Raw genomic sequence first — 57,138 nt, forward strand, 5'->3', positions numbered from 1 at the left:
GAAGAGGTGCTGAACTACACCGCGCACCCGGTGGGAATCGAGGTACAGAGCTACGACTGGTTCGCCACCATGGTCACCAGGTACTTCATGGCCGAGAAAGGCATGACCGAGCAGCAGGCCGTCGCGGCGTTCACGAAGGCCAAGGCGACATTCGTCCCCGTGAACGGACGCAGCACGCTGGCGGAGCTCCTCAGCGCCGGGGAGTACGGCCTGGGCATCGGGACCTACACCCAGACCATCGACGACGCCAAGCGTGACGGCGCGCCCGTGGAGTGGAAGCCGCCCGTGCAACCGCTGGTGCAGCGCCCCAACGGCGTCGCGGCGATGGCGGGCAGCGACCAGCCGGCCACGGCTCTGCTCTTCGTCGACTACCTGCTGAGCGAGCGCGGTCAGAAGCTGATCGCGTCGTTCTCGCGGATCCCCACCAACCGCGACGTTCCGGGGGCGCTGCCCCAGGAGTACAGGGTCCTCACGGTGAACGAGGAGGAGATGGTCGGTCAGCGCCAGAAGTGGACCGACCTCTACGGCAAGGTCACCGGCCAGCCCGCGCAGAAATAGCCGGAGCCCGCGCCGGCGCCCTGGGGGCGCCGGCGCGGGCGTTCAGCGCAGGTCGGCCGTTCAGCGTAGGTCGGCAAGGTCCTCGACGGTCAGCTCGCCCATCAGGGGCTGTAGCGCCTCGATGAACGGCAGGTGGACGCCCGCGTCCTCGGCCAAGGCCAGCGCGACCTCAAGGTCCTTCTTGGGCCACCGCAGCCGCTGCGCGCCCCATTCGGCCAGCGGACGGTTGGCGCCACTGCCGATGCTGAGGAAGGCGCGCAGCTTGCCGGGATCCACACCGAGCTTCTTGGCGAGTGTCAGGGCCTCGTAGTTGGCGCGGATGCAGCTCCACAGCAGCAGGTTGTTCGCGGTCTTGGCGACCTGGCCGGCGCCGACGTCGCCGACGTGGCAGACGTTGATGGCGAACGCGGCGAACGCCTTGAGGCAGGCGTCGACCACGTGCGACGGCCCGCCGCACATCAGCTTGAGAGCGCCCGCCTCCGCGCCGCGCTCGCCGCCGACCAGGGCGACGTCGATGACGTGGACGCCGTGCCCGGCCGCGACGTCCGCCATCTCGGTGCAGGTGTCCGGGCGCACCGACGGGCAGATCGCCACGATGGTGCCCGGGCGGGCCTTGCTCAGAATGCCGTCCGGCCCGGTGATGGCCTTCTTGACCTGGGCGTCGTCGACCACGACCAGCAGCACCAGGTCGCTGCTCGCCGCCACCTCGGCCACCCCGCCGGCGACCGTGGCGCCCGCCTGCGCGGCGGCGGCCCGCGCCTCCTCGGACGCGTCGTACGCGACGACCGGCCAGCCGGCGCGGGCGGCGAAGGTGCCCATCATCCCGCCCATCCGGCCCCAGCCGATCAGACCGATGGTCTCGACGGTGCGGATCTCTGCCTCGCCCATGCGGGAACCCCTTCTCATCGGTGCGGGTAGTTAATGGCTAGTCCATATGTCCATTCAGTGTCAAGGAACGGGCGGTGCCCCTCCGATCCGTCTCAGCATTCGGTTCAGGCGTCTGGCCGTACGGCCGCGGGGCGTCCAACCTGGGCATCTGTCGAGGGGAGGGCGAAGTGGGTCGTTTGACCGGGCGCTGCGTCATCGTCACCGGCGGCGGGCACGGGATCGGCAGGGCCTACTGCCATCGGCTGGCGGCCGAAGGGGCCGCCGTGACCATCGCCGAGCTCGACGCCGCCGCCGCGGAGGCCGTGTGCGAGGAGATCGGCGACGCGGGCGGGACCGCGCTCGCCGTGCCGACCGATGTGGCGGACGAGGACGGCGTCGGCCGGATGGTGGAACGGTCGCTGGCGGAGTTCGGCCGGATCGACGGCCTGGTGAACAATGCCGCGATCTTCGCCACGGTGCCGATGTCCCGGGTCGGCATCGGGGAGCTGAGCGTCGAGGAGTGGGACCGGATGATGGCGGTCAACCTGCGCGGGACGTTCCTCACGTGCAGGGCCGTGCTGCCGGCGATGCGCCGGCAGGGCTCGGGCCGGATCGTCAACATCTCCTCCGGGACGGCGCTGAGCGGGTCGCCGTCCCGCCTGCACTACGTCACCTCGAAGGCCGGCGTGCTCGGCTTCACGCGGAGCCTGGCCCGGGAGGTCGGCCCGTACGGCATCACGGTGAACGCCGTCGCGCCGGGCAGCACGCTCAGCGAGAAGGAGCCTGACGAGCGGGTTCTCGAGCTGCGCCGGCGCCGGGTGGGGGCCAGGGCGCTCGCCCGGGTCCAGATGCCGGGCGACGTCGTCGGCGCGGTCGTGTTCTTCCTGTCCGAGGACGGCGCCTTCGTCACCGGCCAGACGCTGGTCGTCGACGGTGGTGCGACCATGCACTGACGCATTGATCGCTAAATGGGGCGGTAATACCGTTATGCCGAGTCCGGGGGGACCGTGCGGCGCCGACCCTGGCGAGGTGGACCGCGTGCCAGGCCGTTTCGTCCATGCCGCCAGCTATTGACAGACCGAAAAATGGTTATACCATTAGTTCAAAATCGGGGACCTCGGCACATCGGGTGACAGGTCGGGAACAAGGAGCGTAGATGGCCTACGACGCCGCTCGGTACGGCTCAGACGTGATGGTCGACGCGATGAAGGCGCATGGCCTGCGCTACGTGAGCCTCAACCCCGGATCGTCCTTCCGCGGCCTGCACGATTCGATCGTCAACTACGGCGGCAACAGCCCGGAGATCATCGAGTGCCCGCACGAGAAGGTCGCGGTCGGCCTGGCGCACGGGTACGCCAAGGCCACCGGCGAGGCGATGGGGGTGATCCTGCACAACGTCGTGGGCCTCCTGCACGGCGCGATGGGGATCTACTACGCCTATCTGGACCGGACACCGGTGGTGATCTTCGGCGGCACCGGCCCGATGGCCCTGGAGCGGCGCCGGCCGAACATCGACTGGATCCACACCGCCAACGTGCAGGGCAACGCGGTCCGCGACTACACCAAGTGGGACGACCAGCCCGCCACCGTGCGGTCGGTCCCGGAGACCATCGCCCGCGGCTACCGGATCGCGATGAGCGAACCACGCGGCCCGGTCTACATCTGCCTGGACGCCGGGCTCCAGGAGGACGAGCTCACCGAGGAGATCCCACCGGTCGATCCCGCGCGTTACCAGGTGCCGAGCCGGATCGGCCCCGACCCGCTGGCACTGGACCGCCTCGCGCGGATGCTGGTCGACGCGCGGCGACCGGTCATCGTCCCCGGGTACGCCGGCCGTGACCCGGCGGCCTTCGACCAGCTCGTCGAGCTGGCCGAACTCCTCGGCGCGGGCGTCATCGACACGGGCATCAGGCTGAACTTCCCCAACCGGCACCCGCTCAACGTGACCGGCTCGGACGACGCGCTCTCGGACGCCGACCTGGTGTTCTTCCTCGACGTCAAGGACTTCGGCAAGCCGACCCAGGTACTGGACCGGCTGACCCGGACGATCACGAGCCGGATCCCCGCGGACGCGAAGATCGTCGACCTCGGGTTCAACGATCTGGAGATCTCCTCCTGGTCCCACGACTTCACCGCGCTGCACCCGACCGATCTCCAGGTCACCGCCGACTCCGCCGTGGCGCTGCCGATGCTGCTCGACCGGTGCAAGGAACTCGAACGGGCCGATCCGGGGCGCCGTCCGGCGCGGGAGGAGCGGAAGTCGGTGCTGGCCGGTCGTCACGAGGCGGTCTGGGAGGGCTGGCGCCGCCAGGCCAAGGCCGACCGGGACCTGTCCCCGGTGTCGACCTCGCGGCTGGCCGAAGAGGTCTGGGAAGTGGTCAAGGAGCACGATTGGGTGCTCACCGCCGGCACCGCCTCGGGCTGGGCGCCGCGCATCTGGGACTTCGACAGGGCCTACCGGCACCCCGGCGCGAGCCTGGGCACCGCGACCCAGATCTCCATCTCCCTGGGCGTCGCGCTGGCCCACAAGGGCAGCGGGAAGCTGGTCGTCGACCTCCAGCCGGACGGCGACCTGATGTTCGACCCGGGCGCGCTCTGGGTCGCGGCGTACCACAAGATCCCGATGCTGGTGGTCATGTTCAACAACCGCGCCTACTACAACGACTGGGAGCACCAGGAGCGGATCGCGCGGCATCGCGGAACGCCGGTGGAGAACGCCTACCTCGGCATGGAGATCGACGGACCGGCACCGGACTTCGCGAACATCGCCCGGTCCTTCGGCTGGTACGGCGAGGGCCCGATCGACGACCCCGAGCAGGTGCAGGCCGCGGTACGCCGCGCGGCGGAGATCGTCATGTCGACCGGGCAGCCGGCGCTGGTCGACGTGGTCTGCCAGCACGAATGAGCGCGAACGGCGGGGGATGTCCGACCGACGAACCAACGACCAGGGAGTTGTCGTGACCGATATGTCGACAGCCGAGCGGACTCGGCTGGTGGTTCGGCTGAACCACATGACGCGCGGCTGGAGCTGGCGGAGGTTGCTCACCCCACAGGTGCTGATCATCGCCGTCGTCATCGCGTTCGTCGCCTATCTGGCGCTGGTGCCGCTCGGGTACCTGCTGTGGGGCACGTTCTATGACGGCACGTCGGTCACCTTCAGGTTCTTCACCGAGGCGTACTCGGCGTACGGCCTCACGTCCATGGTCGTGAACTCCTTCGCCTTCGCGATCGGCTCCACGCTCCTGTCGGTGACCATCGGCACCACGCTGGCGTACCTGACGGTCCGCACCAACGTGCCGTTCAAGGGCCTGATCTTCGCCGCGTCCCTGGTGCCACTGATCATTCCGGGCATCCTGCACACGATCGCGTGGATCTTCCTGGCCAGCCCGCGGGTCGGGCTGTTCAACAAGCTGCTGGAGCCGATCTTCGGACCCGGCGTGCTCAACGTGTTCAGCATCTGGGGAATGATCTTCGTCGAGGGGCTGCACCTCTCCCCTCTGGTGTTCCTGCTGATGTACGCCGCGTTCCGCAGCATGGACCCCTCGCTCGAAGAGTCGGCGCAGATGAGCGGCGCCCGGCTGCCCACCGTGCTGCGCCGGATCAGCCTCCCGCTGGCCAAGCCCGCGCTGGCCGCGTCCGTGCTCATCATGATGGTGCGCGCGCTGGAGGCGTTCGAGGTGCCCGCGCTGCTCGGCATCCCGAACGGCACCTGGGTCTTCACCTCGCGGATCTGGCGGGTGCTGAACCAGTACCCCGCCGACTACGGCCAGGCCGGGGCGTACGCCCTGTCACTGCTCGCGCTGACCACCGTCGGCGTCTTCTGGCAGTCCCGGCTGTCGAGGAGGGGCAAGGCGTACCAGACGGTGACCGGCAAGGGGTTCCGGCCGCGTCCGATGGACCTCGGCAAATGGCGGTGGCCGGCGACCGTACTCATCTTCGCCTACTTCCTGATCGCCGTCGCCATGCCGACGCTGATCCTCCTGTACGCCTCGTTCCAGCCGTACTACGCGATGCCCTCGACGAAAAGCCTGGAGACCTTCACGCTGGAGAACTACGCCTACACGCTGACCAACAGCCAGGCGCTGGGGGCGGCCAAGAACTCCTTCCTGCTGGGCATCGGCTCGGCCACGGCGGTGATGTTCCTGATGGCGATCGTCGCCTGGACGGTGGTGCGGACCAAGATCCCCGGCCGCTGGATGGTGGACAACCTGACCTTCCTGCCGCTGATCATCCCGGGCCTGGTGATGGGCGTCGCGCTGCTGTTCGTCTACCTGCGCTTCCCGGTGCCGATCTACGGCACGATCTGGATCCTCTTCATCGCCTACTTCACCCGCTACATGCCGTACGGGATGCGGTACGCCACATCGTCGATGTACCAGATCTCCGGCGAGCTGGAGGAGTCGGCGCGCAGCAGCGGAGCGAGCTGGTGGCAGACGTTCCGGCGGGTCAACCTGCCGCTGCTGATGCCCGGACTGCTCGCCGGCTGGATCTACATCGTGATGGTGTCCGTCCGCGAGCTGTCCAGCTCCATCCTGCTGTACTCGCCGGGCAACGAGGTGCTGTCCATCCTGATCTGGGAGCAATGGGAGAACGGGCAGTTCACCGAGCTCGCCTCTCTCGGGGTGCTGATGATCCTCGCGCTGGTCGTCCTCGTGGCCGTCGCCAACAGGCTCGGAGCGAAGGTCGGCGTCCGGGAACACTGAACGGCCGCCTGCACCGATCCCGCAGACCAACCCCCAGGGAGCAGAGCGCAATGCTGCAGATCGACAACCTCCGTAAGACCTTCGACGGCACCAAGAGCGAACGCAAGTCCCGAGTCGTCGCCGTCGACGACCTGTCGCTCACGGTCGAGGAAGGGCAGATGTTCACGCTGCTCGGCCCGTCCGGTTGCGGCAAGACCACCACGCTGCGCTGCGTCGCCGGCCTGGAGCACCCCGACCGCGGCGAGATCGTCGTCGGGGACCGGCCGCTGTTCTCCAACAAGCGCGGGATCCGGCTGGCGGCCAACGAGCGCGGCCTCGGCATGGTGTTCCAGTCCTACGCGATCTGGCCGCACATGAACGTACTGAAGAACGTGTCCTTCCCGCTCGAAGTGCTGCCGCGGTCCAAGCGGCTCCCGAAGAAGGAGATCAGGGCCCGCGTGGAGCGGGTGCTCGCCGTCGTCCAGCTGGAGAAGATGGCGGACCGTCCCGCGACCAACCTGTCCGGAGGCCAGCAGCAGCGGCTCGCCCTCGCCCGCGCGCTGGTGATGGAGCCGCCCCTGCTGCTCCTGGACGAGCCCCTGTCCAACCTGGACGCCAAGCTGCGCGAGGAGATGCGCTTCGAGCTCAAACGGTTGCAGCGGGAGCTGAACATCACCGCGGTCTACGTCACCCACGACCAGGTCGAGGCGCTGGCGATGTCGAACAGGATCGCGGTGATGCGCGACGGCAGGGTCGAACAGGTCGGCCGGCCGCGGGAGATCTACGAACGCCCGTCGTCGCGGTTCGTCGCGGACTTCATCGGCACGTCCAACTTCATCGACGGCACGATCGAGAGCCACGAGACCGGCGACATCTACCTCGTGGAGACCCCGCAGGGCAAGATCCGGGGCAGCTCGTCCGCCGACCTTCCGGTGGGGGAGAAGGTCGCGGTCTCGATCCGTCCCGAATACGTCGACGTGCAGAAGGGCGCGGCCCCCACGTCCGAGGCCGTCGGCCAATGGAGCGGTGTCGTCCAAACCCGGGCGTTCCTCGGCGAGTCCGTCGACCACGTCATCCGGGTCGGCGAGCTCGAACTGCGCGCCCGGTGCCACCCGTCGCTGTCGTTCCCGCCCGAGACCGAAGTGACCGTCACCCTCCAGGAGAAGATGTGCTCGCTGATCCCGGTCGGTGAGTGAGGGGCGACGGCGCCGGCTCAACCCGTTCAGCCGGGGCAACCCTCTGGCCGCGTCGTACCTCTGCGTCTTTCTCTACAGTTCCGGCGAGGCGGCACTGCACGTCCTGGTGCCGCCCTACCTCTCCGACGGCCGCGGCCAGGGTCCCGGCGCCATCGGCACCGTACTGGCGATCTTCGGGCTGAGCTCGCTGCTGACGCGGTTGCCGGTCGGCGCCGGCTACGCGGCCGACCGGGTCCGCCCCCTGCTGCTCGTCGGCGGGCTGCTGTCGGCCGGCGCCTTCGCCGTCGTGCCGCTCACCGACGAACTGGTCCTGTTCGGGGCGCTGATGGCGATGGACGGCGTCGGCTGGGCGATGGCCACCACCACCCAGCTCACCGTCCTGGTGGCGTCCCGCCCGTCGCACCTGTCGATCGCGTCGGCCATGGGCTGGTACTCCGGCTTCACCGGTCTCGGGAACGCCGTCGGCGGGGCCACCGCGGGCGTGGTGGCCGACCGGCTGGGATACACGGCCGGCTTCCTGGTGCTGGCGGCGTTCCCGGCCTTGGCGACCGCGGTCATGCTGCGGTCACTGCCGGGACAACTCGCCGCGGCGACCCGCGCCAAGGACGGCGACGGCAAGGAGCCGCGGCACAACGCACTCTCGGCGTTGCGATCGATCCGCACGCTGCCGATGGCGGTCTTCGGCGGCGCCTTGATCATGTTCTTCATCAACGTGCACAACGCGCTGCTCAGCACCTTCCAGCCGGTGCTGGCGCTGGCCGCCGGCCTCACCCTGACACAGATCGGCCTGCTGGCCAGCGTGCGTTCGCTCACGTCGTCGGTGACGAGGATCGCGTCCGGCCCGCTCTTCGCCCGGGTCAACGGGCGTTCCCTGACCACGCCGATGTTCCTGCTGGGCGTCGCCACCCTGTACCTGGTGCCCGTCGTCCGCGAGTCGTTCTGGCTCCAGGTCGTCGTGTTCGCCGCGGCCGGACTGTCCCGCGGCCTGCTACGGGTCACCGGCGCCGCGTCGGCCTTCGAGGACACCCGCGACGACCAGCCGCACGGCCTGGTCTCGGCCTTCCTGCACATGGGCCTGGACCTGGGAAAGGTCCTGGGCCCACCCATGGGCGGCGTCCTGGCCGAATGGGTCGGAGTAGCCACAATGTTCAAGGTCGCCGCCATCGCCCTACTGGCGGCCTACCTGACCTTCGCCCTAGCGTCCACCCGCCGACGCACAAACCCACCCCGAACCACCTGACCACCAGCCAAGGCCCGTTCGCCGCATCTCACCAACAGATCGGCTAAGCAGAGGCGCTGACTGGAGCCGGCATCGCTACCCATGAGTGAGGCGAATGATCCCAGCTTGTGGCGTGGGAACGGCCGACGTTCGCGAACCGGCGGCGGCTACCACCTTCCGGCGCAACCGGGCTGTCTTCAAGCATGCCGCCGGGTTCGCGGGCGACCTGGCGGCGTGGTAGATCGGCGCGTCGTGGTGAATCCTCGGCAGGCTCGGGAGTCGTTGACGGCGGTCACCTATGTGGGCCGGTCGTGCGGGCCTGAGTTGCGGGCGATGTTCGCATGGATGTGTTGCGCGGGTCTTCGGCCGGCGGAGGCGGCAGGGCTGCACCTTCCGACAACCGGCTGGGTGAAGAAGACCCGTCCGCAAGCCATAAGCGATACACCGATTCCGGCGAGGCTCACGATGAACGGGGCCGAGCACATTGAGAAGTAAGCGTCCGGGCGGGACGGCTATGTCGGCGGCCGGTTCCGAATTCGCAGTGCCGCTGTTCGGTTCCAGTCCTGCCGTTTTGGGTGGATGCCAGAATAATCACAGCCAGGGTACCTCGCGGACCTGGGCTGGGCGGCGAAAGCCGCGACCCAGCTGCCCCCGGAACGCGACTTCCGCGAATCCCGCTCGTAGACGACGATCGCTCTGCGGCCCCGCCTCCACCGAGGGGGCGGGTGAACCGCGTTAGGCAATCGGCGAATCCGTCAAGCGTTCTGCGTGCGCCCCATCGCGGCCTGGACGGCCCTCACGATCACGATGATCGGGACGACGAACACGTAGAAGAAGATCTGGTACTCGCCGCCTTCGAAAAGGAATCCCAGGTAGATGCCGTACCCCAGCATGGCGGCGCCGAGCACGACGTACACGACCCGCGCGAGGACCTTGGAGCCTGGAAGGATCGAAGCGCCCATCATGAGCACCCCGGAAACGGCGAGTGCGATGACGTACCACGAGAACATGGGTTCGGCGCTGAAATCGAGGTTCATGTGCTTCCTTGCGTCGGGGGGTGATTGAAACGCCAGAGACTGTAGCGCAGAGCTGTGACAGAAGCCGTGCGATTTACGGTCCCGGCTGGACGCCGAATACTGTATGGTTACGATGCGACGTCGCAGGGTCGAGTGCCGTAACGGCCGAAATTTCGCTCGGATGCTGCGACCGGCTCCTGGCAGTCGGCGACAGCTAGCGAACCGCCTCGCAAACGGACCTGTGCTCGTTGGCGGAGGCCTGGTCGGCACCGAGTCAACCTGCCGGAGGAGCTACCTGGAGGCCGCCCGGCCGTGACTTGTGCCGCCAGGTCAACGACCGGGCCCCTGCGAGACCCGCACGCGACCGCATGCCCGGAGGTCTCGTAGTCCTGGTTCTACACGCCCCCATCGCCCGCGTGCAGCGGCGTCGCCGTCCCGCGGTGGGGATCATCTAGTCGAGCGGCTGTCCCGAGAGGCGATTCCTCTTCTGCGATGGCCGACTGATTGTGGTGCATGAGCAGGTGCACCGTCTGGTGCAGACAACCCATGAGCCACCTCCAAGATCGCCGCCAACGTCGGATGGGGCCCTGCGGGCTTCGGGCGGGCACGCGCCCTGAGCCGCCAGGACTTCGATGGCGACCCCGGCTCCTCGGGCGCGCCGATCCCGCTGTTATGGCCGGGCGCGGGTGAGCGCGAGTCCACCGTGACCGGAAGCGTGCGGTTCACGGTCCCGGTGTTAGGGCCCGTCCCCCGGCGAGACCACTCCGCATCGGGCTGAAACATGGTGAAACTGAGCAGGTCATCCCTGGAAACACGACCGTAACCTCAGAGCGATGAAGTGCTCTCGTAACCTCACATTTCCGTCACGAGAGCAGGAATCACATGCGCCACAGCCTCTCCGTCGCCGCCCTCGCCGGGACGCTCGTCATCTCCCTCGCGGCACCGGCCGCCGCCGACCCGCCGCAGGAACGTGCCTGGCGGCAGTTGCGCACTGACCTGCAAGCCGTTGTCGCCGACGCCGCTGACACAGGGATCACCTTGTCGGTCGCGGCCACCGACCTTTCCGGACGCTACTGCGGCGCGAGCCTGGAGGCGGGCGGCGACGAACGGGTCAAGGCCGCCAGCGTCATCAAGCTGGGGCTGCTGGTCACGCTGATGGACAAGGTCGACCGCGGTTTGCTCGATCTGGACACGTCCGTGCACATTCCGGCGGGGTCGAGCAACATCGTGGGTGGCTCGGGCACCCTGCGCGACCGCGAGTTCCCACTCGACATCACCGTTGACGAGCTGATGCGCCTGATGGTGCAGGTTTCCGACAACACCGCCACGAACGTCCTGATCGACGTGGCCGGAGGGTTCGGCGTCGTCAACTCGTTCCTGGCCGCCGCCGGTTACGAGAGCCTGTGGCTGGGCCGCAAGATGATCCACCCCGCCGCGCCGCCGCTGCAGGAGAACTACATCACCGCCAGCGAGGTCACCGAACTCATCACGGAGTTGTGGAAGGGAACGCTGGTGTCCCGATCGTCCAGCGACTACATCCTGGACCTGATGCGCGGCCAGCTCGTCAACACCAAGTACGGGGCTGTGATCCCGCGCGAGCACCTGGCGAACAAGACCGGTGAGCTCGCCGACGTCTCCCACGACTCGGGGGTCATCACCCTGCCCGGCCGGGAGATCGCGCTCACCACCACGACCGCCTACTCCGGCCTTCCCCAGACCGAGGTCAACCAGTACGTCCAGGAGACCGCGCGGATCGCCTATCGATTCGCCCAGTCCGCGCTGCCTGGCGACAAGGGCAAGCGTCCCGCCAACTCCTACTGCCGGGGATCACACTGATCGGCGTCCCAGATCGCCGCGTTGATACCGGACTGTCTGAGGCGGAGGTGTCCGCTCAGGGGCTTCCAAGATCCCCGTGGTGACGGGTGGTGTCACGCCAGAAGTATCCGTTTGCGGAGTGGTGGCAGGCCGGCTCGGCCGTACATTGCTGCCTGAGGAGCTTGATTTTGCTGATGACGCCTCCGCAGGGGCCGTTGCTGGAGGGCAGGGCGAACCCGGCGGCGTCGTGGTCGATGAGCAGGCCCTCGGCGCACGAGCGGCAGGGCCGGCCACCCTCGCATCGGCGCGGACCTGCTCGATCCAGGAGTCCAGGCGTGCGGTGTGCTCTCGATGTCGCCGAAGATCACGGTTGCGTGTGCGAGGAGATCGGCGTCGATGCGGAGAAGCTCGCGGGTGTGCCGCGGACGCGGGCGGCACTTCTCCAAGAGGCCCTGTATGCGGCGGTGAAGATGCAGCACTTGCGGGGGAAGCCGCTTCGCCGGCACCTGCGTATGCGCGGTGGCCAGGGATGAGGTCGATCGCGCAAGTCCTTCGATCGTCTCGTCCGCGGTGTCGCTGGCGGTGAGCCACCGGGTCAAGCGGGAGATGTCACCGGCGGCGTCCAGCTCTCCCTCACTGGCCGGGATGCTCTTGGTGTCCTCCGGTTCGGTCGGTGGCTCGGTGTGTGCGCGCCCGAGGGACGGCGACGGCTGACGCGCTCAGGCGCCGCCGTGGTGCCAGTCCCGAAGTCATACAGGCGGTGTCGGGCATGTTGAGGCCGTCGGCGATGCGCTCGAAGACCTCCAGGGCCACGACCTGGCGGCCCCCTGCTTCATGGTCTCGCTGATCTTGCCTGGGGTCATGCCGCAAGATCATTCCGTGTAACGGGTCCATGTGGCTGCTCGCGGTGGCGTTCGGCTGCGTGCGCGATCACCGGGTGGACCCGTGTTTGCCCAGCTCTAGGGGTTTGCTGGGTGGGGAGGGCGCGCCCAGAGGGATTCGAACCCCCGACCGTCGGTTTAGAAGACCGATGCTCTGTCCGGCTGAGCTATGGGCGCCTGCTGGGCCCTGAGTGTAGAGCGCGACCCGTGGTCTTCGCACGGGCGTATCTGGGAGATGGCCCTGGCAGTGGCCTTGAGGGTAGCCGGGCGGGGCGTGGGGCGCCGGTATGTTCTGGGGCGTGATGCCCGCCTTGGGCGGGGCGGTTTGGGCTGTTGCGTACCGGAGGCCCGTCGTGGCTCGGGTGGGGAGGGGTTGGATGCGGGGCTCGCGGGTGGGGTTGCTGCTGGGGATGGCCTTGGACGTGGTGTTCGGGGATCCGCGGAGGGGGCATCCGGTGGCCGCTTTCGGCCAGGTGGCGAAGGCTTTGGAGCGGCGGCTTTACAGGGATGACCGGGGGCGGGGTGCCCTGTATGTGGGGGTGTTGGTCGGGGGTGCGGCGGGGGCCGGGGTGCTGGTGGAGCGTTGGACGCGGGGCCGGGCTGGTTGGCGGGTTGCGAGTACCGCGCTGGCTACGTGGGCCGTTCTGGGTGGGACCTCTTTGGGGCGGGAGGGGTTGAGGATGGCGCGGGTCCTGGAGGAGGGGGACGTTGAGAGGGGGAGGGAGCTGCTTTCGCATCTCTGTGCGCGGGATCCGGCCGGGCTTGGGGTGGATGAATTGGCTCGGGCGACCGTGGAATCGGTGGCGGAGAACACGTCCGATGCGGTGGTGGCTCCGTTGTTCTGGGGGCTGGTAGGGGGCGTGCCGGGGTTGTTGGCTTATCGGGCGGCCAACACGCTGGATGCCATGGTGGGTTACAGGAGTGAACGGTACGAGAGGTTCGGGTGGGCGGCGGCCCGGCTGGATGACGTGCTCAATTGGGTGCCCGCGCGGGTGACCGGGGTGCTCGCGGTCATCGCCGCGGGACGCAGGGCGCCGGACGCGCTCAGGGTTTTGGTGAGGGACGGCGGGCGGCATCCGAGTCCTAACGCGGGGAGGTGCGAGGCCGCCTTCGCGGGTGCGCTCGGAGTGAGGCTCGGGGGTGTCAATTCCTACGGTGGGATAACGGAACGGCGGGACGAGATGGGGGACGGCCGGGCGCCCGAGGTGAGGGACGTGCGGAAAGCGGTCCGGCTTTCGGCGGGGGTGGCCGGGCTGGCTGCGTTGGTGATCGGCGTGAGGCGGTGAGCGGCGGGCTTCTGGTCGCCGGGACGACGTCCGACGCGGGCAAGAGCGTTGTGGCGGCGGGGTTGTGCCGATGGCTTGCGCGGCGCGGAGTGAAGGTGGCGCCGTTCAAGGCGCAGAACATGTCGCTCAATTCGATGGTGACCGCGGACGGCGCCGAGATCGGCCGGGCCCAGTACATGCAGGCCCAGGCGGCGGGGGTCGAGGCGCGGGCGGTCATGAATCCCGTGCTGCTCAAGCCTGGGAGCGACCGGCGCAGCCAGGTGGTCGTTCTGGGACGTCCGGTGGCCGAGGTGGACGCGCTGGAGTACGGGCGGCACAAGGAGCGGCTGGGAAGGATCGTGGGGGAGAGCCTCGCGGAGCTCCGGGCCGAGTTCGACGTGGTGATCTGCGAGGGGGCCGGGAGCCCGGCGGAGATCAATCTGCGGGCGGGGGACATCGTCAACATGGGGTTGGCGCGCGCCGCGGAATTGCCGGTGGTGGTGGTCGGGGACATCGACCGCGGCGGTGTCTTCGCCTCCCTATACGGGACGGTGGCGCTGCTGGACGAGGCGGATCAGGCGTTGGTGGCGGGATTCGTCATCAACAAGTTCCGCGGCGCGGAGGAACTGCTGCGTCCCGGGGTGCGGAGGCTCACCGAGCTGACCGGACGGCCGACGTTCGGAGTGCTTCCGTGGAAACCGGGGTTGCGTCTGGACGCCGAGGACTCGCTGGCGCTGGAAAGGCCGAGTGCCGAGGCGACCGCGCCCTATGGCCGGGAATCGTTGAGGGTCGCGGTCGTCCGGTTCCCGAGGATCTCCAATTTCACGGACCTGGACGCGCTGGCCTGTGAACCGGGCGTCGTGGTGCGGTACGCGGTGAACGCGGGCGACCTCGCCGACGCGGACCTGGTGGTGCTGCCGGGCTCCCGGGCGACGGTGGCGGATCTGCGCTGGCTGCGTGAGCGGGGGATCGCGGAGGAGGTCGTCCGGCGTGTGGCCGAGAAACGGCCGGTGCTGGGGATCTGTGGTGGTTTCCAGATGATGGCCCGGCACATCGAGGACGGATACGAGTCGGGGGAAGGGAGCGTCGAAGGGCTCGGGCTGCTGCCCGCCAGGGTGGTGTTCGAGGGCGAGAAGACGCTGGGGCGCCCGAGCGGACGGGCCTACGGGGAGCCGGTCACCGCGTACGAGATCCATCACGGGATCGTGGAGGTGGAGGGCGGGAAGCCGTTCCTGGACGGGTGCCGCGTGGGCGCGGTGTGGGGGACCGCCTGGCATGGGGCGATGGAGAACGACGGTTTCCGCCGCGCCTTCCTGGCCGACGTGGCGCGCCTGGCGGGACGGGACTTCACCCCCGCTCCGGACGTCGCGTTCTCGGCGTTGCGCGAGGAGGCGCTGGACGCGCTCGGCGACCTGGTCGAGGAGCATCTGGACACCGAGGCGATCTGGCGGCTGATCGAGCGCGGCGCGCCCCGGGGCCTGCCGGTGGTCCCGCCCGCCGGCGGATGACCCGCCGCCGGAGGTGCGCGGGCCGGTAGTGTGATCCGCTCGGAACCTCACCGGCCTCAGGAGGATCGTGCCGTGACCGAGCCGCGGACCAGTCTCATCGTCCCGCTGATGAAGGCACGGGTGCCGGCGGAGGTGCAGTTGGAGTTCCCGCTGCCGGCGGAGGAGGAGCCGATCCGCGAACCGTTCGCGGGCGACCTGTACGTCACCTACGCGCTGGAGCCGGCGGGGTCGCTGCGTCCCGAGCTTGGGGGACGGCGGTACGAGCACGTCGCCCGCAGGCATTGCGCGGAGCTGGGGATCGACCCCGGGGACCTGCGCCGCCTCGCGACGGTGAACCTTCGCAATCTGCGTCCCGACCTGCGGATGAGCTGGTACCCGGACGCCCGCGCCGTGACGGTCTCGCTCGGCCCCGCCTCCCCGGCGCCGGAGGCCGGTGCGGTGGCCGGGCTTGAGGCGGGGCTGATCCTGGACGACGGGTTCCTGGAGAAGCTGGCTCAGGACGTGGAGGGCGATCTGGTGGTGGCGGCGCCCGCCAGGGACGTGTTCGTCGCGTCCGGCACGGCCCACCCCGACGGCCTGGACAAGCTGCGCTGGGCCGTCGAGCGGGTGTGGTCCGAGGACCGGGACGAGGACGACGACCCGGCATGGGACGTCCCACCAGGTCACCTGCTGACCCGCGACCTCATGGTGTGGCGTGAGGGGACGTGGACGGCGCTCGCCTGAGTCCTCCCTCGCCCAAGGTCCAGGCCGCCTTGTACGGTGCTTGATCGTGGATGGACATAAGGGTGAGTCCGCGGCCGAGCAGGTTCCCGGCCCGGTCTGGAGGGTGAAAGGGGATCCTCTGGTGCGCGGCTCCGGCAGCGGGCCGCTCGCCGGGATCAGGGTCGCCGTCAAGGATCTCTACGCGGTCGCGGGGCAGCGGATCGGCGCGGGCAATCCCGACTGGCTCGCGGAGGCGCCCGTCCAGGAACGCAACGCCTGGGCGGTGCAGGCGCTCCTGGACGCCGGCGCGGACATCACGGGGATCGCGCAGACCGATGAGCTCGCCTTCAGCCTGAACGGCACGAACAAGCACTACGGCACCCCGCCCAATCCCGCGGCGCCGGGCCGTATCACCGGGGGTTCCAGCAACGGTCCCGCGTCGGCGGTCGCGCTGGGTGCCGCCGACCTCGGGCTGGGCACGGACACCGCGGGTTCGGTCCGTGTCCCGGCCTCGCACTGCCGGCTGTTCGGGTTGCGTCCCACGCATGGTGTGGTGTCCACGGAGGGGTTGCAGCCGCTGGCGTCCTCGTTCGACACGGTGGGCTGGTTCGCCCGTGACGCCGGGCTGCTCCGGCGGGCGGGCGACGTGCTTCTCCCGCCCGCCGAGGTCGAGCCCGTCCGCACCTTCCTGATCGCCGAGGACGTGCTGGAGCTGGCCGAACCCGCGACCCGGGCGTCCTTCGAGGAGGCCGCCCGCACGCTGGCCGAGCGCCGCGCCGGAACGGACGGCCCCCAAATACGGCGTGTGGAGTCGCTGCTCGGCGGACGCCTGGAGACGTGGTTCCCGGCGTTCCGTGCCGTCCAGGCCGCGCAGGCGTGGAAGGCGCACGGCGCGTGGATCGAGGCGCATCCCGGTTCGCTGGGCGAGGGCGTGATGGCGCGGTTCGCGCTCGGCCGCGACCTGGACCCGCGCGACCGCGAGACCTCCGAGGCCCTTCTGGACGAGGCGCGCGGCGTGCTGTACGCGGCGCTTGAGCCGGGCACGGTGCTCCTCCTGCCGGCCGCGACCGCCCCGGCGCCGCTCGTGGGCCTGGAACGCGCCGCGATGGAGAAGTACCGCTTCACGACGCTACGCCTGACCAGCCTGTCCTCGATCGCCGGGCTGCCCGCCGTGGTGATGCCCATGGCGCCGGTGGACGCGCTCCCGATCGGCCTGTGCGCGGTCGGCCCCCGCGGCACCGACCGCACGCTGCTCGACCTCGCCGCGTCCTTCGTCGATGGGGGCGCCGCCTCGCCGGAGGCATGACAACGGGGTCGGGCCTGGTCATGGCCCGGATAATGCGATGCGAGCCGCGTCCCGTCGCGCCTACAGTGCGGGGATGGTCTCGATCGAGCAGGTGCTGGGCTTCTCGGCGATCGCCCTGGTGATCATCGTGATCCCCGGCCCGAGCGTCCTCTTCGTGGTCGGCCGGGCCCTGGCGCACGGCCGCCGGACGGCGCTGACCAGCGTCGCCGGCAACGCGCTCGGCGCGCTGGTGGCGGTCGTGGCGGTGGGGCTCGGGGTCGGGTCGGTCATCGAGCGTTCCGCGCTGCTGTTCACGGTCCTCAAGCTGGCCGGTGCCGCGTACCTGTGCTACCTGGGCGTCCAGGCGTTCCGGCACCGCCGTTCCCTGGAGGGCGCGCTGGACGAGCTGGGCGCCGCGTCCCGCGCGACCGGGAGACGCGAGCTGTGGCAGGGGTTCGTGGTCGGTGTGACCAACCCCAAGACGCTGGTGTTCTTCGCGGCGGTGCTGCCGCAGTTCGCCGACCCGTCGCGCGGCCACGTGCCGCTGCAGATGATGACGTTCGGCCTGATCTTCTGCCTGATCGCGCTGCTGTGCGACAGCGTGTGGGGCCTGGCCGCCGCCACCGCGCGTCAGTGGTTCGCACGGTCCCCGCGCCGTCTGTCCGTGGTCGGCGGCACCGGCGGGCTCATGATGATCGGCCTGGCGGTGACCGTGGCGGCCACCGGACGGAAGGACTGAGCACGGCATGCCCGAGACCCCGCCCGAGATCATCCGGCACTACCGGTCGGCCGACGAGGGAGCGCGGATCACCTCCGGCTTCGGGCGGCTGGAGCTGCTGCGCACCCAGGAGATCGTGCGCCGCCATCTGGCGGGCGACGGCCGGGCCCTCGACCTTCTCGACATCGGCGGCGGCACCGGTGTGCACGCGGCCTGGCTCGCGGCCGACGGGCACCGGGTCCGGTTGTTCGACGTCGTCCCCGAGCATGTGGAGGCGGCCCGGCGGCTGGCGGAGGCGACCCCGGGCCTCACCGCGTCCCTGGGGGACGCCCGGAGCCTGCCCGTTCCCGACTCGGCGTTCGACGGCGCCCTGCTGCTCGGCCCGCTCTACCACCTCACCGGACGGGACGACCGCGTGGCCGCCCTGCGCGAGGCGGGACGCGCCGTCCGTCCCGGCGGGCCCGTCTTCGCCGCCGCGATCTCACGTTTCGCGTCGCTGTTCGACGGGCTGGCCCGCGGTTTCCTGTTCGACCCGGAGTTCCGGCGGATCGTGGAGGACGACCTGGCCACGGGCCGGCACCGCAACGAGCGCGACCGGCCCGGCTGGTTCACCACCGCCTACTTCCACCATCCCGGCGAGCTGCGCGGCGAGTGCCTGGACGCGGGCCTGGACGTGGTGGAGATCGTGGGGATCGAAGGGCTGGCGGGCTGGCTGCCCCAGCTCGCCGACCGGTGGGACGACCCAGAGTCCCGGGAGATCATCCTTCGGGCGGCCAGGGCCACCGAGACCGAGCCGAGCCTGCGCGGGCTCAGCGGCCACCTGATCGCCGTGGCCCGCGTCCCGGGATGAGCACCGCGCCCGGGTTCAGCCTTCCCGCCAGTTCAGCCGGATGAGACGGTTCCTGGCGTCCTCGGCCACCTCGGCGTCGGCCACCACGTCGTAGGTGGAGGCGACGATCTGGCTGCGGGACGTGAAGTCCCGGCGGCCCCGGGTCAGGGCGTGGGCGATGAAGCCGAACACGGCCCCGAACACCGCGCCGATGACGATCGCGCCGAGGAACAGCGGGACGGCGGCGCCGCGCTCGATGGTGAAGAGGGTGAGCAGAAGCCCGACCAGGAGGCCGAACCAGGCGCCGCTGCCCGCTCCGGCCATGGCGGCACGGGGCGTGGTGAGGCGGCCCAGGACGGTCTCGACCATCTTGAGGTCCGAACCGATGATCGCGGTCCGTTCGACCGGGAACCCCTCGTCCGACAGGAAGTCGACCGCCCGTTGCGCGGACGCGTAGTCGTCGTAGGAGCCGACGACCGGGCGTTCGGTCGCGGGCGGGATGGATGGCATGGACATGCCCGTGCCCTACCCGCAGACGGCGGGGCTACGATGGCGGGGCGATGGCGGGTGAGGAATCCGGTGCGAGTCCGGAGCTGTCCCGCAACTGTGACCGGGGAGTCCTCCCTCGACTAGGGCCACGGCGGTGACGCTGGAAGGCCGGGGGCAGGGCGCCGATCCGGGAGCCAGGAGACTCCGCGTCGTCGTTGCCCTCGTCACCCGAGCCGGGGCGTGGAGACCCCGGGGGAGGCTTGCCGATGCGTGTCCTGCTGCTGTCCACGGCCGATACCGAGCTGCTCGCCGCGCGCGCGGCGGACTCCGGATATGTGACCGCCAACCCCGTCCGGCTCGACCTCGATGAGCTGGGACCGCTCACCGAAGGCGTGGACGTCGCGATCGTGCGGCTGCTGGGGGGACGCAAGACCTGGCCCGAGGGCGTGGAACGGCTGAGGGGCACCGGGCTCCCGCTCGTCCTGCTGGGCGGGGAGGCCGATCCGGACGCGGAGCTGATGGCCCTGTCGACCGTCCCGGCGGGTGTGGCGGCGGAGACGCTCGATTACCTGCGCGAGGGCGGCGTCGAGAATCTGCGGCAGTTGTCGCGTTTCCTGAGCGACACCGTGCTGCTGACCGGTGAGGGATTCGCCCCGCCGGTGCCCATGCCCTCGTACGGAATCCACGGCGACCGCCCGCGGAAGGACGGGCCGACGGTCGGGGTCGTCTTCTACCGGGCCCATGAACTGTCGGGCAATACGGCCTTCGTGGACGTCCTGTGCGAACGCATCGAGGCGCACGGGGCCAACGCGCTGCCCGTTTTCTGCGGCTCCCTTCGCGGCGCCGACCAAGGACTGCTCGACCTTCTGGGACGGGCGGACGCGCTCGTCGTGACCGTGCTCGCGGCCGGTGGCGCGGTGGCCGCGGACGCGGCGGCGGGCGGGGACGAGGACGCCTGGGACGCCGGCGCCTTGGCCGCCCTCGACGTCCCGGTCGTCCAAGGGCTGTGCCTGACCTCCGGCCGGGCGGCGTGGCGGGACTCGGACGGCGCGCTGACCCCCATGGACGCCGCCATGCAGGTCGCGATCCCCGAATTCGACGGCCGCCTGATCTCCGTGCCGTTCTCGTTCAAGGAACACGGACCGGACGGGATCCCCGTCTACGTCGCCGACGAGGAACGCGCGGACCGGGTCGCCGGAATCGCCGTGCGGCACGCCGCGCTGAGGCGTAAGCCGAACGCGGAGAAACGGGTGGCGCTCGTCCTGTCGTCGTATCCGACCAAGCATGCGCGTGTCGGGAACGCCGTGGGGCTCGACACGCCCGTGTCGGCGGTCCGGCTGCTGAGGCGCATGGCCGAGGCCGGGTACGACCTGGGCGACGACCACGCCCTGTGGGCGGATCCCGACGACGGCGACCCGCTGATCCACCGGCTGATCGCCGCCGGGGGGCACGACGTGGAATGGCTCACCGAGGAACAGCTGCGCCAGGCGCCCGTCCGCGTCCGGCTCGACGACTACCGGGAATGGTTCGAGGCCCTGCCGGGGTCGCTGCGCGCGGGCGTCCGGGAGCAGTGGGGCGAGCCGCCGGGCGACCTCTACGTCGACGGGGACGAGATCGTGCTCGCCTCCCTCCGCTTCGGCAACGTGATCCTGATGATCCAGCCGCCCCGCGGCTTCGGGGAGAACCCGGTCGCGATCTACCATGATCCCGCCCTGCCGCCCTCGCACCACTACCTGGCCGCGTACCGCTGGCTCGACCGCGGGTTCGGCGCGGACGCGGTCGTCCACCTGGGCAAGCACGGCACGCTGGAGTGGCTGCCCGGCAAGGGGCTCGGCCTGTCGGACGGGTGCGCCCCGGACGCGGCGCTGGGCGACCTGCCGTTGATCTACCCGTTCATCGTGAACGACCCGGGCGAGGGGACGCAGGCCAAGCGGCGCGGCCACGCCACCGTCGTCGATCATCTGGTGCCGCCGATGGCCCGCGCCGAGTCGTACGGCGACCTGGCGAGACTGGAGCAGCTCCTGGACGAGTACGCGACCGTCGCCGATCTCGACCCGGACAAGCTGCCCGCCGTCCGGGCGCAGATCTGGACGCTGGTGCAGGCCGCGCAACTGCACCACGACCTGCGCCAGGACGAGATGCCCGGCGAGGCCGAGTTCGATGACTTCGTCCTGCACATCGACGGGTACCTGTGCGAGATCAAGGACGTGCAGATCCGCGACGGCCTGCACGTCCTCGGACGGCACCCGGAGGGGGAGGCGCGCGTCAACCTCGTCCTGGCGGTGCTGCGCGCGTCGCAGGTGTGGGGCGGGGTCGCGGGGGCGATGCCCGGCCTGCGCGCCGCCCTCGCCGCCGAGCACGGCCTGGACGAGCGGCGCCTTCTGGACGACCCCGGCCGCCCGCTGGAGCATCCCGTACCGGGGCTGGGCGACGGCCCGTCCCGCACCGCGTCCGACGTGATCGACCTGCTGGAACGCACCGCGCGGACGCTCGTCCAGGGCATGGAGGAGGCGGGATGGGACCTCGGCGCCGCCAAGGCCGTCTGCGACACGGTGCTGGGCCGCGAGGTGCCCGATGTGGTGCGCCTGCTGGAGTTCGGGGCGTCGGAGCTGGTGCCGCGGCTGAACGCCACGGCGGGTGAGATCACCGCCGTCCTGCACGCCCTGGACGGCGGGCACATACCGTCCGGGCCGTCGGGCTCACCCACCCGCGGCCTGGTCAACGTGCTCCCCACCGGCCGCAACTTCTACTCGGTCGATCCGAAGGCGATCCCGTCCCGCAACGCCTGGGAGGTGGGCGTCGCGCTGGCCGACTCGCTGATCGCGCGGCATCTGGCCGACACCGGCGAGTACCCGTCCAGTGTGGGCCTCACCGTGTGGGGGACGTCCGCGATGCGCACCCAGGGCGACGACATCGCCGAAGTGCTCGCGCTGATCGGGTGCCGTCCCGTCTGGGACGACGCGTCCCGCCGCGTCACCGGCTTCGAGATCGTCCCGGCGGCGGAGCTGGGACGGCCGCGCATCGACGTCACGCTCCGCGTCTCCGGCTTCTTCCGGGACGCGTTCCCACACGTCATCGCGCTCCTCGACGACGCGATCAGCGCGGTCGCCGGGCTGGACGAGCCGGCCGACGCCAACCATCTGCGGCGGCACGCCCTCCAGGACCACGCCGCGCACGGCGACTGGCGGCGCGCCACGTCCCGGATCTTCGGGTCCAAGCCCGGCGCGTACGGGGCGGGCCTGCTGCCGCTGATCGACGCCCGCAATTGGCGTGACGACCGTGACCTGGCCGAGGTGTACGCGGTGTGGGGCGGCTACGCCTACGGACGCGGCCTGGACGGGCGTGAGGCGCGCGCCGACATGGAGAACGCGTTCCGCCGTATCGCGGTCGCCGCCAAGAACCAGGACACCCGCGAGCACGACATCGTCGACTCCGACGACTACTTCCAGTACCACGGCGGCATGGTCGCCATGGTCCGTTCCCTCACCGGGACGAGCCCCGCCGCCTACATCGGCGACTCCGCGCTACCGGACCAGGTGAAGACCCGCACCCTCGCCGAGGAGACCCACCGCGTCTTCCGCGCGCGCGTGGTCAACCCCCGCTGGATCGCCGCCATGCGCAGGCACGGCTACAAGGGCGCGTTCGAGCTGGCCGCGACGGTGGACTACCTGTTCGGCTATGACGCGACCGCCGGTGTGGTGGACGACTGGATGTACCAGAGGCTCGCCGAGGAGTACGTGTTCGACGAGGAGACCCGCTCGTTCATGGAGCAGTCGAACCCGTGGGCGCTGCGCGGCATCACCGAACGCCTCCTTGAGGCGGCGGACCGGGAACTGTGGGCCGAGCCCGACCCGGACGTCCTGCGCCGCCTCCAGGCGACCTATCTGGAACTGGAGGGAGACCTGGAGGACGGCGCGTAGGCGGGGCGTCGTCCTACGGCTTGCGGCCGACCGCGCCGTAGGCGTCGACCGCCTCGGGCTCGCCGAAGGGATTCGGGTCCGGGCGCCACTGGCTGACCGGGACCAGGCCCGGCTCCAGGAAGTCCAGCCCCTTGAAGAACCGGGCGATCTGCTCGGGAGAGCGCAGGACGAGCGGCGCGTTCCCGGACTCGTTCCACACCTCCACGATCCGGTCCGACGCCTCCCCGTGAATGACGTTCGTCCCGTCGTACATCACCAGGTAGCTTCCAGGGGCCAGCGCGCCGACCAGGTGGTCCACGATCCGGTACGCCTCCTCGTCGTCGGTGATGAACTCCAAAATGCCCATCAGCATCAACGCGACCGGCCGGTCGAAATCCAGGGTGCGCGCCGCGTTCTCCAGTATGTACTCAGGATTCCGCAGGTCGGCGTCGATGTAGTCGCACGCCCCCTCCTCGGTGCTGGTGAGCATCGCCTGGGCGTGCACGAGGACCAGCGGGTCATTGTCGACGTACACGATCCTGGCGTCGGGCGCGAGGCGCTGCGCGACCTCATGGGTGTTGTCGACGGTGGGCAGGCCCGTGCCGACGTCGAGGAACTGCCGGACCCCGGCCTCCCCGGCCAGGTGGGAGACCGCCCGATTGAGGAACTGCCGCGACGCCCGCGCGAGCACGGGCACTGTCGGCAGCATCCGCGTGATCTCGTCGCCGACCTGCTGGTCTACCTCGTAGTTGTCCTTGCCGCCCAGCCAGTAATTCCAGATCCGCGCCACATGCGGCACCGTCGTGTCGATCTTCGGCTGATCTCCGGAACCGTCCACCAACGTTCTCCTCCGTCCATAGGCGATTCCCAGAGCATCGCATTTCCCGGGCGGTTCCGGTGGGCCGAATGGGGACAATTGCGCTTCGGCGGGGCACGTGGTGCGCCGCTACGAATGAATGGGCGCGTGGAAGGGCCAGCGGTGGCCTATGGCGACGTGGGAGATCACGGCGAGGCCCAGGGCGTTGAGGCCGACGTGGCCGATCCATTCCTCGGGTTGCACGCGCTTGAAGTCGATGGCGCCGGCTATGGCGGCGGTGATGGCGTAGAGGGCGGCGGCGAGGGCGATGGTGGCGGCCAAGGTCACGGCGCGTTCCCATGGGGGCGACAGGAACCGCTGTGCCCAGCCTTGGAACAGCATGCCGACGATCAGGCCGGCCGCGATCGCCATGCCCGCCCACGCCTGGATGAGCGGAGGGTCGGCGACGGAGCGGGCCGCCAGGTAGGTCGGCCAGGCGCCGGAGAGGACGACGAGGTTGGCCGTTGGGATGCGGATCCAGCGGCGGGTGATCCGGGCGAACGGCCATCCTCGCCACACCACGAAGATCCATACCTGCCAGAGCCCCACCAGGACCAGGTACGCGCCGAAGGCGGGCGTGCCGAGGGTGAGGTAGAGGATCACCGCCACGGCCCAGGAGACCGCCAGGGCGGTGGCGCCGCCCGCGATCCTGGGTAGGCGCCGGAGCGGCCATCCTTCGCAGACGAGGGTGAGCTGGAGCATCGCGACGAAGGCGGGGGCCGCGAGCGGCAGGGTGCCGGGGAAGGTCGGCGCGTGGTCCGGGCCCGGGGCCGGGTCGAAGACGGCGCGTGGGTTGGCGTGGCCGATGATCGCCTGACCGGCGATGGTGAGCAGGACCGCCGCGATGGCGATGAGGACGGTGTCGACGATCCCGGCCCAGGGTTTGCGCAGGCGGGACCCGGGCCAGTCTTCCCACCAGAACGCGACCATCGCCACGATGGGCAGGGAGAAGGTGATCAGCGGGGCGAGCACCAGCAGCGACCCCTCCGGGCCGCCGACGGCGGCGGCGAGCAGGACGGCCGAGGGGACGACCAGCAGGAGCCCGGCGACGCCCAGGCCCGGCTGCTCGGCGAACCGGTCGTGCCGGGCGCGGCGCCGTTCCCCCGGTTCGGCGGGTGCCCCGGGGCGGACCAGTGCCGGGCGGTCCGGAAGCGGGGCCCTCAGGCCGTCCGGCCGCGTGGCGCCGGGCCGGGACGGGGCGCCGGTCATGCGCCGGGCGGGTCCATGATGCTCTCCGGGGTGATGGGCAGTTGCCGCACCCGGTGACCGGTCGCGTGGTAGACGGCGTTGGCGATCGCGGCGGCCGCGCCCACCTGGCCGATCTCGCCGACCCCCTTGGCGCCCAGGGGGCCGACCAGCTCGTCGTCGACCTCGACGAAGTCGACGGTCACCTCGGGCGCGTCGGCGTTGACCGGGACGAGGTACTCGGCCAGGTTGCTCGCGGCCCAGCGGCCCTGGCGCGGGTCCATGTGGTTGCCTTCCATGAGCGCCTGGCCGAGGCCCCACAGCATGCCGCCCATGAGCTGGCTGCGGGCCAGCTTCGGGTTGAGGACGTGACCGGGCGCGAAGACGCCGGCCATCCGGCGCACCCGGGTCAGCCCCAGGTCGGGGTCGACGGCGACCTCCGCGAACTGGGCGCCGAAGGTGAGCAGGCCGTGCGGGGTCTCCGGGGACGGCGGCGTCCAGCTTCCCAGCGCCTCGACGTCGGCCAGGCGGTGCCGCTGCATCAGCTCGCTGTAGGTCTCCGAGATGCCCGGCTGCTCGGGGAGCGTCATGCCGCCGTCGGCGATCCGTACCGACGCGGGGTCGACGCCGTGCAGCGGGGACTCCTCGTCGGCGACCGCCATGCGCACCAGCTTGTCGCGCAGGTTGGTGACGGCGGCGTGGACGGCCGAGCTGATCATGAACGCGCCGGACGAGCCGACCGGGGCGGAGGTGTTGGGCAGGTCGGTGTCGCCGATCTCGGGCCGTACCGAACGCACCGACAGGCCGAGGACGTCCGCGCAGATCTGCGCCATGATCGTCATGACGCCGGTGCCGAACTCCGGGGTGCCGGTCGCCACGGTGGCGCTGCCGTCCGCGTAGAGGCGGGCGCGGGCGTGCTGGGTGGGCATGAAGAACGCCACCGGATACCCGGCCGCGGCCATGCCGGTGCCGAGCAGCCAGTGGCCGTCGCGGCGGACGCGCGGCCGCGGGTCACGGGTGCCCCAGCCGATCAGGTCCGCGCCCCGCCGGATGCAGTCCGCCAGGCCGTCGCTGGACCACGGGTTGCCCCGCTGGTCGACGCCGGTGTGGTTGAGGAGCCGCAGCTCGACCGGATCCATCCCGAGTTCGTAGGCGAGTTCGTCCATGGCCGTCTCCAGGGTGAACACGCCCAGCGTCTCGCCCGGTCCCCGGGTGAAGGTCGGGGTCATGGTGTTGCCGCGGATCAGCCTGTGGAGGCCCTGGTAGTTCTCGCACGCGTACATCTGCGACGACACGCCCGTCGCGGGCTCCGCCCAGTCGTCGAACGGCGACCCGACCGACAGCTTGTGGTGCCGCATGGCGGTCAGCCGCCCGTCCCGCGTCGCGCCCAGCGTCATCCGCTGCTCCTGCTCCTCCCGGTGGCCGTGGGAGGTGAACGTCTGCGCGCGGGTGAGCGACAGCCGCACCGGGCGGCCCACCTTGCGGGCGGCCATCGCGGCGAGCGTCACGTGCGGCCAGGTCATCGCCTTGGAGCCGAAGGCGCCGCCGACGAAGCGGGTGATGACGCGGACGTTCGCGAGCGGCAGCCCGAGCAGGTGCGCCACGGTGAGCTGCGTCGACCGGACGCTCATCGTCGAGTCGTAGAGCGTCAGCTTCCCGTCGTCCCAGCACGCCGTGGTGGCGGACGGTTCGATCGGGTTGTGGTTGTTGGCGGCGAGCCGGTGCGCCACGTCGACCCGCACGTCCGCGGCGGCGAGCCCGGCCTCGACGTCTCCGCGCTCGTCGCGGGCGGGCATCAGCCCGCCGAACAGCCGCTCGGGCTCGTAGGCGGCGTCGCGGCCCTCCTCGAGGGTGGTGACCGACTCGTCCGCCTCGTAGGTCACCTTCACCAGCGACGCCGCGTACCGCATGCGCTCCTGGGTGTCGGCGACGACGATGGCGATGGGCTGGCCCGCGTAATGCACCTTCTCGTCCTGCATCGGGAAGAAGCTCTCGCCGGGGGAGGGCCCGCCGGCGAGGGACGGCAACAGGCGCGGCTGCGCGGCGATCTTGCCGATGTCGCGGTGGGTGAGGACGGCCAGCACGCCCTCCTGCGCGAGGGCGGCGCGGACGTCGATCCCGACCACCCGGCCGCTGGGGATCGTGGCGCCGACGATGAGGGCGTGCACCAGGCCGGGCAGGTCGATCTCGGTGGTGTAGCGGGCGGTCCCGGTGACCTTCAGGTGCCCGTCGACCCGGTCGTGCGGCTTGCCGAGCACCGTGCCGGTGCCGGTCGCCGTGGTCGCGATGCTCATGCCCGGCCTCCGTTCGTCGAGCCCATGACCTGGTTCAGCGCCCGGACGATGGCGCGCCGCGCGAACTCCGCCTTGAACGCGTTGTGCCGGCGTACCGACGCGGCGGCGAGCTCGGCGTCGGCCGCCTCGGCGAAGGACTCCGTGGTGGGGGCGGCGCCGCGCAGCCGTTCCTCCGCGCGGCGGGCGCGCCACGGCTTGGTGCCGACGCCGCCGAGGGCGAGCCGGACCTCGCCGATCGTCCCGTCCGCCACGCGCAGCGCGGCGCACACCGACACCAGGGCGAACTCGTAGGACTGCCGGTCGCGGTACTTCAGGTAGAGGGAGCGCGCCGCCACCGGCGCCGCGGGTATCTCGATCGCGGTGATGAGCTCGCCGTGGTTGAGCGCGTGCTCGATGTGCGGGGTGTCGCCGGGCAGCAGGAAGAAGTCGTCGATCGGGATGCGCCGGTCGCCGTCCCGGCCCATCGTGTGGACCACCGCGTCGAAGGCGGTGAGCGCCACGGCGACGTCCGACGGGTGCGTGGCGATGCAGTGCGGGCTCGTTCCCAGGATGGCGTGGTTGCGGTTGATGCCCTCAAGCGCCGAGCAACCGGTGCCGGGGGTGCGCTTGTTGCAGGGCGAGATGCCGTCCCCGAAATACGGGCAGCGCGTCCGCTGGCACAGGTTGCCGCCCATCGACGCCATGTTCCGCAACTGCTGGGACGCGCCGAGCAGCAGCGCTTGGGAGACGGCCGGGTAGCGGCGGGCGACCGCGCCGTCCCTGGCGACGTCGCTCATCCGCGCCAGCGCGCCGATCCGCAGGCCGCCGCCGGGCAGGTCCTCGATGCCGCTCAGCGGCAGGTCGTTGATGTCGACCAGCAGGTCGGGCTCGGCCAGCCCGAACCGGATCAGGTCGATCTCCGTGGTGCCCCCGGCCAGGAACGCGCCGGCCGGGTCGCCGCTCACCCGCTCCACCGCGTCCTCGACGGCCATGGCCCGCACGTAACTAAGAGGCCGCATGGCCGTCTCCCCTGGATCGATCGCGCACATCCCGGATCGCCTCGCGGATGTTCGGGTACGCGGCACAGCGGCAGAGGTTGCCGCTCATGTACTCGGCGATCGCCGCGTCGTCCTCGGCGTTGCCCTCCTCCAGCAGCGCGACCGCCGACATGATCTGCCCTGGCGTGCAGTAGCCGCATTGGAAGGCGTCGTGCTCGATGAAGGCCCGCTGCATCGGGTGCAGCTCGCCGTCCGGACCGGCCAGGCCCTCGATCGTGGTGACCTCCCGCCCCTCGCAGGAGATCGCCAGGGTCAGGCAGGCCAGCACCCGGCGGCCGTCCACCCACACCGTGCAGGCGCCGCACGTGCCCGCGTCGCACCCCTTCTTGGTCCCGGTCAGGTCCAGGTGGTCGCGCAGCGCGTCGAGCAGGCTCACCCGCGGCTCCAGATCGGCCACCTTGGCCGAGCCGTTGACCATCAGGGTCACCGGCAGGGCGCCCGGGCCGCTGACGGTCGCCGGGGGCCGCGTCACCTGCGAGGTCGATGACATCGTCGTCTCCGTTCCGGAGCCATGGGGCCGTGGCCCACTGGCCATGCGATAAGGGCGGTCACGGAGTGCGACCACACCCGTACCGGTTGTACCGGCAGGCCGGCCCGCGAATCCTCCGTGTGATCACTGAACGTTGACGCCAGCTGGCGCTGGAGTACGACCCGCGGCCCCCGTTCCAGGCCGGGTCGCCCGAGACGGCGCCGCCCGGTCTCACCGAGACCGCGAGCGGCCTGATCGGCTAGAGTCCCCGGGGTGACCGACAGAGTCATCGAAGTGACCACCGATGTGCTCGGGGACGGGTACGAGGCGATCGAACTGCCGCTGGGCGAGGACGAGGAGGGCGAGGTCGTCGCCACGCTCGTCCGGCGGCGGGCGACCGATCCCTGCCGGCGCGCGGTGCTGTACGTGCACGGCTTCGTCGATTACTTCTTCCAGAAGCACCTGGCCGACTTCTACGTGGAGCACGGCTTCGACTTCTACGCCCTCGACCTGCGCAAGTACGGGCGTTCGCTGCGCCCGCACCAGACCCCCAACTTCGTGCGCAGCCTCACCGAGTACTTCCCGGAGATCGACGAGGCGGTGCGGATCGCGCGGGAGGTGGACGGGCACGACGTCCTGCTGGTCAACGCCCACTCCACCGGCGGCCTGGTCGCCGCGCTGTGGGCGGACCGGGTCGGCGGCCGGGGCCTGGTGGACGGGCTGTTCCTGAACAGCCCGTTCCTGGACATCAACGAGCCGCTGGTGATGCGGAAGCTGGGCGCCGGCCTGGCGAGGGCGCTGGGACGGCGGTTCCCCACGGCCCGGCTGCCCGCCGGGGTGTCCGACCTGTACGTGCGCAGCATCCACCGCGAGCACGACGGCGAGTGGGACTTCGACCTGGAGTGGAAGCCGCTGCTGGGCTTCCCGGTGCGGGCCGCGTGGCTGGCGGCCGTGCGGCGCGGGCAGCTCCGCCTGCACGCCGGGCTGGACATCGACGTTCCCGTGCTGGTGATGTCGTCGGACCGCAGCGTCCGGCCCAAGCCGGGGGTCGCCGACCTGAGCAGCGCCGACGCCGTCCTGGACGTGGAGCACATGGCGCGCTGGGCGCCGCGGCTGGGGCGGCATGTCACGCTCGTCCGGATCGAGGGCGGGGTCCATGACCTGGTGCTGTCCGCCAAGCCGGTCCGCGACCAGGTCTTCGGCGAGCTGGCCCGCTGGATGGACGGCTACCTGCCGGTGCCGGACTGAGCGCCCCTCAGTCGAGGATCTTCGACATGTCGAAGTCGTCGAAGTCGACGACGGTCTGCTGGGCGGCGTTCCCGCCGCGCTCGATGACCAGCCCGGCCCAGCCGTGCGGCAGCGGCCGGTCGGTGTCGGTGTGGTCGAGGACCAGCGAGCCGTTGACCCACATCCGCAGCCTGACCTGCGCGTCGTTCTCCTGCGGTTCGCAGGCGATCTGGAGCCGGTTGGCGCCGCCCGGCTTCAGGCCGGGCACCGTGTCGGCGCTGTCCAGTTCCTTGTTGCCCTGATCGCCGTTGACCTTGCGCAGGAGCACGCCCTTGCCGTCGGTGCGGACCAGGAACAGGTATTTGAAGATCTGGCCCCTGTTGTCGTTGGCACGGCAGAGCAGCCCGTACCGGCCGTCGGGGGCGGCGCGCGCGACGGTGGCGGTCGCGCTGACCAGGATCCGCTTGGGGATGTCGTTGGCCTGCCGCTTGGGGACCCAGCGGTCGCGTCCCGCGTCGACGATGGAGGTCTCCAGGCGGTACTTCTTGTCGAGGTAGCCGTACTGGCCCGTGAAGACGCTCCCGCCGCCCCAGCCGGAGTCGTCGTCGGAGAAGTCGTCGGCGAACGCGGTGGCCAGCTTCTCCGGCGGCCCGTCCCCGCCGAGCAGCGGGTACAGCACGGCGGCGGCCAGCAGCAGGACGGCGGCCGCCGCGCCGCCGATGATCAGGGCCTTCGCCGGGAGGCGGCCCCCGCGACCGCCGCCGGAGGGCCGCCGCGGCTCCGGCGGGACCATCGGCCCGGACGGGGTGTCGCTGCGGGTGTCCTCGCCGCCGAAGGCGGTGTACTGGTAGCCCACGGGCTGCGTCGGCGGCGGCGCCGAGTGCGACCGGGGCGCGGTCGGCGGCGCGACGGCGCCCGGCCCCGGGCCGTGCCAGCTCGCCTGGACGGTCTCGGTGATCCGGTCCAGGTCGTCGGGACGCGTGTGCCCGACCAGCCGGGCCAGCAGTTCCTGGACCGACGGGCGCTTGCGCGGGTCCTTGTCCAGGGCGGCGGCCACCAGGTCGCGCAGGCCGGGGTCCAGCCCGTCCAGCCTGGGCTCGTCGTGCGCCACCCGGTAGAAGATCTCCGGGACGGTGCGCCCGGCGAACGGGGCGCGTCCCGTCCCGGCGTAGGTGACCACGCAGCCCCAGGAGAACACGTCGGAGGCGGGCGTGACCGGCTCGCCGCGCAGCAGCTCGGGCGGCAGGTAGTTGGGGGTGCCGACGAACTGCCCGGTACGGGTGGGGCCGTCGGCGGCGTCCAGCGCCCGCGCGATCCCGAAGTCGATCACGCGCGGGCCGGTCGTGGACAGCAGCACGTTGGCGGGCTTGAGGTCGCGGTGCACGATGCCGGCGCCGTGGATGGCGGCCAGCGCCGTGGCCACCCCGACCGCCAGGCCCTCCAGGTCCGAGCCCGGGAGGGGGCCACGTTCGGCGACCGCGGCCTCCAGGCTCGGCCCCTCGATGTACTCGGTGACGACGAACAGCGGCTCGGTGTCCAGCTCGGCGTCCAGGACCGGCGCCGTGCAGAACCGGCGCACCTGGCGGGCGGCGGTCACCTCGCGGCGGAACCGCTCGCGGAACGTCTCCTCGCTGGCCAGCTCACGGTTGATGACCTTGACCGCGACGCGGCGGCCCGAGGAGCTCTCACCCAGGAACACCGTGCCCATGCCGCCCCGGCCGATCCGGGAGAGCAGGCGGTAGTCACCGAGTTCGCGCGGGTCCTCCGGCCTCAGCGCCCCGGATTCCGCGCCCGTGTGCGTCATCATCGTCCACAAACCTTAGCGTCAGTCCTGGATCGGCGTGGTTCGCCCCGAGGATCCCTGGATCGACGGGCCGCCGCCGGGGTGGCCGCGGCCGGTGAGGGATCTCCGGTACGCCGCTGACCTGCGCTTTTGTGGCGAACATCGAGAACTGGGGGGAATCTCCCGCCTTGCTTACGAAGGTCGGCTTCCCTAGACTTTCTTGCGAACGTATGTTCGAGACAGGCCGCATGCCTTCCCCTGTGCGGTGAGCCATACGACTCAAGGCGGGGGAGGCAGATGACGCGCGTGTTCGGCGATCCGGTGGACGTCTGGGTGACCGACGGGCGCCCGGTCCGGTTCGTCTGGCGGGGGCGGCTCTACAGCGTACGGCGCGTACTGGAGCACTGGGTCACCACCCGGGACTGGTGGCGCGAGCAGCAGCCGGAGGCCGAGGTCACCGGGGAACGGGAGTTCTGGCGGGTCGAGGCCACGCCGGAACAGGAGATCGGGGTGTACGAGCTGCGGCACGACACCGCGTCCGACACCTGGCTGCTCTCCCGGGTGTGGGACTAGCGGGAGAAGGGGGTCGGCTCCCATGCACCTGCATGTCGCGTCCTCGTTCTCCTTGCGCCATGGTGTCGCGCCGCCGCGCCTGCTCGCCGCGCGCGCGGCGGAGCTGGGCATGGAGACGCTGGCGCTCACCGACAGGGACGGCCTGTACGGCGCGGTCAAGCATGTGCTCGCCTGCCGTGCCGCGGGACTGCGTCCCGTCCTGGGAGCCGACCTGACCACCGACGTCGGGCGGGTGGTGGCGCTGGCGACCGGGCGCATCGGGTGGGGATCGCTGTGCAGGCTGGTCACGGCGGCGCACGAGGCGGGGGAGCGCGGCGCGCCCGTCGCGAGCCGGGAGCTGATCGGGGCGCACGCCGACGGGCTGGTGGTGCTGCTCGGCCCGCGCTCCGACGTGGGACGCGCCATCGCCGACCGCCGTCCCGACCTGGCGGCGGCACGGCTGGCGGCCTGGCGGGAGACGGCCGAGACGGTCGTGGAGATCGTCGACCAGCACGGCAAGGGAGAGACGTTCGAGGCCGCCCGGATGCTGGCGCTGGCACGCGAGGCCGGGGTCCCCGCGGTGCTGGCCAACCCCGTGCGATACCTGGAGCCCTCGGACTACCCCGTGGCGCAGGTGCTGGACGTGGCGCGCCGCCTCGTCCCGCTGCATCGGCGGCACCTGGAGGACCAGACAGGCCACGCCTACCTCAAGTCGGTCCCGGAGATGCGGCGCATCGCCGAGCGGGTGTGCGGCTCGGACGCGGCCGAGGCACGGGCACTGCTGGACGCGACGCGGCGGCTGTCGGAACGCTGCGCCCTCGACCCCGGCCACGACATGGGGATGGACGACGTCCACCTGCCGGAGACCGGCCCCGACCCGTACGGGCGGCTGGTCGCCAGGTGCGGCGAGGGCCTGGTGCGGCGCGGGCTCGACCGCTCGGCCGAGGCGGCACGGCGGCTGGAGCACGAGCTGGGCATCATCGCGCGCAAGGGCCTGGCCGCCTACTTCCTCACCGTCGCCGACGCCGCCGCGCTGATCCGCTCGCTGGGCATCCGCTGCGCCATCCGCGGGTCTGGCGCGGGCAGCCTGGTCAACTACCTGCTCGGCATCGGCGACCTCGACCCGCTCCGGCACGACCTGGTGATGGAGCGGTTCCTGGCCGACAGCCGTCCCGGGCTGCCCGACATCGACCTGGACGTGGAGTCGGCGCGGCGGCTTGAGGCGTACCGCGCGCTGTTCGAGCGGTTCGGCGAGGACAGCGTGGCGTGCGTGTCGATGATGGAGACCTACCGTGCGCGCAGCGCCATCCGGGACGTGGGCGGCGCGATCGGGCTGCCGCCCGCCGAGATCGACGCGATCGCCAAGGCGTTCCCGCACATCAGGGCCAGGCAGATCGGCGCCGCCCTGCACGACCTGCCCGAGCTGCGGCAGAGCAACCTGGCGCACGGACGGCTCGGGGTGATCTTCCGGATCGCCGAGCGGCTGGACGGGCTGCCCCGGCACGTCGCGATGCACCCCTGCGGCGTCCTGCTGTCGAACGCGACGCTGCGCGACCGCACGCCGGTGGAGCCGAGCCTGCTCGGCTTCCCGATGAGCCAGTTCGACAAGGACGACGTCGAGGCCATGGGCCTGCTCAAGCTGGACGTCCTCGGGGTGCGGATGCAGTCGGCGATGGCGCACGCGGTGAACGAGATCGAACGGGTCGAGGGCACGCGGATCGACCTGGAGGCCGTCCCGCACGACGACGGCCCCACCTACGAGATGATCTGCGCGTCCAGGACGCTGGGCTGCTTCCAGATCGAGTCGCCGGGCCAGCGCGAGCTGGTCGGCAAGCTGCTGCCGCGCACCATGGGCGACCTGATCATCGACATCTCGCTGTTCCGGCCGGGGCCGGTCAACTCCGACATGGTCACCCCGTTCCTGGCGGCGCGGCACGGGCTCCGCGAGCCCGCGTACCCGCATCCCGACCTGGCCGGGCCGTTACGCGAGAGCCTGGGCGTGGTGGTCTTCCACGAGCAGGTGCTCCGCGTCCTGGACGTGATGACCGGCTGCGGGTTGTCGGAGGCCGAGGCGGCGCGCCGCGCCCTCGCCGACGAGGAGGGGCAGGCCGAGGTCGGCGCGTGGTTCCGGGAACGCGCGCTGGCACGCGGCTACGGCGAGGAGACGGTCGCCAGGGTCTGGCGGACGCTGACCGCGTTCGGGGCGTTCGGGTTCTGCAAGGCGCACGCCGCGTCGTTCGCGCTGCCCACGTACCAGTCGGCCTGGCTGAAACGGCATCACCCCGCGGCGTTCTACGCGGGCGTGCTCACCCACGACCCCGGCATGTACCCCAAACGGGTCATCCTGGACGACGCGCGGCACTTCGGCGTCCCGATCCTGCCGCTGGACGTCAACGCCTCCGGCGCGTTCTGGCAGGCCGAGCCCACGGCGGACGGCACGCGGGGCATCAGGGTGGCGCTCAGCGAGGTCCGGGGGATCACCGAGGCGGAGATCGAGCGGATCGTCGCGGGGCGGCCCTACCGGTCGCTGACCGAGTTCTGGCGGCGCGCCCGCGTGTCCCGTCCCACCGCCGAACGGCTGGTGCTCGCCGGGGGGTTCGACGCCCTGTACGGCATCGGGGACGTCACGGAGGACGCCGGGGTGCCGACGCGGCGGGACCTGCTCTGCCGGGTCGGCGCGCTGGACCGCTCGTCCGCGCGTCCCGGGACGGTCGTGGAGGGGCAGCTCGCCCTTGAGGACCCCGCGGCGGAGGGCGGGACCCTGGAGCCGATCCCGGTCGGGGAGCTGCCGCCGATGACGCCCGGCGAGATGGTCGAGGCGGAGCTGGACATCCTCGGCATCGACGTCAGCCGGCACGTGCTGACCTTCTACGACGCGCTGCTCGACCGGCTCGGCGTGGTCCGCGCCCGCGACCTGCCGTCCCGCCGCGAGGGGGAGGACGTGCTGGTCGCCGGGGTCAAGGTCGCCACCCAGACGCCGGCGGTGCGGTCGGGGCAGCGGATCATCTTCGCCACGCTCGACGACTCCACCGGCCCGGTTGACCTGGCGTTCTTCGAGTCCGTCCAGGACCGCTGCGCCGCCACCGTGTTCGGCTCGTGGCTGATGGTCGTCCGGGGCAGGCTGCGCCGTCCCTGGGTACGGGTGGCGCGGCGGGCGGGGAAGCCGTCCGGGGGGCCGCCCTCGGAGGTGGTGTCGATCACCGGGTCCGACTGCTGGGACCTGACCGTCCTGTACGAGGCGTGGCGGCAGGGCGGGGACGAGGCGCTGCGGCGGGCGATGGCCCCGGCGCGCGGGGGTGGGCCCGCGCGTCCGGTGGCCCGTCGCGTCCTGTACGCCAACGGGTTCGCGATGTCCCCGTACGCCGACATCGGGCACGCGGGGGAGGCGGTGAAGCGCCCGCCCGCCAAGCTGTGGCACGCCAGCGGCGGCAGTTCGGGGCCGACGTCGCCCTAGCCGGTCAGGCTTCCCTGGCGACCTGGGCGCGGGTGATCTCGAAGACGGTGGCCATGCACAGCGCGGCGGCCAGCGCCTGACAGGCCGCCGCGGCGACGCCGACATGCACGGCGAGCCGCGCGTCCGGAAGGGTGTGGAGGCCGAGGCCCGAGAACAGCCGGGCAAGGAAGATGCCCAGCAGGACGCACGTCCACCAGGCGCCCACGACCGCCGCCGCGACATGCCGTTGCGCGGTGCGGAGCCGTCCGCTGGTGACCCACACGTCGTACACGACCCTCGGCGGGATCCACAGGACGCCCAGCGGGACGACCCAGCCCAGCACCACCCACGCCCTGCCGTACCGGTGCGGGCCAGGGGACTGCCGGTGCGCGCGCCAGAGCCACCCCAGATACAGCAGGCCCGTGACCCCGGCCATGACCGCGCCGAGGACGAACACCTCGACGTACGGGGACAGCGCCCGCCAGGTGACCGCCGGGTCGTAGGTGTCCCGGGTCGCGTCGCGCAGCGGGCCGGTGAGCCGGACCATGCTGATCCCCGAGCCCAGCGCGATGAACGCGTTGAAGCCCAGCAGCATGAACACCGCCACCCCGACGGCGCGGAAGTCCCGCCGGCGCGCCCAGGCGCCGCAGGCCGGGCACCGGGCGATCTCGGTCGGGATGATGTCGCCGCACAGCGCACACGGCATGAGCCACCTCCGAGGGGACGGGCGAGCCCGCTGCCCGGATACTACGTACCTTTGAGGAGATCAGGTCGGGTCCGGGATGGTTCGCCGGACGATTGTGCCGAATATCGCGTTATCGCGCGGGTGGATTCGGGATCAGCCGGGCGGCGCCAGATGCACCAGCTGGGTGCCGCCGAGCAGGGCGACCGCGGCCAGCGCCGACCAGACGGCCAGCCGGGACGGCGAGCCCGACGCCACCAGCCGCTCGGGCCGCAGCCTCGTGGCGACGATCAGCGCCCACCACTCGGCGGTCAGCGCGACCGTCGCGTACAGGAAGCCGAACCCCAGGGTCGCGCAGACCAGCACCACCCCCGGAGCGGTCATGACGTGCGCGATCAGCGCGGCGCGGCGGGCCTGCCCGGACAGCCCCCGGCGCAGGCCCGCCGCGACGGCGATCCAGCCGCCTGCCGCCAGCAGCCACAGCGGCGGCACCACGGCGGGCAGGCCGTAGAGCGACTCCGGTACCAGTGCGATCCCTCCCGGTCCTGGTACGTCACGAAGAAATGTCAGTGCTGATGCCTACGTTAGGAATGTGATTACGGGGTACATCGTTGAGTAGGGCATCGAACCGGGGAGATTGTTCGGTGCGTATCTCCGGATACATCCCGTTTCCGGTGAGGCGGTCTCAGGGGGAGGGCGCCACCGGTGTGCCGAAAGGGGTAGTGGCAGTGAGCGCAGCGACCGGCACGTCTCACATCTCACGTCCGCGGTTGCACGGTCCCGCCGAGCGGACCGTCGTCGAGCCGTGGCTCACCGAGCTGTCCCACCTCGCGATCAACGCCTACGCCGAGACCGCCGCCGTCGAGGCACTGCCCGCGCTGGCCGTCGTCGAGCCCCTGCCCGCCACGCGCCGGATGCCCGCGCGCCGCCGCCCGTCCTTCGCCGAGGCGGCGTAGCCGCACCCTACCTGACCCGGAACGGGGCGGAGACGACGATCGTCTCCGCCCCGTTCTCTTGGCCCGCTCATCTCACATATCAAGACGTCATTCTCAAATGCTGGTCGGCTGGGTTACCGTCTCCGGCATGGACTACCTCCACGGACACGACGCGACAGTGCTGGCCTCCCACCAGTGGCGCACCGCCGAGAACTCGGCGGCGTACCTGCTCGGGCACCTGCGTCCCGGGCTCTCCCTGCTGGACGTGGGCTGCGGACCGGGGACGATCACCGCGGGCCTGGCCGCGCGGGTCGCCCCCGGCACGGTGACCGCCATCGACTCCGCGCCGGGCATCCTGGACGAGGCGCGGCGGACGGCCGAGGCGCGCGGCGTGACCAACGTCGAGTTCGCGGTGGGCGACGTGCTCGCCCTGGACTTCCCCGACGCCACCTTCGACGTCGTCCACGCCCACCAGGTGCTCCAGCACTTGGCCGACCCCGTCCAGGCCCTGCGGGAGATGCGGCGGGTGTGCAAGCCGGGCGGCGTGGTGGCGGCACGCGAGGCGGACTTCGGCGGGATGGTCTGGCATCCGAGGCCGCCCGGCATGGACGACTGGCTGCCGATCTACTACCGGGTGGCGCGTGAGGTGGGCGGCGAGCCGGACGCGGGACGGCGCATGCTCGCCTGGGCCCGCGAGGCGGGCTTCAGCGAGATCGACGCCGGCGCCTCCACCTGGTGCTTCTCCACACCGGAGGAGCGCGAGTGGTGGAGCGGAACCTGGGGCGGCCGGATGGTCCGCTCCCACGTGGCCGAGCGCGCCATCGCGGGCGGACACGCGACCCGCGAGCGCCTGGAACGCGTGTACGAGGGCTGGAAATCCTGGGCCGCGGCAGAAGACGGCTGGTTCGCCGTCCTCAACGGCGAAATCCTCTGCCGCCCCTAATAACCGGAGGCTGATGGAACAACCCCGCCCACAATAAAACCTTCACACCCACCCCAGCCCGTCACCCCAGCCCCGAACGGTCGCTCAGGCGTTGAGATCGCGTCCGAAGGCAGATTCGAGCGGAGCGAGAATCTGATCGCGTAGCGAGCCCCCTAGGGCGAGTCGGAGCGATGCAGCGATCGCCGCGAGCGCAGCTTGCGCTTGCCAATAAGCTTTAAAGCCCGCCGAGTGCGTCGGTCAGGCGGAGGTTGTGGGAGTAGTCGACGGGGACGGTGACCACTGAGACGCCGTTGTCGGAGAGGGCTTTGCGGAGGGTGGGGAGCAGTTCGTCGGCGGAGGTGACCCGGTAGCCTTTGGCGCCGAAGCTTTCGGCGTAGGCGACGAAGTCGGGGTTGCCGAACGCGATGTTGGAGCTGCGGCCCAGTTCCAGGTCCATCTTCCATTCGATCAGCCCGTACGCGCCGTCCTCCCAGATCAGTACGGTGATGGGCACGTTCTCGCGGATCGCGGTTTCCAGTTCCTGGGAGTTCATCAGGAAGGCGCCGTCTCCGGTGGCGGCCAGGACCTTGCGGTCGGGGAGGGCGAGTTTGGCGGCGATGGCGCCCGGCACCGAGAAGCCCATCGAGGACAGGCCGTTGGAGACGAGCAGCGTGTTGGGCTCGTAGGTCGGGTAGAGCCGGGCCATCCACATCTTCACCGCGCCGGTGTCGGCCAGCACGATGTCGTGGCGTCCCATCGCCTCGCGGATGTCGGCGACCACGCGCAGCGGCGACATCGGGAAGCCGTCGTCGGCGCGGCCCCGGTCCAGTTCCTCGCGGATCATCCGGCGGATGGTGTGCTCGGTGCCGTTCAGGTCGAAGCGGCGGCGGGTGGCCTCGCCGAGTTCGATGAGGGAGCGTGAGATGTCGCCTTGGATGCCGACCTGCACCGGGTAGTGTTCGTCCACTTCGGCGGGGAACCGGTGGATATGAATGATCTTCTTGTCGCCCTTGGGGTTGATCTTGGCGGGGTCGAACTCCTGGAGCTCGTACCCGACCGTGATCAGCACGTCGGCCGCGTCGAAGCCGAAGTTGACGTAGTCGTGCCGCATGAAGCCGACGGCGCCGAGCGCGTTGGGGTGGTCGTCGGGGAACACGCCCTTGCCGTTGAAGGTGGTCGCGACGGGCAGCCCGAGGTGCTCGGCGAAGTCGATGAGCGCCTGTGACGCCTGGTCGCGGGTGGCGCCGTGCCCGGCCAGGACGATCGGCCGTTCGGCGAGGGCGAGGACGTCGGCGGCGCGGGCGATCTGCGCGGCCGACGGCTCCTGCGGGCGGACGACGTTCACGGGCAGCGGCTTCAGCTCGCTGTCGACCGTCGCGGCCTCGACGTCCTCGGGGATGGCGAGGTAGACGGCGCCGGGACGCTCGGTCTGCGCGGTCTTGAACGCCTTGCGCACCATCTCCGGCAGCGCCTCGGCGGTGAGCACCAGGTCCGCCCACTTGGTGATGGGCTTGAACATCGCGACCAGGTCGACGATCTGGTGCGACTCCTTGTAGATCCGGTCGAGGCCGACCTGCGCGGAGATCGCCACGACCGGGGTGCTGTTGGTGGTGGCGTCCGCCACGCCGAGCTGAAGGTTGATCGCGCCGGGGCCGAGCGTGGCCGAGGCCACCCCGGCCCGCCCGGTCAGCCGGCCGTGGATCTCGGCCATGAACGCCGCGCCCTGTTCGTGCCTGACCAGCACGTACCGGATCGACGAGTCGCGCAGCGCGTCGACGAAATGGATGTTCTCCTCGCCGGGCAGACCGAACACGTACCGCACGCCTTCGGCCTCCAGCGTGCGGACCAGCAATCGCGCGGCCTCGACCTGCGTGGACATCATCGTCCCTTCCCCCGAGTTCCGATCATGTACCCGGTTCAGCGCCGGGGACGCGCCGCGCATTCCCCCGCCTTCAGCCGTCCACCAGCTCCTTGAGCGCGCGCAGCGTGGGCTCGTCGTGGACGCCGGCGATGAGCAGGGTGGTGATGGGGCTGTCGCGCCACAGCGCCAGCCGTTCCTTGATCCGGCCGATCGGCCCCAGCAGCGAGATGGAGTCGGCCAGCTCGTCCGGCACGGCCTTGATCGCCTCGGCGCGGCGCCCGTCCAGGAACAGCTCCTGGACGCGGGCGGCCTGTTCGGCGTAGCCGAGCCTGCCGATCAGGTCGAGGTGGAAGTTGCGGTCCCTGGCGCCCATCCCGCCGATGTAGAACGCGAGCGGGATCTTGGCGAACTCCAGCGCGGACGCGAGGTCGTCGGTGACGATCGTGGTGACGGTCGCGGCGATCTCGAACCCGTCGGGACGTCCCGCCAGCGCCTCGCCGAACAGCGGTTCGATCCGCGTGGGGTCGATGAACAGCGGCAGCCAGCCCTGGGCCAGTTCGGCGGCCAGCGCGATGTTCTTCGGTCCCTCCGCGCCGAGATAGATCGGGATCTCGGGGCGGACGGGGTGGACGATCGACTTCAGCGGCTTGCCGAGGCCGGTGCCGCCGGGGTACGGCAGCGGGTAGTGCGGCCCTTCGCTGGTCACCGGTTCCTCGCGGCGCCAGACCCGGCGGAGGATGTCGATGTACTCGCGGGTGCGCGCGAGCGGCTTGGGGAACGGCACCCCGTACCAGCCCTCCACCACCTGCGGCCCGGACGCGCCGATGCCCAGGATCACCCGTCCGCCGGAGAGCGCGTCCAGGGTGAGGGCGTGCATGGCGGTGGCGGCCGGTGTGCGCGCGGACATCTGCACGACCGAGGTGCCGAGCCTGATGGTGGAGGTACGGGCGGCGTACCAGGTCAGCGGGGTGAAGGCGTCGGACCCGTACGCCTCGGCGGTGAACACCGAGTCGTAGCCGAGCCGTTCGGCGGCCAGCACGGTCTCGGTGCGGTCCTCGGGGTCGCGCTGCCAGTATCCGACATGGATGCCGAGCTTCATTTCCGCGGTCATCGGGCGTCCTCCCTCACCGGCCCCGTGGGTGCCGGGGCGCACGGCGATACTAGAACACGTTCTAGTTCCGGGCGAGGGGCGGGAGGACCGGGAGGGACGGAGGCGGCGCGGACATGGCGAAGGGCCGCGGCGTGTGCCGCGGCCCCTGGGTTACCCGACATCAGGATGACCCTGCATCACCCGGATGGCGCGGTCGGCGCGGAGAAGCCGTGTCACCGGGCCGGGCCGCCGGGACGATCGGCGGCCGGGACGGGTCAGGCGTGCCGGACGGCCTCGATGAACGAGCGCCATTCGGCCGCCGTCAGCGTCAACGCGGGGCCGTGTGGATCCTTGGAGTCGCGCACCGCGTGCGTTCCGGCGTCGAGTTCCGCCACTTCGACGCACTGGTCGCCGCTGCCGCTGTAGGACGACTTGCGCCAACGGGCGGAGGTGAGGGCGTGATGGGGGTGGTTCACGGGCTGCTCCTTGCTGCCTCGGCGATGAGGGGCGCGGAATCCTCAGGGGACTTGGCCTGCTTCATGATGCGCTCGAAGCGTTCCCCATGTGATGCTATTGCCTCGGCACTCTCAAGATAAACGTCGCCCATAGTGCCCTCGACATAGGCGATATCCGGGTCTGCCGGGTCCGGAAACGAAAGTATCGTGAAACGACCGTCAAGTCCGGCATGTTCCCTGGCCTCGAACGGCAGCACCTGGATGGTGATCTGCGGCCGTTCCGCAAGCTCCAGCAGCCACTCCAACTGTGCCCGTAGCACGCCCGGCCCGCCGATCGGGCGCCTCAGCACGGACTCGTCGAAGATCAGGTGAATCTGCGGCGCCCGCTCGCGGTTCAGTAATGCCTGCCGGGCCTTGCGGGCGTCGATCCGGCGCTCGATGTCCTCCGTGGTGGGCAGCATCCGGCCTGCGGTGATCACCGCCCGCGCGTAGTCCTCGGTCTGCAGCAGGCCGTGGATCAGCTGGGGGTCCCAGGTCCTGATCAGCGACGCCTCGTCCTCCAGCGCCACGTAGCTGCCGGTGAACACGTCCGCGTAGGCCGTCCACCAGCCGCGCTGGCCGGCCTCGCGGGCAAGGGTGATCAGCGCGTCCCGCTGGGGGCTCGGGACCCCGTACAGGTCGAGCAGGTCGGCGATGTCGTTCGGCTTGGGGCGGGTCTGCCCGGTTTCGAGCCGCGAGACGGTGGCCCTGGACCAGTCCAGCCGGTCCGCCACCTCCTGCAACGTGAGCCGCTGCAGTTCGCGCAGTCTCCGCAGTTCGCGGGCCAGCCTGCGGCCGCGAACGGTGGGCCGGTATGTCATGTGGCGAGAGTCTTCCTATTCGGTCGGCTCAGTTCAACAGAAACGACTAAGCCGGTAAGGCCAATCTCCGGAAGTCTCCAGAAGCGGTTGCGGTCGTGAGAATCCCAGGCAAAGCTGAGGGGTGACCGCGCGTGAACGGTAAGTAACGGGGCGACAGCGAGGACTACGAAGAGCGCAGGCGGCCGGGGCACCGGGCGCCGGCGCGGGAGGATCCCGTGATGACCACGCCGAAGACAGCCGGCGACGCGCAGAGCGCCGTAAGGCCGCATCAGCCGGTGGAACCCGGCGGCCCGGTGGGCGACGGGGGGCGTGGCGTCCCGGACACGATGCCGCTCACGGACCCGCCCGCCTGTGTGCCGCGTTCCTGCGCGCCGCCGATCGGGCAGGTGTGGGCGCTGCCTCCGGGCCCCGGCTGCGCCCGCTACGCCCGCGCGATCCTGGGCGAGGCGCTGGCCCTGGCGGGCGCCCCCCGCTCCGTGATCTGCGACGCCCGGCTGATCGTGAGCGAGCTGGCCACCAACGCGCACCAGCACGCCCGCGACCATGGCCCTACCGAGCTGTGGCTCTACCCCGAGCAGCCCTTGGACGAGGCGGCGGACGGCCCTGACGGCACAGCGGGCGAACTCGTCGGTGAGGCGCGCTGCGCGGTCTTCGACCGGCACCGCGGCGCGCGGCTGCCCGGCTACTCCTGGACGTCCGGCGACTACGGCCGCGGGCTGAGCATCGTGAACGAGCTGTCGGAAGGGCGCTGGGGCATGCTGCGGACGCGCTCGCGCCGCTTCCCGCACGGTCCGGGCAAGGCCGTGTGGTTCGCGATCCCCGTCCTCCTCCGGCTGCCCGCCGACCCTCCCGGCTCAGCCTGAGGGACCTGGGCGGGTCGGCGCGCGGACGGTCGGAACGGGCTCGGGGAACGCTTTCGGGAACGGGGTGGGCAGGGCGCCGGAACTCAGGAACGTCGGGTGCGGGTCCAGGAGACACCCGTCGCCCGGTGATGCGGGGAAGTCGGCTCAAGGGTGCGATCCATCGCACCAGTGAAACACGGCGCCGCCGGTGTGCCAATGCGCTCCGGCCAGGTCTTACGCGCCGTCGCCGCCTGGTCGCGGAACGGATCTCACCCATGCGCCGCTTGGGCGGTCGCCGCGGGTGTGCCATCCTGTGCAGTCGACGGACGCGGAGGAACCCGGTGCGAATCCGGGGCTGTCCCGCAACTGTGACCATGGGGAGCTTCCCCTCGCGAGGTGCCACGGCGGCGACGCTGGAAGGCTGAGGGGGAGCGGCGATCCGGGAGCCAGGAGACTCCGGCCGTCGGAGGGACACGGGTCCCCCGCCAGGGGACGTCCCTCACATGAAGCCACGGGCGTGGACACCCGAGGGAAGGACAAGAGGCATGCCCTGTCTGATGGGCCGATGAGCCGCGCGGGCGCGCCCCGCCGGGCGCGCTACCCCTTTTCCGCGGTCGTCGGGATGGACGACCTCAAACTCGCGCTTCTGGTCAACGCGGTCTCGCCGGGCGTCGGCGGCGTGCTGGTCCGGGGCGAGAAGGGGACCGCCAAGTCGACGATCGTCCGGGCGCTGGCCGACCTGCTGCCGCCGGTGCCGGTGGTGACGGGCTGCCGGTTCTCGTGCGACCCGCTCGAACCCGACCCGGCCTGCCCGGACGGCCCGCACCCGCCGCTGGAGCCGGCGGCGATCGACGCGGTCGCGCGCGGCCACCTGGAAGCGGACGACGATCCGGACGGCGAAGAGCCGCACATCCCGGCGCGGGAGCGGCCCGCCCGCCTGGTCGAGCTGCCCGTCGGCGCCTCCGAGGACCGGCTCACCGGCTCCCTCGACATCGAACGCGCGCTCACCGAGGGCGTGAAGGCGTACGAGCCGGGGCTGCTGGCCTCCGCGCACCGCGGCGTCCTGTACGTCGACGAGGTCAACCTGCTGCACGACCACCTGGTGGACCTGCTGCTGGACGCCGCCGCGATGGGCGAGTCGTATGTGGAGCGCGAGGGCGTCTCGATCCGCCACGCCGCCCGGTTCCTGCTGGTGGGCACCATGAACCCGGAGGAAGGGGAGCTGCGCCCGCAGCTGCTGGACCGTTTCGGGCTGACCGTGGAGGTCGCCGCGACCCGTGACCCCGCCGAACGCGCCGAGGTGGTGCGGCGGCGGCTGGAGTTCGAGCGTGACCCGGCCGGGTTCGCCGCGCGCTGGGCGATGGCGGAGGCGGAGCTGGCCGCCCGGATCGCCTCCGCGCAGGCGCGGCTGCCCGCGGTGACGCTTCCGGACGCGGCGCTCGCCCAGATCACGGCGGTGTGCGCGGCGTTCGAGGTGGACGGGCTGCGCGCCGACCTGGTGACCGCGCGGGCCGCGATCGCGCTGGCCGCCTGGCACCGCCGCACCACGGTGACCGCGGAGGACGTGCGGACGGCCGCCCGGCTGGCGCTGCCGCACCGGCGCCGCCGCGACCCGTTCGACGCGCCCGGACTGGACGAGGACAAGCTCGACGAGGTCCTGCGCGAGCACGGAGGCCCCGAGCCGGATCCGGACCCGGACCCGGAAGGTGGCCCCGGCCCCCAAGACGACGGCCCCGATGGCGGTCCTGAAGGCGGCCCCGGCGGCGGAGGCGGCGAGAGCGTGCTCAGCACCCTGGACGCCCTGCTGAACGGCCGGTCGGCGAACGACGGTGAACGCCTGCCCGCCAAGCACCACGATGCCGGTGAGGGCGAGCCCGCCCAGGCCGATGCCGCGTACCGTCCCCGGCTGTTCACGGTGCCGGGCACCGGCACCGGCGCCCCCGGCCGCCGTTCCAAGGCGCGCGGCCCGTACGGGCGGATCTCGGGCACCCGCCCAGGGCACGAAGGCGGCCTGCATCTGGCCGCGACCCTGCGCGCCGCCGCGCCGCACCAGCAGGCGCGCGGGCGCTCCGGGCCGGGGATCCTCGTCGCGCCGGGCGACCTGCGCGCCGCCGTGCGGGACGGACGCGAGGGCAACCTGGTGCTGTTCGTCGTGGACGCCAGCGGTTCGATGGCAGCGCGGCGCCGGATGCGCGCGGTGAAGGGCGCCGTGCTGAGCCTGCTCCTGGACGCCTACCAGCGCCGCGACAAGGTCGGCCTGATCACGTTCCGGGGCACCGAGGCGGAGGTGGCGCTGCCGCCGACCTCGTCGGTGGAGGCGGGGGCGCGGCGCCTGGAGCGGCTGCGCACCGGCGGGAGGACGCCGCTGGCGGCGGGCCTGCTGCGTGCCGCCGAGGTCCTGCGCGTGGAGCGGATGCGCGATCCCTCCCGCCGTCCGCTGCTCGTGGTGGTGACCGACGGGCGCGCCACGCATGGCCCGGCCCCGGCGTCGGCCGCGGGCGTGCTGGCCGCCGCCGGGGTGGCGTCGGTCGTGGTGGACTGCGAGTCCGGTCCCGTCAGGCTGGGCCTGGCGGCCGAGCTGGGGACGCTGCTCGGCGCCGAGACGGTACGGCTGGACGACCTGGCGGCCGAGGGCCTGGCGGGCGTGGTGCGGGCGTCCAGGCGAAGGGTGGCGTGAGCGACGATGCCGCAGGGCAAGCCGGAGTACGTGCCCGACGACGGGCTGACCACCAGGCAGCGGCGCAACCGGCCGCTGGTGATCGTTCACACGGGTCCGGGCAAGGGCAAGTCGACCGCCGCGTTCGGGATGGCGCTGCGCGCGTGGAACCAGGGCTGGCCGATCGGGGTGTTCCAGTTCGTCAAGTCGGCCAAGTGGCGGATCGGTGAGGAGCGGGCGCTGCGCGTGCTCGGGGAGAGCGGCGAGGGCGGCCCGGTGACCTGGAACAAGATGGGCGAGGGCTGGTCGTGGATTCGGCGGCCGGGCACCGAGGCCGACCACGAGGCGGACGCCCGCGAGGGCTGGGAGCAGATCAAGCGGGACCTGGCCGCCGAGACCTACCGCTTCTACGTGCTGGACGAGTTCACCTACCCGATGAAGTGGGGCTGGGTGGACGTGGACGACGTCATCGCCGCGCTGAAGGACCGTCCCGGCGACCAGCATGTGGTGATCACCGGCAGGGACGCCGATCCGCGGCTGGTGGCGTTCGCCGATCTGGTCACCGAGATGGGCAAGGTCAGGCATCCGATGGACCGCGGGCAGAAGGGCCAGAAGGGCATCGAATGGTAGCCCGGCTGGTCGTCTCCGCGCCCGCGTCGGGCAGCGGGAAGACGACGGTGGCCACCGGGCTGATGGCGGCGCTGGCGGCACGCGGGACGCGCGTCTCGCCGCACAAGGTGGGCCCCGACTACATCGATCCCGGCTACCACTCGCTGGCCACCGGCCGTCCCGGCCGCAACCTGGATCCGTGGCTGACCTCCGAGGAGCTGGTCGCCCCGCTGTTCCTGCACGGAGCGGCGGGCGCCGGCGTGGCGGTGGTCGAGGGGGTCATGGGGCTGTTCGACGGCGCCTCCCGATCTCTGGGGTCCGCCCCCAGAGATAGTGCGGAGCAGGGTGGTTTCGCGTCGACCGCGCATGTGGCCGGGCTGCTGGACGCCCCGGTCGTCCTGGTGGTGGACGCGTCGGCGGCGGGCCGTTCGGTCGCGGCGACCGTGCACGGCTTCCGTACCTACGACGACCGGGTCAGGCTCGGCGGGGTGATCCTGAACCGGATCGGCTCGGACGGGCACGAGCGGATGTGCCGGGACGCGATCGAGGAGCTGGGCGTGCCGGTGTTGGGGGCGCTGCGGCGCGATCCCGGGGTCGAGACCCCGTCCCGGCATCTCGGGCTGATCCCGGCGGCCGAGCGGAACGCCGAGGCGGTCGCGACCGTGGAGCGGCTCGGCGCGCTGGTCGCCTCGTCCTGCGACCTCGACGCGGTGACGGCCCTGGCGCGCGGCGCGCCGCCGTTGCGGGCCAGGCCGTGGGAGCCGGGCGATCAGGTCGGCGAGCAGGGCGGGCGCCCGCGCGTCGCGGTCGCCGGCGGGCCCGCGTTCACGTTCGGGTACGCGGAGAACGAGGAACTGCTGGAGGCGGCGGGCGCGGAGGTCGTCCGGTTCGACCCGCTGCGCGACGAGGCCCTTCCGGACGGGACGCGGGCCGTGGTCATCGGCGGCGGCTTCCCCGAGATGTACGCGGCCGAGCTGTCGGCGAACGAGCCGCTGCGCCGCTCGCTCGGGGCCTTCGCCGCCCGCGGCCCCGTCTACGCCGAGTGCGCCGGTCTCCTCTACCTGGCGCGTGAGCTGGACGGAAAGCCGATGTGCGGCGTCCTGGACGGGGTGTCGGCGACCATGGGGCCGCGCCTGACGCTGGGCTACCGGTCGGCCGTCGCGGTCAGCGACTCGGTGGTCGCCCGTGCCGGTGAACGAGTGAGGGGCCACGAGTTCCACCGCACCGTCACCGAGCCACGGCATGGGAAGACGGCCGCCTGGCAGTGGACCAGATCCGGCCCGGCACGACCGTCCGAGTGCCCGGAGGGCGGTCGTGCGGTTGTTCCGGGGGGTGTGGGGGGTCGTCCCCCCACAAAGGAAGGTTTCGTCCAGGGGGATTGCGTCGCCTCCTACCTGCATCTGCACTGGGCAGGAGAACCCGCGTTCGCGGAACGCCTGGTAGCGGCGGCAAGGGGATCGGGATGACTCGCTTCGACGGAAGCCTGCGGCTGGAGGGCGAGCGGGTGTTGTTGCGTCCCTTCGGTCCCGCGGACCTGGACGCGATCACGACGGCTATGCGGGAGGGTGAGAACTTCCTGCCGCCCAACGTCCCGTCCGGGGGCGACCCGTTGCACTGGTGGCTCTCGCAGGGCGTCCACGACCTGGCCCGGACGGGTCTCGGGCTGCACCTTGCGGTGACTGACCGGGTGACCGGCGGGCTGAGCGGCGCGATCGGGATCTGGGGGGTGGACTGGCCGGTGGGCGCGGCCCTGTGCGGGTACGCGATCCGGCGTCCGGAGCGCGGGCGGGGACTGGCCACCGACGCGCTCAGGACGCTGAGCCGGTGGGCGCTGAGCGAGGGCGGGCTGCGCCGGCTGGAGCTGCGGATCAGGGAGGGCAACGTCCCGTCCCTGCGGGTGGCGGAGAAGTCCGGCTTCCGGCATGAGGGGCTGCTGCGCGCGGCCGACCGCGACCCGGACGGCGGCATCGCCGGCCAGCACGTGTTCTCGCTGCTGGCCGCCGACCTGGAGGCCGGTGACTCCGCGGCGGGGACGCGGCGGCTCGTCGGGGTGGGCGTGGGCCCGGGGGATCCCGAACTGGTGACGGCCAAGGGTGTGCGGATCCTGCGTGAGGCGGACGTCGTCCTGGTGCCGGTGATGGCGCCGGACGAGGAGGGCCGCGCCGAATCGGTCGTCCGCGCGTACACGACCAAGGCCGAGCGGGTGGTGTTCGCCCTCAACGACAGGGGCGGCGTCACCGAGCGGCGCGCCGCCGCCTGGGACGCCGCCGCCGAACGGGTCGTGCGGGCCTTCGACGATGGCGCCGCGACCGTGGCGTTCGCGACGATCGGCGACCCCCACGTCTACTCGACCTTCACCTACCTGGCGCAGACCGTGCGGGAGCTGCGGCCCGGCACCGAGATCGCGGCGGTGCCCGGCATCACCGCGATGCAGGACCTGGCCGCCCGGTCGGGCACCGTCCTGGCCGAGGGCGCGGAGTCGGTGACGCTGGTGCCGATGACCGGCGGGGACGCCGCGTTCACCGCGCTCCGCTCCGCGCTGGAGTCGGGCGACACCGTCGTGGCCTACAAGTTCGGCTCGGTCGCGGACGAGGTGATCGGCGCGTTGAAGGACGCGGGACGGCTGGACGGCGCCGTGTACGGGGCCCGGCTGGGCCTGCCGGGCGAGGAGGTCCGGGCGGCGCGGGAACTGACCGGCCCCGTCCCGTACCTGTCGGCGCTCATCGTGCCCGGCGTCCGCCGTGGCGGCAGGGGAGGGAGGCTGTGATGGCCGAGCCCAGAGGCGGGGGCAAGGGTAGGGTCGTGTTCGTCGGTGCCGGACCGGGCGCCGCCGACCTGCTGACCTTCCGCGCGGCCCGGTCGATCGCGGCGGCGGACGTGGTGATCTGGGCGGCCAGCCTGGTCCACCCGGATGTGCTGGAGCACGCCAAGCCGGACGCGGAGATCGTCGACTCGGCCCGGCTGCCGATGGAGGGCGTCCTGCCGTACTACGAGCGGGCGGCGGCCGAGGGGCTGACGGTCGCCCGCATCCATTCCGGCGACCCCGCGTTGTGGGGCGCGTTGCAGGAGCAGCTCGACCGCTGCAAGGCGATGGGCCTGGACACCGAGGTCGTCCCCGGCGTGTCCAGCTTCAGCGCGGCGGCCGCGGCGGTGGAACGCGAGCTGACCATCCCCGAGGTCGCGCAGTCGGTGGTGCTGACGCGGCTCGGCGGGGGCAAGACGCCGATGCCGCCGGGTGAGGAGGTCGGCGAGTTCGCCCGGCACGGGACGACGATGGCGCTGTTCCTGTCCGCGGCGCGCTCGGCGCGGTTGCAGGACGAGCTGCTGGACGGCGGCTACCCGGAGGACACCCCGTGCGTGATCGCGTACCGGGTGAGCTGGCCGGACGAGCTGGTCGTGCGGTGCGCGCTGGGCGAGCTGGCGGCCACGATGAAGGCGCACAGGCTGTGGAAGCACACGCTGGTGCTGGTGGGTCCGGCGCTGGCGGCGGGCGGCACCCGTTCGCACCTCTACCACCCGGGCCACTTCCACGAGCACCGGCGCGCCGAGCCGGCCGCCCGGCGCCGTCTCAGGGAGGCTCGATCCTCATGAGCGGCGGTGACATCGAGGCACGGGTGGCGGCGATCTCGGCGGAGGGGGAGCGGACCCTCGTCCTGCACGGCCCCGAGCCGTCGGGGCGGACGGCGGCGCGGATGCTGCCCGCGTTGCCCGGGGTGTGCTTCGCCGAGTCGGCGGATCCGGCGCGGGCGCTGCGGCAGGCGGTGGAGCACGGTCTCGGCCGGCTCATCCTGTTCGCCACGGCGGACGACCTGGTGGCGGCGCTCGGCCTGGGGGCGGACGGGCTGCTCGGCGAGATCACGATCGACATGGGCGGGACGCCCGAGCTGGCCGCCGAGGTGGCCGCGGCCGGGTCCGCGCGGCGGGCCTGCGCGCTGTGGCGGGACGCGGGCCTGCTGGGGCCGTGCGGCCGTGAGCTGTGCCGGCGCGTCGCCGCCGAGCTGGAGAGCGCCGCCGCGGGAGCCGGCGACGATCCGATCGCGGCGCAGGTGGTGCTGCTGGACGACGCCGGCGAACGCATGATCGGCATGTACGGGCGGCTGCGCCGATGAGCTCGCTGGTGGTGCTCGGTCACGACGGTTCGCCGCCCGGCGGAGAGGCCCGCGAGCTGCTGGAACGCGCCTCGCTCGTGGTCGGGGGCGCGCGGCACCTGGCCGCGATGCCCGTACCGGAAGGCGTCCGCACGGTCGTGATGGGGGAGCTGCGCCCGGCGCTGGACGCGATCGACGCCGAACTCGACCGCGACGACGACCAGGGCCGGGTGGTCGTGGTGGCCAGCGGGGATCCCGGGTTCTTCGGGATCGTCCGGGCGCTGCGCAAGCGCGGCCGGCGGCCCCGCGTCATCCCTGCGCTGTCGTCGGTCGCGCGGGCGTTCGCGCGGGCCGGGCTGCCGTGGGACGACGCGCTGGTGGTGTCCGCGCACGGCCGTGAGCTGCGCCGCGCCGTGAACGCGTGCCGCGCCCACCCGAAGGTCGCGGTGCTGACGGCGCCGGGTTCGGGCCCGGCCGAGCTGGCGCGCGAGCTGTTCCCGCAGACGCCCCGGACGTTCGTGGTCTGCGAGGACCTGGGCGGGCCTCATGAACGGGTCGTGAGCGTGCGTCCGGCCGAGGCCACCACGCGGCCGTGGCGTGACCCGAACGTGGTGCTGGTGCTCGACCCGAGGCGGGTGGCGGCGGGCGGTGAGCCCGGCTGGATCGCCGGTCCGCGTCCAGGGCCGTCCGAGTGGGCGTTGCCGGACGCGGCGTTCGGGCCGGGACGTCCGGTGTTCGGCCCTGAGGTGAGGGCGTTCGCGCTGGCCAAGCTGGGACCGCGCATCGGCGACATGGTCTGGGACGTGGGCGCGGGACGAGGCGAGGTCGCGATCGAGTGCGCGCGCTTCGGAGCGGCCGTCGTCGCGGTGGAGAAGGACGAGGCGGCCTGCGAGCGCATCCGCGCCAACGTGCGGGCGCATCGCGTGAAGGTGGCGGTGTCACGTGGCACGGCCCCCGGCGTCCTGGACCACCTGCCCGAGCCGGACGCGGTGTTCGTCGGCGGGGGCGGGCCTGAGGTGGCGCGGGTGTGCGCGTCCCGCGCCCTGCGCAGCGTGGTGATCGTTCTGCACCGGGCCGATCGCGTCCAGGCGGCGATCGAGGCGATCAAACGCGCGTCCTTGACCGCCCATGCCGTCCGCTTGCAGGCGGGCCTGGTCGGCCGTTCGCCGACCGGTGTGTTCGTCGTGTGGGGTGAGCGCAGGGTGGACGACCGGTCGGTGGCGAGGCCGGTCCGGCGCGAGGCGCCGCCCTCGGTGACGATCGCTCCGCTTCCCGAGCCGGGGGGCCTTCGATGATCGGGGTGGTCGCGGCCACGGCCAACGGACGTGCCGCCGCGGCGGCGCTGGAGGCGGCCTGGCCCGGCGAGGTGCGTTCCTTCAGGGGCGACAAGGCGTCCGCCGCGCTGCGTGAGGCGTGGGGGACGTGCGACGCGATCGTCAGCTTCCTGGCGGTGGGGGCGACGGTCCGGGTGCTGGCGCCGCTGCTGGGGCACAAGACCACGGACCCGGCCGTGGTGTGCGTGGACGAGGGGCTGCGCCACGCGGTGGCGGTCCTGGGCGGGCATCACGGCGCGAACCTGCTGGCCGGGCGGCTGGCCGGGGTGCTGGGCTGCGAGCCCGTCGTCACGACCGCCAGCGACGGCGCCGGGATCACCCCGCTCGACTCCTACGGCGCGGATCTCGGCTTCACCGTCCACAACCCGGAAGTGCTCGCCCGCGTCGGCGCGGCCGTCCTGTCCGGGGAGCCGGTGACGATCGAGGGCGCGGACGGATGGCCGCTGCCCGCCCTGCCGTCCAACGTCGTCCGCGAGCACCCCGAGGCGTCGGCGGGGATTCTGGTCACCGACCGGGCGGAGCCCGCGAACTCGCGCCGCGACCGCCTGGTCTACCGGCCCCCGTCGCTGGTCGTCGGGGTCGGGTCCGCGCGGGGCGTCACGGCCGCGGAGGTCGGTGGGCTGCTCGACCGGACGCTCGCCGACGCCGGCCTGGCGCCCGCGTCGGTGCGGTGCCTGGCGACCGTGGACGTGAAGGCCGGCGAGCAGGGGATCCTGGACGCGGCCGAGGCGCGCGGCTGGGAGGTCGTCACCTTCCCCGCGGACGTGCTGGCGCGGGTCGAGGTGCCCAACCCGTCCGAGGTCGTCCGTGCCGAGGTGGGGACGCCGAGCGTCGCCGAGGCGGCGGCGCTGCACGCGGCCCGTGCCCTTGGACGCGGTGCCGAGCTGGTCGCGGAGAAGCGCAAGTCGGCCGCCGCGACCGCGGCCGTGGCGCGGCTCCACCCGAAGGGGCGGCTCGGCCTTGTGGGGATCGGTCCGGGCGCCCGTGACCTGCTCACCCCGCGCGCGGAGGCCGTGCTGCGGCGGTCGTCGGTGGTGGTGGGACTGGACCAGTACGTCGAGCAGGTCCGCGACCTGCTGCGTCCCGGGACGCGGGTGATGGCGAGCGGCCTCGGACGCGAGGAGGAACGCGCCCGCGCCGCCGTCGAGGAGGCGGAGTCGGGGCGGGCCGTGGCGCTCATCGGCTCCGGGGACGCGGGCGTGTACGCGATGGCGAGCCCCGCGCTGGAGTTCGCCTCCTCCGGCGTCGAGGTGGAGGGCGTCCCGGGGATCACCGCCGCGCTGGCCGCGTCCGCGCTGCTCGGCGCCCCGCTCGGGCACGACCACGCCGCCATCTCCCTGTCCGACCTGCACACCCCCTGGGAGGTCATCGAGCGGCGGGTGCGGGCGGCGGCGGAGGGCGACTTCGTGGTCTGCTTCTACAACCCCCGCAGCCGCGCCCGCGACTGGCAGTTGCCCGCCGCGCTGACGATCCTGTCCGCGCACCGCCCGCCGGACACGCCGGTCGGGCTGGTCCGCGACGCGTCCCGTCCCGGCGAGTCGGTCACCCTGACCACGCTGGCGGAGGTCGATCCCGCCATGGCCGACATGGTCACCGTGGTGGTGGTCGGGTCGAGCCGCAGCCGGACGGTCGCCGGGCGATTTATCACCCCCAGGGGGTATCGATGGGCCTGACCGGACGCCGCGTCCATCCGATCGAGGTCAGGTCGATGGAGATCCTGCGCTCCCGCGTCGACCTGTCCGCGCTCCCCCCGCTGACCCGGGCCGTGACCGAGCGCGTGATCCACGCCAGCGCCGACCTGGAGTACGCCGCCGACCTGCGCGCCGCCGAGCCCGACCTGGAACGCGGCCTGGCGGCCCTGCGGTCGGGGGCGCCGGTCGTCACCGACGTCGGCATGGTCGCGGCCGGGATCACCTCCAGGGAGGTGATCTGCCGCGTCGGGACCCCGGAGGCCGCGGCGCTGGCGCGGGAGGAGGGCATCACCCGTTCGGCCGCCGCCGTCCGGCTCGCGTCGGACGAGGCCGGGCCGGGCGCGGTCTGGGTCGTGGGCTGCGCCCCGACCGCGCTGTTCGAGATCGTCGCGCTCGGCGCGGGGCGGCTGCGTCCCGCGCTGGTCATCGGCCTTCCCGTGGGGTTCGTGGGAGCCGCCGAATCGAAGGAGGCGCTGCGCGCCTCCGGCCTTCCGCAGCTCAGCAACGTCTCGGAGAAGGGCGGCTCGGCGGTCGCGGCCGCCGCCGCGAACGCCCTGCTTTACCTGCTGCACGAGGAGAACGAGGCGCCATGACCGAACGCGACGAGGGCAGCGGACGGCCGCTGCTGGTCGTGGGACACGGCACGCGGGACGCCGACGGCGTCGCCGACTTCGGGCGGTTCCTCCGGAGGCTCCGCGGGCGGATGCCCGTGCCCGTGGCGGGCGGATTCATCGAGCTGTCCCCGCCGCCGCTGACCGAGGCCGTGTCCGGGCTCTACGCGGACGGGCACCGGCGTGTGGCCGCCGTCCCGCTGGTGCTCGTCGCGGCCGGGCACGGAAAGGGCGACATCCCCGGCGCGATGGCTCGTGAGCTGGCCCGGCATCCAGGGCTGTCCTACCGCTACGGGCGCCCGCTCGGGCCGCATCCCACCCTTCTCGACCTCCTGCAAGAGCGTATGGAGAGCGTCCTGGACGGCACGCGTCCCGACCGTGACACGGCGGTGCTCCTGGTGGGGCGCGGCTCCACCGACCCCGACGCCAACGCCGAGATCCACAAGGTCGCGCGGCTCTTCTGGGAGGGACGCGGAGCGGGTGGCCCCGAGCAGGGGCACGGTCTGGCCTGCGTGGAGCCCGCCTTCGTCTCGCTGGCCAGGCCCAGCGTCCCGGAGGGACTGGAACGGCTGCGCAGGCTGGGCGCCCGGCGCGTCGTCGTCCTGCCGTACTTCCTGTTCAGGGGCCTGCTGCCGGACCGGGTCGCCCAGCAGGCCCGCGACTACGCGGCCTCGCACCCCGAACTGGACGTGCGCTGCGCCGAGGTGATCGGCGACTGCGACGGGCTCGCGGACGTCGTCGCCGAACGCTACGAGGAGGCCCTGGCCGGCGACATCCGGATGAACTGCGACACCTGCGTCTACCGGATCGCCATGCCGGGCTTCGAGCACCGGGTGGGGGCGCCGCAGGCCCCCCACGACCATCCCGACGACCCGGCGGGCCCGCACACGCACGGGCACGGGCATGTCCACCGGCAGTGAACCGAATCGCGGCCTCGACGAAGGGAGCCAGGCGTGAGCACCGCGGCGGGACCGGGCGAGCACGAGGGCGAGCACGACGTGGACCTGCGGCACCACGGCGACGCCGAGGTCGGCGACGGGCTTCGAGACCACGCGGTGAACGTCCGCGCGGGCACGCCCCCGGCATGGCTCGCCGAACGCCTGCGTGCCACGATGTCCGACCTCGCCGCCTACCCGGACCCCGCCGCCGCCCGGCGCGCGGTGGCCCGGCGGCACGGGCGCGCCGAACGCGAGGTGCTCCTCACCGCGGGCGCCGCCGAGGCGTTCGTCCTGATCGCCCGCGCGCTGCGGCCACGGCTCGCCGCCGTCGTCCACCCCCAGTTCACCGAGCCCGAGGCGGCCCTGCGCGCCGCCGGTCACCGGGTCGAACGGGTGATCCTCGGCAAGGACTTCGCCCTCGACCCGTCCGCCGTGCCCGCCGGCGCCGACCTGGTCATGATCGGCAACCCCACCAACCCGACGTCCGTCCTGCACCCGGCCGACGCGATCGCCGGGCTGGCCCGTCCCGGCCGTACCGTCGTGGTGGACGAGGCGTTCATGGACTGCGTCCCCGGGGAGCCGGAGAGCCTGGCCACCCGCCTGCCCGCCGGGGTGGTCGTCGTCCGCTCCCTCACCAAGACCTGGGGACTGGCCGGGCTCCGCGCCGGCTACCTCCTCGCCGCCCCCGAGACGATCGACGTGCTGGCCGCGGCGCAGCCGCTGTGGGCGGTGTCCACTCCGGCCCTGGCCGCCATCGAGGCGTGCTCGGCGCCCGAGGCCGTCGCCGAAGCCGAGGAGTGGGCCGCCGGCATGGCCGCCGAACGGGACCGGCTCGCCGCCGAACTGTCCGGCCGGGGCCTCTACGTCGTCCCGGAGGCGCGGGCGTCGTTCCTGTGCGTGCGCATGCCCGACGCGCTCGGCATCCGGGCCCTGCTGCGGCAGCGCGGGTACGCGGTGCGGCGCGGCGACACCTTCCCAGGGCTCGGCCCGGACTGGCTGCGCATCGCCGTCCGCGACCGCGCCGCCAACGATTCCCTGCTCACGGCGCTCGGCGACCTGGGCGCCTGACCACCCCCGGATTGGAGATCCCATGATTCCCAGCGAGGACCGCGCGCTCATCGAGGAGACGATCGCCGCCGTCCGCCCCCTGGACGAGGCCGCCATGCGGGACGCCCGCGAGCACCAGGCCCGGCTCACCAAGCCCCTCGGGTCCCTGGGCGCCCTGGAGGAGGTGCCCGTCCGGCTGGCAGGGCTGGCGGGGGAGTGCCCGCCGCCCATGCCCGGCCCCGCCGCCGTCGCGATCTTCGCCGCCGACCACGGCGTCCACGCGCGCGGCGTCTCGCCCTGGCCCCAGGAGGTCACCGCCCAGATGGTGGCCAACTTCCTCGCCGGAGGCGCGGTCGTCAACGCGTTCGCCGCCCAGGTCGGCGCGTCCGTCACCGTCGTGGACGCGGGCGTCGCCGCCGACCTGGAGAGCGCCCCCGGCCTGCTCATCCGCAAGGTCGCCCACGGGACGGCCGACATCACCGAAGGCCCCGCGATGACGCCCGACCAGGCCGCGCGGTCCGTCGCGGTCGGCATCGAGGTGGCCCGCGAACTGGTGGCCTCCGGAGCCCGCTGCCTGCTCACCGGCGACATGGGCATCGCCAACACCACCGCGTCCGCCGCCCTGGTCGCCGCCTTCACGGGCCTGCCCCCCGAGGACGTCACCGGGCGCGGCACCGGCATCGACGACGCCACCCACGCCCGCAAGGTCGAGGTCGTCCGCACGGCCTTGACCCGCCACGGCCTCCTCGACC

The 57,138-nt window shown here is 72.1% G+C and carries 47 protein-coding genes, 1 tRNA gene and 2 riboswitches (2 of these 50 only partly in view); of the genes, 32 read left to right on the plus strand and 16 right to left on the minus strand.

All coding sequences use genetic code 11. The annotated features are described in order from the left end of the window. Window positions 1-558, plus strand: partial view of an ABC transporter substrate-binding protein gene (locus tag ACGWYJ_RS03310; protein ID WP_395104016.1) — the final stretch only. 564 nt of this gene lie to the left of the window's left edge; the window shows 558 of its 1,122 coding nt (coding positions 565-1,122); its start codon lies off the left edge, out of view; its stop codon occupies window positions 556-558. A 60-nt stretch (window positions 559-618) separates the two neighbouring features. Here the strand turns inward: ACGWYJ_RS03310 and ACGWYJ_RS03315 are convergent, their stop codons facing one another. Then, entirely contained in the window at window positions 619-1,446 is an 828-nt protein-coding gene (locus ACGWYJ_RS03315) for an NAD(P)-dependent oxidoreductase (RefSeq protein ID WP_395104017.1), read from the minus strand. Between the two features lie 167 nt (window positions 1,447-1,613). On the opposite strand from ACGWYJ_RS03315, the gene ACGWYJ_RS03320 reads away from it, so the two are divergent. The 5 genes from ACGWYJ_RS03320 (at window position 1,614) to ACGWYJ_RS03340 (ending at window position 8,543) form a co-directional block, all read left to right on the plus strand. Beyond that, complete coding sequence (locus ACGWYJ_RS03320; protein ID WP_395104019.1) at window positions 1,614-2,378, plus strand: SDR family NAD(P)-dependent oxidoreductase; 765 nt, start codon at window positions 1,614-1,616, stop codon at window positions 2,376-2,378. A gap of 203 nt (window positions 2,379-2,581) precedes the next feature. Further along, window positions 2,582-4,330 carry a thiamine pyrophosphate-binding protein gene (locus ACGWYJ_RS03325; RefSeq protein WP_395104020.1) on the plus strand — a complete coding sequence of 583 codons (1,749 nt, stop codon included), beginning with the start codon at window positions 2,582-2,584 and terminating at the stop codon, window positions 4,328-4,330. 61 nt (window positions 4,331-4,391) lie between these two features. Then, window positions 4,392-6,128, plus strand: coding sequence for an ABC transporter permease (locus ACGWYJ_RS03330; RefSeq protein WP_395104080.1), 1,737 nt, complete (start codon window positions 4,392-4,394; stop codon window positions 6,126-6,128). 50 nt (window positions 6,129-6,178) lie between these two features. Beyond that, entirely contained in the window at window positions 6,179-7,303 is a 1,125-nt protein-coding gene (locus ACGWYJ_RS03335) for an ABC transporter ATP-binding protein (protein ID WP_395104021.1), read from the plus strand. After that, on the plus strand, window positions 7,296-8,543 hold the full coding sequence (locus ACGWYJ_RS03340; RefSeq protein WP_395104022.1) for an MFS transporter: 1,248 nt from the start codon (window positions 7,296-7,298) through the stop codon (window positions 8,541-8,543). Before ACGWYJ_RS03335 ends, ACGWYJ_RS03340 begins: the two co-directional genes overlap by 8 nt. A 734-nt stretch (window positions 8,544-9,277) precedes the next feature. On the opposite strand, the gene ACGWYJ_RS03345 is transcribed toward ACGWYJ_RS03340, so the two are convergent. Continuing rightward, on the minus strand, window positions 9,278-9,559 hold the full coding sequence (locus tag ACGWYJ_RS03345) for a hypothetical protein (RefSeq protein WP_395104023.1): 282 nt from the start codon (window positions 9,557-9,559) through the stop codon (window positions 9,278-9,280). 861 nt (window positions 9,560-10,420) lie between these two features. Between ACGWYJ_RS03345 and ACGWYJ_RS03350 the strand changes: the two genes are divergently transcribed. Continuing rightward, entirely contained in the window at window positions 10,421-11,374 is a 954-nt protein-coding gene (locus ACGWYJ_RS03350) for a serine hydrolase (protein WP_395104025.1), read from the plus strand. Window positions 11,375-12,337: 963 nt separating this feature from the next. On the opposite strand, the gene ACGWYJ_RS03355 is transcribed toward ACGWYJ_RS03350, so the two are convergent. After that, window positions 12,338-12,411: transfer RNA gene (locus tag ACGWYJ_RS03355), tRNA-Arg, on the minus strand. 233 nt (window positions 12,412-12,644) lie between these two features. On the opposite strand from ACGWYJ_RS03355, the gene ACGWYJ_RS03360 reads away from it, so the two are divergent. The 6 genes from ACGWYJ_RS03360 (at window position 12,645) to ACGWYJ_RS03385 (ending at window position 18,562) form a co-directional block, all read left to right on the plus strand. After that, window positions 12,645-13,520, plus strand: a complete 876-nt coding sequence (locus ACGWYJ_RS03360) for a cobalamin biosynthesis protein (RefSeq protein WP_395104081.1) — start codon at window positions 12,645-12,647, stop codon at window positions 13,518-13,520. Beyond that, entirely contained in the window at window positions 13,517-15,007 is a 1,491-nt protein-coding gene (locus ACGWYJ_RS03365) for a cobyric acid synthase (protein ID WP_395104026.1), read from the plus strand. Before ACGWYJ_RS03360 ends, ACGWYJ_RS03365 begins: the two co-directional genes overlap by 4 nt. A 72-nt stretch (window positions 15,008-15,079) precedes the next feature. Then, complete coding sequence (locus ACGWYJ_RS03370; protein WP_395104027.1) at window positions 15,080-15,730, plus strand: DUF1444 domain-containing protein; 651 nt, start codon at window positions 15,080-15,082, stop codon at window positions 15,728-15,730. Between the two features lie 121 nt (window positions 15,731-15,851). Next, window positions 15,852-17,015, plus strand: a complete 1,164-nt coding sequence (locus ACGWYJ_RS03375) for an amidase (protein ID WP_395104029.1) — start codon at window positions 15,852-15,854, stop codon at window positions 17,013-17,015. 73 nt (window positions 17,016-17,088) lie between these two features. Beyond that, window positions 17,089-17,733, plus strand: a complete 645-nt coding sequence (locus ACGWYJ_RS03380; protein ID WP_395104030.1) for a LysE family translocator — start codon at window positions 17,089-17,091, stop codon at window positions 17,731-17,733. A 7-nt stretch (window positions 17,734-17,740) separates the two neighbouring features. Then, window positions 17,741-18,562, plus strand: a complete 822-nt coding sequence (locus ACGWYJ_RS03385) for a class I SAM-dependent methyltransferase (protein ID WP_395104031.1) — start codon at window positions 17,741-17,743, stop codon at window positions 18,560-18,562. Between the two features lie 15 nt (window positions 18,563-18,577). Here the strand turns inward: ACGWYJ_RS03385 and ACGWYJ_RS03390 are convergent, their stop codons facing one another. Beyond that, window positions 18,578-19,057 carry a general stress protein gene (locus tag ACGWYJ_RS03390; RefSeq protein WP_395104032.1) on the minus strand — a complete coding sequence of 160 codons (480 nt, stop codon included), beginning with the start codon at window positions 19,055-19,057 and terminating at the stop codon, window positions 18,578-18,580. A gap of 52 nt (window positions 19,058-19,109) precedes the next feature. Next, window positions 19,110-19,235, plus strand: a riboswitch (cobalamin riboswitch). A gap of 61 nt (window positions 19,236-19,296) precedes the next feature. Here ACGWYJ_RS03390 and cobN point away from each other — a divergent pair. Then, on the plus strand, window positions 19,297-22,950 hold the full coding sequence (gene cobN / locus ACGWYJ_RS03395; RefSeq protein ID WP_395104033.1) for a cobaltochelatase subunit CobN: 3,654 nt from the start codon (window positions 19,297-19,299) through the stop codon (window positions 22,948-22,950). A gap of 13 nt (window positions 22,951-22,963) precedes the next feature. Here the strand turns inward: cobN and ACGWYJ_RS03400 are convergent, their stop codons facing one another. The 5 genes from ACGWYJ_RS03400 to ACGWYJ_RS03420 form a co-directional block, all read right to left on the minus strand. Then, window positions 22,964-23,770, minus strand: a complete 807-nt coding sequence (locus ACGWYJ_RS03400; RefSeq protein WP_395104035.1) for an SAM-dependent methyltransferase — start codon at window positions 23,768-23,770, stop codon at window positions 22,964-22,966. 105 nt (window positions 23,771-23,875) lie between these two features. Then, entirely contained in the window at window positions 23,876-24,994 is a 1,119-nt protein-coding gene (locus tag ACGWYJ_RS03405; protein WP_395104036.1) for a hypothetical protein, read from the minus strand. Then, the gene (locus tag ACGWYJ_RS03410; protein WP_395104037.1) at window positions 24,991-27,264 is read right to left on the minus strand and encodes a xanthine dehydrogenase family protein molybdopterin-binding subunit; all 2,274 of its coding nucleotides are present in this window, start codon (window positions 27,262-27,264) and stop codon (window positions 24,991-24,993) included. The genes ACGWYJ_RS03405 and ACGWYJ_RS03410 overlap by 4 nt, the downstream gene beginning before the upstream one ends. Beyond that, entirely contained in the window at window positions 27,261-28,262 is a 1,002-nt protein-coding gene (locus ACGWYJ_RS03415) for an FAD binding domain-containing protein (RefSeq protein ID WP_395104038.1), read from the minus strand. The genes ACGWYJ_RS03410 and ACGWYJ_RS03415 overlap by 4 nt, the downstream gene beginning before the upstream one ends. After that, entirely contained in the window at window positions 28,249-28,791 is a 543-nt protein-coding gene (locus tag ACGWYJ_RS03420; protein ID WP_395104039.1) for a (2Fe-2S)-binding protein, read from the minus strand. The genes ACGWYJ_RS03415 and ACGWYJ_RS03420 overlap by 14 nt, the downstream gene beginning before the upstream one ends. A gap of 252 nt (window positions 28,792-29,043) precedes the next feature. On the opposite strand from ACGWYJ_RS03420, the gene ACGWYJ_RS03425 reads away from it, so the two are divergent. Beyond that, window positions 29,044-30,018: an alpha/beta hydrolase gene (locus ACGWYJ_RS03425; RefSeq protein WP_395104040.1), complete on the plus strand. Its 975-nt coding sequence runs from the start codon at window positions 29,044-29,046 to the stop codon at window positions 30,016-30,018. A gap of 7 nt (window positions 30,019-30,025) precedes the next feature. On the opposite strand, the gene ACGWYJ_RS03430 is transcribed toward ACGWYJ_RS03425, so the two are convergent. Next, on the minus strand, window positions 30,026-31,804 hold the full coding sequence (locus ACGWYJ_RS03430) for a serine/threonine-protein kinase (protein WP_395104041.1): 1,779 nt from the start codon (window positions 31,802-31,804) through the stop codon (window positions 30,026-30,028). A gap of 273 nt (window positions 31,805-32,077) precedes the next feature. Here ACGWYJ_RS03430 and ACGWYJ_RS03435 point away from each other — a divergent pair, with 273 nt between their 5' ends. Together ACGWYJ_RS03435 and ACGWYJ_RS03440 are read left to right on the plus strand one after the other, a co-directional pair. Beyond that, complete coding sequence (locus ACGWYJ_RS03435; protein WP_285699649.1) at window positions 32,078-32,353, plus strand: DUF6504 family protein; 276 nt, start codon at window positions 32,078-32,080, stop codon at window positions 32,351-32,353. A 22-nt stretch (window positions 32,354-32,375) separates the two neighbouring features. Then, entirely contained in the window at window positions 32,376-35,786 is a 3,411-nt protein-coding gene (locus ACGWYJ_RS03440) for a DNA polymerase III subunit alpha (RefSeq protein ID WP_395104042.1), read from the plus strand. A 4-nt stretch (window positions 35,787-35,790) separates the two neighbouring features. Here ACGWYJ_RS03440 and ACGWYJ_RS03445 read toward each other — a convergent pair whose 3' ends face one another. Both ACGWYJ_RS03445 and ACGWYJ_RS03450 read right to left on the minus strand, forming a co-directional pair. Further along, on the minus strand, window positions 35,791-36,471 hold the full coding sequence (locus ACGWYJ_RS03445) for a DUF4328 domain-containing protein (RefSeq protein WP_395104043.1): 681 nt from the start codon (window positions 36,469-36,471) through the stop codon (window positions 35,791-35,793). A 132-nt stretch (window positions 36,472-36,603) separates the two neighbouring features. After that, the gene (locus ACGWYJ_RS03450; protein WP_395104044.1) at window positions 36,604-36,942 is read right to left on the minus strand and encodes a hypothetical protein; all 339 of its coding nucleotides are present in this window, start codon (window positions 36,940-36,942) and stop codon (window positions 36,604-36,606) included. Between the two features lie 233 nt (window positions 36,943-37,175). Here ACGWYJ_RS03450 and ACGWYJ_RS03455 point away from each other — a divergent pair, with 233 nt between their 5' ends. Together ACGWYJ_RS03455 and ACGWYJ_RS03460 are read left to right on the plus strand one after the other, a co-directional pair. Beyond that, on the plus strand, window positions 37,176-37,403 hold the full coding sequence (locus ACGWYJ_RS03455; RefSeq protein WP_395104046.1) for a hypothetical protein: 228 nt from the start codon (window positions 37,176-37,178) through the stop codon (window positions 37,401-37,403). A 127-nt stretch (window positions 37,404-37,530) separates the two neighbouring features. Beyond that, complete coding sequence (locus tag ACGWYJ_RS03460; RefSeq protein WP_395104047.1) at window positions 37,531-38,325, plus strand: methyltransferase domain-containing protein; 795 nt, start codon at window positions 37,531-37,533, stop codon at window positions 38,323-38,325. A 214-nt stretch (window positions 38,326-38,539) separates the two neighbouring features. Here the strand turns inward: ACGWYJ_RS03460 and ACGWYJ_RS03465 are convergent, their stop codons facing one another. The 4 genes from ACGWYJ_RS03465 to ACGWYJ_RS03480 form a co-directional block, all read right to left on the minus strand. After that, window positions 38,540-40,186 carry an acetolactate synthase large subunit gene (locus ACGWYJ_RS03465; protein ID WP_395104048.1) on the minus strand — a complete coding sequence of 549 codons (1,647 nt, stop codon included), beginning with the start codon at window positions 40,184-40,186 and terminating at the stop codon, window positions 38,540-38,542. A 70-nt stretch (window positions 40,187-40,256) separates the two neighbouring features. Next, window positions 40,257-41,276 carry an LLM class F420-dependent oxidoreductase gene (locus ACGWYJ_RS03470; protein WP_395104050.1) on the minus strand — a complete coding sequence of 340 codons (1,020 nt, stop codon included), beginning with the start codon at window positions 41,274-41,276 and terminating at the stop codon, window positions 40,257-40,259. Between the two features lie 254 nt (window positions 41,277-41,530). After that, window positions 41,531-41,731, minus strand: a complete 201-nt coding sequence (locus ACGWYJ_RS03475; protein ID WP_395104052.1) for a DUF397 domain-containing protein — start codon at window positions 41,729-41,731, stop codon at window positions 41,531-41,533. Next, window positions 41,728-42,570: a helix-turn-helix domain-containing protein gene (locus ACGWYJ_RS03480; protein WP_395104053.1), complete on the minus strand. Its 843-nt coding sequence runs from the start codon at window positions 42,568-42,570 to the stop codon at window positions 41,728-41,730. Before ACGWYJ_RS03480 ends, ACGWYJ_RS03475 begins: the two co-directional genes overlap by 4 nt. Window positions 42,571-42,788: 218 nt before the next feature. Here ACGWYJ_RS03480 and ACGWYJ_RS03485 point away from each other — a divergent pair, with 218 nt between their 5' ends. From ACGWYJ_RS03485 to cobT, 13 genes are all read left to right on the plus strand, one after another. Then, on the plus strand, window positions 42,789-43,433 hold the full coding sequence (locus ACGWYJ_RS03485) for an ATP-binding protein (protein ID WP_395104054.1): 645 nt from the start codon (window positions 42,789-42,791) through the stop codon (window positions 43,431-43,433). A 310-nt stretch (window positions 43,434-43,743) separates the two neighbouring features. Further along, window positions 43,744-43,869: riboswitch (cobalamin riboswitch) on the plus strand. Between the two features lie 108 nt (window positions 43,870-43,977). Next, entirely contained in the window at window positions 43,978-46,089 is a 2,112-nt protein-coding gene (locus ACGWYJ_RS03490; RefSeq protein ID WP_395104055.1) for a putative cobaltochelatase, read from the plus strand. 6 nt (window positions 46,090-46,095) lie between these two features. Further along, window positions 46,096-46,698 (plus strand): cob(I)yrinic acid a,c-diamide adenosyltransferase, encoded by a 603-nt coding sequence (gene cobO, locus ACGWYJ_RS03495; RefSeq protein ID WP_395104056.1) that lies wholly within the window; start codon window positions 46,096-46,098, stop codon window positions 46,696-46,698. Continuing rightward, window positions 46,692-48,143, plus strand: coding sequence for a cobyrinate a,c-diamide synthase (locus tag ACGWYJ_RS03500; RefSeq protein ID WP_395104057.1), 1,452 nt, complete (start codon window positions 46,692-46,694; stop codon window positions 48,141-48,143). Before cobO ends, ACGWYJ_RS03500 begins: the two co-directional genes overlap by 7 nt. Next, the gene (cobI, locus tag ACGWYJ_RS03505) at window positions 48,140-49,444 is read left to right on the plus strand and encodes a precorrin-2 C(20)-methyltransferase (RefSeq protein ID WP_395104058.1); all 1,305 of its coding nucleotides are present in this window, start codon (window positions 48,140-48,142) and stop codon (window positions 49,442-49,444) included. The genes ACGWYJ_RS03500 and cobI overlap by 4 nt, the downstream gene beginning before the upstream one ends. Next, the gene (gene cobM / locus ACGWYJ_RS03510; protein WP_395104059.1) at window positions 49,444-50,268 is read left to right on the plus strand and encodes a precorrin-4 C(11)-methyltransferase; all 825 of its coding nucleotides are present in this window, start codon (window positions 49,444-49,446) and stop codon (window positions 50,266-50,268) included. The genes cobI and cobM overlap by 1 nt, the downstream gene beginning before the upstream one ends. Then, window positions 50,265-50,786: a hypothetical protein gene (locus ACGWYJ_RS03515; RefSeq protein WP_395104060.1), complete on the plus strand. Its 522-nt coding sequence runs from the start codon at window positions 50,265-50,267 to the stop codon at window positions 50,784-50,786. The genes cobM and ACGWYJ_RS03515 overlap by 4 nt, the downstream gene beginning before the upstream one ends. Next, window positions 50,783-52,060, plus strand: a complete 1,278-nt coding sequence (gene cbiE, locus ACGWYJ_RS03520; RefSeq protein WP_395104061.1) for a precorrin-6y C5,15-methyltransferase (decarboxylating) subunit CbiE — start codon at window positions 50,783-50,785, stop codon at window positions 52,058-52,060. Before ACGWYJ_RS03515 ends, cbiE begins: the two co-directional genes overlap by 4 nt. After that, entirely contained in the window at window positions 52,057-53,772 is a 1,716-nt protein-coding gene (cobJ, locus tag ACGWYJ_RS03525; RefSeq protein WP_395104063.1) for a precorrin-3B C(17)-methyltransferase, read from the plus strand. Before cbiE ends, cobJ begins: the two co-directional genes overlap by 4 nt. Continuing rightward, window positions 53,763-54,383 (plus strand): precorrin-8X methylmutase, encoded by a 621-nt coding sequence (locus ACGWYJ_RS03530; protein ID WP_395104064.1) that lies wholly within the window; start codon window positions 53,763-53,765, stop codon window positions 54,381-54,383. Before cobJ ends, ACGWYJ_RS03530 begins: the two co-directional genes overlap by 10 nt. Next, complete coding sequence (locus ACGWYJ_RS03535; RefSeq protein ID WP_395104065.1) at window positions 54,380-55,321, plus strand: sirohydrochlorin chelatase; 942 nt, start codon at window positions 54,380-54,382, stop codon at window positions 55,319-55,321. Before ACGWYJ_RS03530 ends, ACGWYJ_RS03535 begins: the two co-directional genes overlap by 4 nt. Window positions 55,322-55,354: 33 nt before the next feature. Beyond that, window positions 55,355-56,407, plus strand: a complete 1,053-nt coding sequence (gene cobC / locus ACGWYJ_RS03540; RefSeq protein ID WP_395104066.1) for an Rv2231c family pyridoxal phosphate-dependent protein CobC — start codon at window positions 55,355-55,357, stop codon at window positions 56,405-56,407. Window positions 56,408-56,429: 22 nt separating this feature from the next. Further along, window positions 56,430-57,138 carry the 5' portion of a nicotinate-nucleotide--dimethylbenzimidazole phosphoribosyltransferase gene (cobT, locus tag ACGWYJ_RS03545; RefSeq protein ID WP_395104067.1) on the plus strand. The gene runs 449 nt beyond the window's last position, so the window shows 709 of its 1,158 coding nt (coding positions 1-709); its start codon is at window positions 56,430-56,432; its stop codon lies beyond the right edge, outside the window.

The sequence above is a fragment of the Actinomadura sp. SCN-SB genome (assembly GCF_043906805.1).
Lineage (GTDB): Bacteria > Actinomycetota > Actinomycetes > Streptosporangiales > Streptosporangiaceae > Spirillospora.

Coding starts and splice junctions, on each gene's coding strand:
- ACGWYJ_RS03315 (WP_395104017.1), bottom strand. CDS start 1,446: ATGGGCGAGGCAGAGATCCGCACCGTCGAGACCATCGGTCTGATCGGC.
- ACGWYJ_RS03325 (WP_395104020.1), top strand. CDS start 2,582: ATGGCCTACGACGCCGCTCGGTACGGCTCAGACGTGATGGTCGACGCG.
- ACGWYJ_RS03330 (WP_395104080.1), top strand. CDS start 4,392: ATGTCGACAGCCGAGCGGACTCGGCTGGTGGTTCGGCTGAACCACATG.
- ACGWYJ_RS03335 (WP_395104021.1), top strand. CDS start 6,179: ATGCTGCAGATCGACAACCTCCGTAAGACCTTCGACGGCACCAAGAGC.
- ACGWYJ_RS03345 (WP_395104023.1), bottom strand. CDS start 9,559: ATGAACCTCGATTTCAGCGCCGAACCCATGTTCTCGTGGTACGTCATC.
- ACGWYJ_RS03350 (WP_395104025.1), top strand. CDS start 10,421: ATGCGCCACAGCCTCTCCGTCGCCGCCCTCGCCGGGACGCTCGTCATC.
- ACGWYJ_RS03360 (WP_395104081.1), top strand. CDS start 12,645: ATGGCCTTGGACGTGGTGTTCGGGGATCCGCGGAGGGGGCATCCGGTG.
- ACGWYJ_RS03380 (WP_395104030.1), top strand. CDS start 17,089: ATGGTCTCGATCGAGCAGGTGCTGGGCTTCTCGGCGATCGCCCTGGTG.
- ACGWYJ_RS03385 (WP_395104031.1), top strand. CDS start 17,741: ATGCCCGAGACCCCGCCCGAGATCATCCGGCACTACCGGTCGGCCGAC.
- ACGWYJ_RS03390 (WP_395104032.1), bottom strand. CDS start 19,057: ATGTCCATGCCATCCATCCCGCCCGCGACCGAACGCCCGGTCGTCGGC.
- cobN (WP_395104033.1), top strand. CDS start 19,297: ATGCGTGTCCTGCTGCTGTCCACGGCCGATACCGAGCTGCTCGCCGCG.
- ACGWYJ_RS03405 (WP_395104036.1), bottom strand. CDS start 24,994: ATGACCGGCGCCCCGTCCCGGCCCGGCGCCACGCGGCCGGACGGCCTG.
- ACGWYJ_RS03410 (WP_395104037.1), bottom strand. CDS start 27,264: ATGAGCATCGCGACCACGGCGACCGGCACCGGCACGGTGCTCGGCAAG.
- ACGWYJ_RS03415 (WP_395104038.1), bottom strand. CDS start 28,262: ATGCGGCCTCTTAGTTACGTGCGGGCCATGGCCGTCGAGGACGCGGTG.
- ACGWYJ_RS03420 (WP_395104039.1), bottom strand. CDS start 28,791: ATGTCATCGACCTCGCAGGTGACGCGGCCCCCGGCGACCGTCAGCGGC.
- ACGWYJ_RS03430 (WP_395104041.1), bottom strand. CDS start 31,804: ATGATGACGCACACGGGCGCGGAATCCGGGGCGCTGAGGCCGGAGGAC.
- ACGWYJ_RS03435 (WP_285699649.1), top strand. CDS start 32,078: ATGACGCGCGTGTTCGGCGATCCGGTGGACGTCTGGGTGACCGACGGG.
- ACGWYJ_RS03440 (WP_395104042.1), top strand. CDS start 32,376: ATGCACCTGCATGTCGCGTCCTCGTTCTCCTTGCGCCATGGTGTCGCG.
- ACGWYJ_RS03445 (WP_395104043.1), bottom strand. CDS start 36,471: ATGCCGTGTGCGCTGTGCGGCGACATCATCCCGACCGAGATCGCCCGG.
- ACGWYJ_RS03460 (WP_395104047.1), top strand. CDS start 37,531: ATGGACTACCTCCACGGACACGACGCGACAGTGCTGGCCTCCCACCAG.
- ACGWYJ_RS03465 (WP_395104048.1), bottom strand. CDS start 40,186: ATGATGTCCACGCAGGTCGAGGCCGCGCGATTGCTGGTCCGCACGCTG.
- ACGWYJ_RS03470 (WP_395104050.1), bottom strand. CDS start 41,276: ATGACCGCGGAAATGAAGCTCGGCATCCATGTCGGATACTGGCAGCGC.
- ACGWYJ_RS03480 (WP_395104053.1), bottom strand. CDS start 42,570: ATGACATACCGGCCCACCGTTCGCGGCCGCAGGCTGGCCCGCGAACTG.
- ACGWYJ_RS03485 (WP_395104054.1), top strand. CDS start 42,789: ATGACCACGCCGAAGACAGCCGGCGACGCGCAGAGCGCCGTAAGGCCG.
- ACGWYJ_RS03490 (WP_395104055.1), top strand. CDS start 43,978: ATGAGCCGCGCGGGCGCGCCCCGCCGGGCGCGCTACCCCTTTTCCGCG.
- cobO (WP_395104056.1), top strand. CDS start 46,096: ATGCCGCAGGGCAAGCCGGAGTACGTGCCCGACGACGGGCTGACCACC.
- ACGWYJ_RS03500 (WP_395104057.1), top strand. CDS start 46,692: ATGGTAGCCCGGCTGGTCGTCTCCGCGCCCGCGTCGGGCAGCGGGAAG.
- cobI (WP_395104058.1), top strand. CDS start 48,140: ATGACTCGCTTCGACGGAAGCCTGCGGCTGGAGGGCGAGCGGGTGTTG.
- cobM (WP_395104059.1), top strand. CDS start 49,444: ATGGCCGAGCCCAGAGGCGGGGGCAAGGGTAGGGTCGTGTTCGTCGGT.
- ACGWYJ_RS03515 (WP_395104060.1), top strand. CDS start 50,265: ATGAGCGGCGGTGACATCGAGGCACGGGTGGCGGCGATCTCGGCGGAG.
- cbiE (WP_395104061.1), top strand. CDS start 50,783: ATGAGCTCGCTGGTGGTGCTCGGTCACGACGGTTCGCCGCCCGGCGGA.
- cobJ (WP_395104063.1), top strand. CDS start 52,057: ATGATCGGGGTGGTCGCGGCCACGGCCAACGGACGTGCCGCCGCGGCG.
- ACGWYJ_RS03530 (WP_395104064.1), top strand. CDS start 53,763: ATGGGCCTGACCGGACGCCGCGTCCATCCGATCGAGGTCAGGTCGATG.
- ACGWYJ_RS03535 (WP_395104065.1), top strand. CDS start 54,380: ATGACCGAACGCGACGAGGGCAGCGGACGGCCGCTGCTGGTCGTGGGA.